Origin of the sequence: Pedobacter sp. KBW06, from assembly GCF_003852525.1 — a bacterium.
Taxonomy (GTDB): domain Bacteria; phylum Bacteroidota; class Bacteroidia; order Sphingobacteriales; family Sphingobacteriaceae; genus Pedobacter.
The window spans coordinates 387,209-444,879 of record NZ_QAJL01000005.1 but is presented as its reverse complement, the minus strand read 5'-3'; the positions used below and the strand labels follow the sequence as shown (position 1 = coordinate 444,879).

Here is a 57,671-nt window from a genome sequence, read left to right as displayed (position 1 = left end):
AATGGCCTCTTTAACCGTTTGTAACCGCCCGACAATCTGAACAGGATAAGCCGATTCATTGAGGAGTTTTTCCAAACGCCGGGCATTGGGCAATTCATCTTCTATAATTAAACTATTTATGGTCATACGGCAACAAAGGGATTTTTATTTGAAAGGTCTCCGGACTCTGAACAATCACAGGAATGTGGTCCGATAGCAAATGGTAACGTTCTTCAATATTTTTGAGGCCCATCTTAGAGCTGAGCTCCACATGAGTTTTCAGGTTAATGTTGTTCTCTACGAAAAGGTATTCCCCGGCGCCATAGATCCGGATATGCAAGGGTTCGGCTGCACTGACCACATTATGCTTAATGGCATTTTCAATCAGCAGCTGCAGGGTGATGGGAGCAATGCCGGAAGCATACATGGCCTCAGGAATGTCAATCAGCAGGGCGATACTGTCGCCATAACGCATTTCATACAGAAAAAAATAAGACCTGATAAAAGCCAGTTCTTCTTTAAGTGAGATGACACTCTGGCTCCGGTTGGCCAATAAGTACCGGTATACGGAAGAAAGCTGTTGAAGGAATTTTACGGCGATGTCTTTATCTTCCTCAATTAAAGCAGTCAGCGTGCTGAAGTTATTGAAAAGAAAATGAGGGTCAATTTGTGCTTTTAAGGCATCCAGCTGTGCCTGTGTAACCGATTGTTTCAACCTGATCGCCTCCAGTTCCGCATCCGTCCATTTGTGTAAAAAATAATCTATGGTAAAGGCAGCGGTACTCAGCAGGGAAATGAGTACACCAAGCACAAGGGCTTGCCGAATCAGTAAATCCGTCAGGAATTGAAAAGCACTGAGGGAAACTGCCTGGATCAACATCGATGTGCCATAAAACATCACCGTCAGCAAAACAATCTGAATGATCAGCTGTAAAAGAAAACGGTTTATTGGTGATTTCTCCCAGGGCAGAAACTGATTTAGTGTCGCTGTAATCAAGATCGCCGACTCTATAGTCACCACCACAAAATAACTCAGGTAAGATATCTCGAGACAATAATCGTAAAGGGTATACTCAGCATAAGATTTCATATGATCCTCGCTGGTCATGAAAAAAAACAATAAGTAAATGACCACCGTTAGAAAAGGATAACCGTAAAATCTGAACAGCCGGTAGGTTAGTTTTTGCATTAGAATTTCTGAATTATAGTTTTAAACGAGATCATCATCAAAATTACGAGAATCAACAGCAGAACTGAATATATTTTAAATTTGGGTTTCATGAAACTCAAAAGATTTGATTACTGGCCTTTAAATAGGCCGTTTGCGCCATCAAATAACCATAGGCTGCTTGCAACTGGCTATTTTTAACCTGGATGAGTGTCAGCTCTGCATCTGCTACTTCATGGTATTTGACCACACCTTTTTGCCAGCGGCTGCTGATGAGCTGCAGGTTCCGCTCTGCAGAAGGGACAATTTTACCCTGGTGTTCCCATTCCAGCCAGGCCGTGTTCAGGTTGTTTTTTGCGTTTTGCAATTCCAGGTTCAGGTCATGGTTCAATTTAATATTTTCCAGCTCCGCGATCTTTGCTGTAGCCCGTGCCTGTTTTACCCGGTTGCTTGTTTTAAAGCCGGAAAAAATAGGTACGCTTAACCGAAGGCCAACAAAAAGACTGTTTGGCCACCTGTAATCCCCGAACCTGAAATTATCCGACTGGGTCTGCAGTTGATACTGGCTGACAAAATTAAGACTCGGAAGGTATTTGCTCTTTTCCAGTTCAATCTGATTCATCGCCGCTTCGATATGAATTTTGTTCCTGATGATTTCCGGACGATTTTCAATCGCAGTTCCCGCAGTATTTTCCGTTAAAGTCAATGGAGCAACACCCACTGTCAACTCATCACTCAACAGAATTTCAGTCTGCAATGGCAGCTGGATCAGGTTTTTCAGGAAGTTCTTAGACTGTCGGATTTCATTTTCCGACTTCAGTTCATTGATTTTCATAGACTCCAGGTTCACAAATGCAGACAAAGTATCCGCAGGTACCGCCATTCCTTGCCTGACTAAATTCCTGCTGTTTCTTAAATTGAATTCTGCCCGCTTAATCGACTGTGCAACAAGTGTTTTTCCGGCCTCTGTAGCCAGCACATAATAATAAGCCCTTCTGATTTCATCGGCCAGCTGTTTTTTAGAAAGCAGGGTATTGACTTTAGCCAGCTGCTCGTTCCATTTCGAAGCTTCAATTTCTTTATAAATTTCTCTGTTGAAAACAGGCATGCTCAAAGTTCCGGTCAGGGAATAGGCGTTTTTAGCCGTAGCGTTAACAGGCATCAGGTTCTTATCATCCAGTAACAGGTTGCCTTGTGCATCAAAACCTACGGTTGGGAAGAACATAACCGGTGATTTCACATTCCTGTAATATTCTCCGGAGGCGGAAATATCAGGATACAAATTCCCTTTAATTTCTGCCTTGAAATGCTTTGCTTTCAGCTCTTCCAGTTCGGCCTGCTTAATCCGGATGTTTTCAGACAAACCTTTATTTAAAGCTTCCTGAAGACTGAGTTTCTGTGTTTGTGCCGGCGCAGACTGACCTGCAAATACCATCAGCAGCATTACGCCGGTTACTTTGGCCATTCCCGGTAAGGCAGTCTGGCCTTTACTTCCTGCTGATTTTCCCGCAGCTGATTTTTCCAGTAAACGGGTGATCAGGTCATAGATCACCGGAACTACAAATAAGGTAAGAAACATAGAACTGCTCAATCCGCCAATGAGCACCCAGGCCAGCCCACTGTTCATTTCTGCTGCGGCACCTTTTGCCAGTGCCAGGGGCAGCATTCCAATCACCATCGCCAGCGTTGTCATCAGGATAGGCCTTAAACGGGTACTTCCGGCATCTAAAAGCGCATCCCTCAGGGATTTGCCTTCCGCTCTGGCTTCGTTCGTCCTGTCGACGAGCAGGATGGCATTTTTGGCCACGAGCCCCATCATCATAATCAGGCCGAGAATAGAAAAAACATTGAGGCTTTTTGCCGTCAGGGCCAGTGCCAGCAATGCCCCCACAGCAGCTACCGGGATCGAGAACAGGACCACAAAAGGATATACCCAATTGTTATACAGGGCCACCATAATCAGGTAAACCAGGGTAAAAGAAGCCAGTAAGGCCAATCCAAGCTGGGTAAAGGCATCATCCTGCATTTCCAGGTCGCCCTCATAAGAGATCTGAACACCCGGAGGGAATTTGATCTTCGCAACCGCAGCTTTGATGTCTTCACCAACATCACCTACAGGCCTGCCTGTAACCTGCGACAACAACACGAGACTCGCTTGTTTTGCCCTTCTCTGAAGGTTGGTGGCACTGGATTTCAGCACAACCTTAGCAAACTGGTCCAGGTAAATCAATGCCCCTTTATCATTGCTGAAACTATATTTCGACAACATCCCCGTATGGTTGTTTTTATCTTCCTGCAGCTGAATCCTTACCGGTGTATCCTCTGTAGCACCTCTAAACTTCAACTCATCATAGCCATTGATCGCGCTTCTCATATTGACACCTACCATGCCCATATCGAGCCCCAGTAATGCGGCTTTTTCACGGTCGATCTCAATTTCAATTTCAGGCTTACCTTGTTCTGAGGACATGCGTGGGCTGACCACACCAGCGGTTGCACGCATGATCGCCATGAGTTGCTCCGCAGCTACAAAAACGCTGTCCCGCTCATTTCCGGAGAGGAGGATCTGAATCGGTGCGTCGTTTGCACCAAACAAACCGATAGGAGAAACCCTGGCTTTTACACCGCCCACTTCCATCGCCAGTTCGCGAACTTCCCTGCCCAGATCGGTAAGGGATTTTGTCCTTTGCCTGGCCGGCTTCAAAGAGATATTTATGGCCGCTACATTTCCACTGATATTTTCGCCAAAACCATCAGACTGATAACCAACATTGGTAAATACTTTGGTGATCTCCGGAAGGGCTTTTAATTTTTCTTCTATCGCTTTTACGGCGTCATCGGTGGTCGACAATTTCGTTCCGGGCTGCAGGTCGATCAATAGGGAAAGCTCTCCTTTATCGGTGGCGGGTGTAAATTCAGAACCTACAATTCCGGTAAATACCAGGCTTAAGGACGCGATCAACAGACCGGCAGTAATCAGGATCGTCGCCATTTTATGTTGTAAAGAGACTTTAAGTGCGGCAGTATACCAGCGGATCAGGGCATTGATCCGGTGTTCAAAGAAAAGTCCAATTTTTCCAAAAAATGAGGTGCTGCTTAAATGTTCCAGTTTTGCAAATCTGGAAGCCAGCATGGGGGTCAGTGTGAAACAAACGAACAAGCTTGTCAGTGTAGAGATGACAATCACCAAAGAGAACTGTTTAACCAAACTGCCAACCAGCCCGGGAACCAATGCCATAGGCAGGAATACGACCACATCAACCAGGGTGATGGACAGGGCGGTAAAACTGATCTCATTTCTGCCATCCAAAGCGGCCTGTACTTTTTCTTTTCCCATCTCCATATGGCGATAGATGTTCTCCAACACCACAATACTGTCGTCCACGAGAATCCCGATCACCAGGCTCATGGCCAGCAGGGTCATCAGGTTCAGGGAATAATCCATCAAGTACATCATGATAAAGGCGGTTACCAGAGAAGTCGGAATGGCTATCAGCACAATCGCCGCATTGCGGAGGCTGTGTAAAAACACCAGCATCACCAGTGCAACCAGTACAATGGCAATAAAGAAATCGGTATAAACAGCTTTAGCCGCATTTAAAGTAAACTCACTGCTGTCCTGAGCGATGTCGAATTTCAACTGAATGTTTTTGTATTCCCCTTCCAATACCTTCAGTTCTGCACTTACTTTCTCAGAAACATCTACCGCGTTTGCACCTGATTGTTTGTTGATGAATAAACCGATAGAAGGTGCCCTGTCCAGGCGGTTAACCACCTCCACACTTTTAGCCGCATTTTCTACCCGGGCTACATCTTTAACGCGGATCGCTGTGCCATCCGGAAAAACACGGATCGGCAAGCCAGCTACCTGCAAAGGATCGCTGATCTTTCCCGCCATCCTGATGCTGAGCTCTGCATCGGTATCTTTAATATTGCCCAATGGAAAATCGTTGTTATTCCTACGGATCACCTCTACCAGTTCGGCATTGGAGATCTGATAACTCGCCATTTTATCCGGATCAATCCAGATTTTCACCTCTTTCTGTTCGCCGCCCAATATGCTGATCCGGCCTACACTTTTAATTTGTGCAAGACGGGGTTTTATTTTGTCCCGGAGCATTTCATATAAAGCCGCAGAAGTGGTATTAGCGGTAATCCCAAGGCGGAGAACGGGAAGGTCGTTGATGTTAAACTTATCTACATACGGACTTTTAACCCCTGCAGGCATTTCTGCAAGTACGCCGCTAATGGCTCTTTGAACATCCTGTACGGCCTGGTCTGCATTGGCATCCGCTATAAATGCCAGGGTGATTGCAGAGAGGTTTTCCGAGGAGACTGCAGTCATCTTTTTAACCTTGGTGACGGAAGCCAGACTTTCCTCGATTTTTTTTGTGACACTATTTTCCACCTCCTTGGGCGAAGCACCAGGATAGCTGGTCAAAATAGTAACATACGGGGTCGCCAGATCAGGCAGCAGTTCGTATTTTAATTTTTTGTAGGAGATAAAACCAAGGCCTCCCAGCAGAATAAAAAAGACAATAAATATGATAGGGCGTTTGATCGCCAAACCTGTAATAGACATGGTGGTTTATTTTAATGGATGAAATAAATGGTTAAGGATTGCTGATGGTATAAGACTTCAATACCTTTCCGGGTTCAACATTGCCCTGTCCGGAGCTGATGACCAAATCGCCCTTGGCGAGACCGGCTTTGATTTCAACCGAAGTACCGATATCTCTTCCCGGAACCACCATTTTACGCATTGGCTTTTTTCCTGCATCCAGCACATAAACATAATTGCCTTTAACATCTCTTAATAAAGCAGTCCTCGGGATGCTGAGTGCTTTTGCAAACAAATCTTCATTGAAATAAACGGAAACATTCATTCCGCTCATGAGTGGCCTTTCTTTATTGTTGGGGATTTCGATCTCTACCGGAAATGCTTTGGCTTCATTTGCCAATGGGATAATGGTTTTGATCTTTCCTTTGAGCGTTGTTTTGGCATACACATCAGGTTTGATGCTGACCGTTCCACCCGGTTGAATCTTTGTAATCAGGTATTCCGGAACAGCCACTTTAACCAGCACATGGTCCAGTTCTGCAATCACGCCCAATAATGTCCCGGGGCTGATATAATCACCGGGATTCGATCTTTTCTCTACAATTATGCCATTTGCCGGGGAAATGATATTGGTTTGTCCGACTTGTTTCCTGGAAATATGGAGCTGTTGCTGATAGGTCTTCAATTGCATTTCTGCGGAACTGAGCTGGAGCCTTGCGTTTTCTACTTCTACATAGGAAGCATTGTCTTCTTTTAACAGGGCTTCAAACCGGGCCGAATTCCGTTTGGCGGTTTCGTAATCGGCTTTCGCTTTGTCCAGCCCCAATACATTGATCTGATTCGCTGCCGACCTGATGGTTTTATCTATTTGACCGATCACCTGTCCCTTGCGCAGTGTTTTGCCCAATTCTATGCCTGAACTGGTCAGTTTACCTTCTCCTTCACTAAAAATATTAACGATATTCTTTGCAGCGATATGGCCTCTGAATACGGCCTCTCCGGGAATGTTCATTTCTGCAGCATAAGCAACAACAGCGGTGTAGGGGATCGGACGGAGCTCTTTCCTGATCTCCTTGTCGGCAGCTTCCTTATTGCCCATCAATATGAAAGCAATAAATACGAATATTCCGGTGATAGAGGATCCCCAGATGATGATATTTTTTCCTTTTTTCATTTCTGTTGAGTTGTTTAATTTCTTCAAAATTATTCCCTGAAAAGGGTGATCATGAGGAGAAACTGACCGAGTTGTAGAAAACGGTGTCCGAACTAAAGAAATCAAGGGATCAGTTAAAAAGGAGAAAAGGCTGAACTGCAGTAGCTGATGCTGGTTACAAAACAGCTCAAACGCAAAAAGAGCCGGACAAAGCCGGCTCTTTCATAGCATATATAGAGATACTTGTTATTATTTTACGGGTTTACCGTCTTTATCTAACCTTACTGAAGCTGTTTCTTCACCTTTTTTGATGTCGATCTGATAGTAAGTAGATTTATCTGCGGCCGTTACCAGGAAGGCAGCTGTTGGCGTCCATGCTTTAACTGGTTCTGTTTGCAATGTTGCTTTAACCGGCTCAGGCAAGTCTTTCAATTCTACCGGCACTTTTGTGGCGCTGTCTTGTTTAACGGTAATGGCTACTGGTTCTTTTACTTCTGTTGCGTTTGCTGCTGTGAATCCTGCGAAAGCTAAAAATGCTGCTGATAAAATGATCTTTTTCATATTCAATGTATTTCAGTTAATATTCTTGTTAATTACGTTTAGGGTAGGTTTAATAATGATGCCGCAATGACTGGTTTTTGGCACGTAGCTGATTATTAGTTAGTTATCAGTTGTGGGCTATATTTTAATTGTAGAATTATGCTACAAATTGGGGGATTAAGAATCGGATCTGCAGCGCTGCTGCTATAATTTCAGGAAGGCCTGGGGGAAGCGGCCGGGCAAAACAAAAGGGGCAACTGCTTTCCCTTGAAAGCAATTGCCCCTGATATACGGCAATAAAAAGATGGTATACCTTAGTTTACATCTTTTTGTACTTTTCTTGCCGTACTTTTTCCGGGAAGATAAATGCTAAAACCAACACCAAGCGTTAATTTATGGGCATAAGCACTGCTGCCAAATCCGACAACACCGTTATACTTTAACAACCCTTCCAGTCCGATAGATGGAGTAACAAAATAGGTGAAACCAGGACCAAAACTAAAACCGAGTCCGTTGGTATTTCCAACAGGACCGGCAGGATTGATTCCGTTAACACCTACAGTCGCCTCACCAAAGAATCTTGAGTTTTTTACCACTTCATTTGCTCCGGTTGCGCCAAAGTATCGGCCTAAAGCACCAATGCCATAGTTAATACCCGTTCCGCCACCTTTTTGAGTAGTCAGACCAAAATTCACTTCACCACCAATTGCAAGCCCGTCCTGTACAAACCAGGCTGCTTTAGGGTTGATATCAAAGCTGAATGTATTGGGTTTATCCAGACCGAAACTGATGTCTGAAAGGGAGGCACCGACAAATACATTGCCTTTTTGTATTTGTGCTTTTGCTCCAAATAATAGTCCGGCACATAGACTCGCAGTTAAGAATAATTTTTTCATAGGATATGTTTAAATGTATTTCTTTAACAAACCTGTATAAGTTTTGTTTTTGAAAATTTATCTGCTCAGATGCTCTATTCCAAGTGTTTTCCCTATTGTACCTTAATTATTACCGTAAATATATTTTGCAGAATGAACAATTATATCTGATTATTCATTATAATTACAGTTACAAAAACACAAACTATGAATCAAAAAACATCTAATGCTTTCGTCGCAGTATCCTGGATCGCCCTTGGAGCGGGAATGATCGGCTATTTCGTCGGTTTAGCAAGAGCAGAAATGCAGCTTAACGAAAAAGGATATTATTTCACCATCATGATGTTTGGTCTGTTTGCGGTAGTATCCGTACAAAAAAGCGTAAGGGACAGACTGGAAGGAATTCCGGTAACAGACATTTATTATGGATTAAGCTGGTTCGCCACGCTGTTGTCCATTGTCTTATTAACCATTGGACTCTGGAATGCGACATTATTGCCAAGCGAAAAAGGATTTTATGCCTTTGCTTTCCTGCTTGCCATGTTTGGCGCTATTGCAGTGCAGAAAAACACCAGGGACAATAAATCAGAAGGTGGTGGCAATGGTGGACACATCGGCCGTAACGAAGACAATTAAGCTACAAATAACAACATTAAAGAATGAAATTATCATTTGGAACGGTCATTAACGACCAACCGAATTATTTCATTGAAAAGATCTGGAAGGGCCTCATGGCCCTTTCTTCACATCTGGACAATGAGCATTACAGGTATCAGGAACGACACATCCAGAAGTTCGACAGGAACTGGGACGGGGATACCTATACCGAATTTCTTGAACCAAAAATCCATACGATCAGAAAAGACCCCGATGGGCTCTGGCATCCTGGGACAGAAATCGCGATGGTCATCTATAAAGATACCAGCGACGAATTTCAGTTTGCACCGATGCTCCACTGCATCAGCATTCAGAAAATTGAAATCAGGCAGGCTGCCGGTGAAAATTATACGGTTAGCGTAGATGGAAAGCCGCTGGATGAAGAACAGCTCAATACGCTCGCTATAAATGATGGTTTTCCTTCTGCTGAAGAATTATTGTCTTATTTTAGCGGGAATTTCAGTGGAAAGCTCATCCATTGGACGGCAACGAAGTATTAAAACAGATAACAAGTATAGGTCATGATCATCAGCTACCATCTCGAGGATTTTAGCGCCCCATTTTCCATTCCCGGACAGTTTATGATGGACCGGTTTGAAGACGTCGGAAAGCCTGCAGATATGGTATGGCCTCATAAACATAGCTTCTATGAGGTCTTGTGGATTGAAAAAGGAAATGCACAACACCTGATTGATCAGCATACCATCGACCTTCATTCAGATACGCTGTTCTTTATTGCTCCCGGACAGATCCATGAGCTTGGCCATTCGGAAAACGTAAAAGGGTACAGCATTATGTTCAGCGAGGAGTTTCTTTCCCTCAGCCATGCCAATCCCGAAATGCTTGCCGGCTTGTCTTTTCTGGAAAACAGCTATTCCCGGCCATCGCTGAGCCTGGCACCTCAGCAAAGCGAAGAACTCGGCGATATCATTGGCATGTTATTAAAAGAATCCGGACGCAAAGACCGTTCTGCCAGTATCATCAGGCACCTCTTGCTGGCCTTGCTTTTCCAGATCCAGAGAATGATGGCAGGAGAGGCCAGTTCCGAAGCGGATAACATCCAGGTACTGAACCTCAAAAAATTCAAAAAGCTGATAGAGGAATATTATAAGAAGGAAACCAAACTCTCTTTTTTCTCCGCACAACTGTTTATGACCAATGCCCATTTAAACGAGATCGCTAAAAAAATCACCGGTAAAACGGCCGGAGAACTGATCAGGGAAAGGGTTTTACTCGAGGCAAAAAGAATGCTCATCCATGGACATTGGACCGTAGGACAGATCGCTTCTGAACTTGGATTTAAAGATTTCTCCTATTTCTCCAGGCATTTTAAAAAGCAGGAGGGCTTAACACCTGCCGAATTCCGTAAATCCAGCAGCCCTTCGGGATAATTTTCACCAAAAGTACCAATAAAGCAGTTCTTAGTCCTAACATTCGAAAATCCAGCCTGGATACCTTTGCGTTTTAAAACACTAAAGCCAATACCGCATCATGCAGATTAAATTGAACAGCATTGCCGAGGCCATTGAAGAGATCAGGGCTGGTAAAGTAATTATAGTAGTAGACGATGAAAACAGGGAGAATGAGGGAGATTTTATTACCGCTGCTCAAAATGCAAGCCCGGAGGTGATCAACTTTATGGTGAGTCATGGCAGAGGCCTGGTTTGCGCTCCACTGACTGCAGAAAGGTGCGATGAGCTGAACCTCCATCAAATGGTGAGCGATAATACCGCTGCCTATGAGACCAGTTTTACCGTTTCTGTTGATTTGCTTGGAAGCGGTTGTACCACGGGAATTTCGGCTTCCGACCGCTCTAAAACCGTTAAGTCGCTGATCGACCCTACAGTAAAAGGCTTCGACCTCGGCAGACCCGGACATATCTTTCCCTTACGTGCCAGAGATGGAGGCGTACTTACCCGGCCCGGCCACACGGAAGCAACTGTTGATCTTGCCCGTTTAGCAGGCATGGAACCCGCAGGAGTGCTCGTGGAAATCCTCAAAGACAATGGAGAAATGGCCCGCTTACCTGATTTAATGGAAATCGCAGTCCGGCATCAATTGAAAATCATCTCGATTGAAGACCTGATTACTTATCTTAAAAAAGAAAACTAAGGAAGGAACGTTTGATCTGTCAGCCTTTTGATCATCGCTGAACTCTGCTCACGGCCATGTTCCAACCTGTCTTTGAAGAACAGTTTAGTCTGATCAAAATGCTGCTTATAACCTTCCATATCCCCATATCCGATGATGGAAGTCCATTCCCGCACTGCAGAATGAAACTCCAGGTCGTCAGCACGGATACTTTTGTCGAACAGTGCTGCATGGATAGATTCTTCCAGTAACGCTTCATTTCGAAAAAGGTATTCTACAATTCCCAGCCTTAGCCGGAAAGGAGGCGTCTGGCAAATCAGGTTGTCGTAAGGATTGATTTGTAAATGATACCAGGCATCAGCCATACTGAGCAGGCTCAGGTGGGAATTGGCCTTTCTTACCCCCGGATTCGAAGAAAGCGAGAACTCCTGCATCACCTGATCGTCCAGTAGCAAAGGTTTCCTGCTTTCATGGAAAACAAAATCCCTGACCTTGTACAGGCGCTCCCGGAAGGTTTTCTCTTCTTCCATGATCATCATCTTAAAGAGCTCTGATTCCGATTGGGCATAACGTTTCACCTGTTGGCGCGCAAAAGGGTTTAAAATCGCCAGACCGGCATAGATGTGTGCTTTATAACTAAAAATCCTAAGGGTCGTCAGGATCTTTACATTGTCGATCCCGCCCAGGTATGAGGCATTTTCCCAGGGGAAGAAACCTGCTGAAGCCCAGGCAGTACCCATGCTTTCAAAGCCCACATGTGTGGCAGCCTGTGTATCCGCAACAATCCGGTCATGGTCCCGGTAGTCTTTCATCTCCACCAGTTCGGAGCCCAGGCAGGAGAGGAGGTCGGTCATGCGCTGATAAGCCTCGTTGCTGGTCCGGTGTGGAATCACGATCATTTTCTGACCTGCAGGATCAAAACCGGGGCCATGTAAAGAATGACAGGTGATGATCTGAATGTCCTTAGGCAGGTACTTTTCAAAAGCAACGATCTCCGGATGTTTTACAGAAGTCTGTCCAGCTACAATTGCCCCATATTTGGTGGAACTGCCATACATCGCCAGCACCTGTTCAATTTTTTCAGATTCTACGGCATAAAAGATCACATCGCAAATCCGGGAAACTTCCTTTCCATCCTCTAAAATGGTAATCCCATGGGGATTTAACGCTTCATTTAATTCGTCCCTTCGCTCCGGAAGGTCTGAGCCATAAACGGGATAACCAGCTTTAGAAAAACCTAAAGCATACATTTTACCCATATCGCCAAGACCAATAATTCCTACATTCATATTTACCTGTTAATCCATGCAAATAAGGGAAAATTCCTTTCAACCCGAAATGACGGTCATCACATCGGGCATAAAATTCATTAAAAAATCCTTTGCCCCGTAAAAGTTTCAGCATATCAGAATATTTTGACCCCATACACGTTAGAAGAACAGCTAATGCATAAAGACATTAGCTTTGTCACATGAAACGAAATTCCTTTTTATTTTTAACGCTGACGGCATCTGTTTTCTCCTCAGCATTATTTGCACAAAACAACCCACTCCAACAAAAATTAGACAGTATCGTCAGCACAAAAAAAGCTGATGTTGGCTTCTCCGTAATGTATTTGGAAAACCAGAAAATTGTCTCCCTGAATGGCGACAAACATTACCCTATGCAAAGTGTCTACAAATTTCACCTGGCCCTGGCCGTATTGAATCAGGTAGATCAGGGAAAACTCAAGCTCGACCAAAAGATTTTTGTTAAAAAAAGCGATTTACTTCAGGATACCTGGAGTCCTTTGCGCGAAAAATATCTCAATGGAAATGTAGGATTACCTTTATCTGAAATCCTGAAATATACCGTTTCAGAAAGCGACAACAATGGCTGCGATATTTTATTCAGACTCATTGGAGGTACCGGAAAGGCAGATCAGTTCATTAAAAAACAAGGCATAAAAGAGATCTCTATTACCGGAACGGAAGAGGAGATGCATAAAGATGATCAGGTACAGTTCAGAAACTGGACCACGCCAAAGGCGGCCAACAATTTGCTTAAAAAATTCCTGGAGGGTAAAGTACTTAAAAAAACGACTGAAGATTTCTTAATGAAAATTATGGAAGAGACCGTAACTGGCCCTGGAAAGATCAAAGGTTTATTGCCTAAGGGCACACTTGTTGCCCATAAAACAGGAAATTCAGGGGTAAATAAGGAAGGGATTACTGCGGCATCTAACGATATCGGAATCGTAACGCTTCCTAATGGAAAAAAGATGCTCATTTCTGCTTTCGTATCGATGTCAAAGGAAAGTGATCAGGAGAACGATAAGATCATTGCAGCGCTTACTAAAGCTGCCTTTGAAGAAGGGTTGAAATAAAAAACGGCGCGTGTGATCTGGAATATTGTTCCCGGTAACACGCGCTGTTTACTTAAATATTTGTGCCGCTATCCATTGTTAATGAGGTACCCGTCATGTACTTCGACTCTTCGCCAGCAACCCAGGCTACCAGTGAAGCAATTCCTTCAGCAGTTCCATATTCTTTAATCGCCATTCTTTCCCTTGCTGCATCTGCTGTAGGACCTGTAGCCGGATTCATATCCGTTTCTGTTGGTCCCGGGTTTACGAGGTTCGCAGTAATCCTTCTGTCACCAAGATCACGTGCAAGTCCTTTGTTAAAACTAACCAGGGCAGATTTACTCATAGAATATAAGGTGAGGTAAGGAACGGTCACGATTTCTGCAAGACAGCTGCCTATGGTAATGATTCTTCCGCCATCAGGAATGAACTTTAAGGCCGCCTGAGTGGCAAAAAACACGCCTTTTACATTCACATCAAACATTCTGTCGAAATCTGCAACGCTGTATGCTTCGAAAGCTTTACCATCTGCAATCCCTGCATTGTTTACCAGAATGTCTATTTTACCAAAATGCGCTCCCGCTTTTTCTACTGCCGCAGTCACTTCCTCATAGCTGCCGCTATCTGCTTTAATTGCAATTGCCTGAGCTCCCTTACTTTCAATTTCTTTAACCAGATTTTCAGCAGCAGTTGCTGAGCTTGCATAAGTGAAGGCAACTTTAGCACCTTCAGCACTTAATCTTTTTACTATCGCCGCGCCGATACCTCTGCTTCCGCCGGTTACCAATGCAACTTTGTTTTCTAAATTTGTCATATGGAATAAATCTTTATTTCTATCAAAAATATATATTGATATTTGCATTTAAAGGTACACATCAAATTGTTAGGTACTTACAAAAACGTAAGAAATGAGAAAAGAGAGCTCTACGAACAATATTAATGAAAAAAGGCTAAGAGAAATGTGTGGTACTTCCTATGCATTGTCCATCATCGGTGGCCGCTGGAAGCCTACCATCATTTGCCGGTTAATGGATGGGAAAGTCAGGTATAGCGACCTTAGGGATTCTATTACCGGGATTTCAGAGCGAATGCTCGTGCAACAATTAAGAGAACTGGAAAAAGACGGCATCCTGATCAGGATTGTTTATCCTCAGGTTCCGCCAAAAGTAGAATATGAGCTTACTGAAGATGGATTGTGCATGCAACCCATGCTCAGTAAGATGTCGGAATGGGGAAATAACCATAAGGCTAAATATCAGAAAGAGGAGCTTGTTTAATAAACAAGCCCTCTTTTATTTATTTGGCAGGCGTAAAGATCCAGGTATCATCAAACAAGGTTGATCCGTTTCTTCCTGTCGTAATAAATCCCTGGTTACCGATAGAAAAACCAATAGCAGCATCTCTTGCGGCGCCTTTAAAATCTTCGTGTTGTTTCCAGTCGTCGGTATCAGCCCTGTATTTCCATACCGAGCTTAAAAGCTGTCCCGAGTTTCCTCCAATCAGGTATCCGGTGTTTCCTATCACAAAGGTCGAGGCAAACTGTCTGCTCAGGTTATACTCATATGGTTTTTTAGGGCGATTCAAATCATTTAACCTCGTCCAGCTGTCGTCCTTAACAGAATACCTCCAGAAATCCGATAAATAACTCCCGTTATTCAGGCCGCCACCAATATAGACAGTCTCTCCAATCGTGAAAGTAAAGGCATTTGACCTTTTAGAGCTGGGTAAACTGCTCACTTTTTTCCATTGATCAGTTAGCGGATTATAGGTGTAAAAATCAACCAGATCTCCAGACTTATTGGTTCCGGTACCTACAACTCCCATGCCGTTGGCGGCGAAAGCAATAGCGCCGTACCTGGCTTCGCCGGGAAAATCAGCGGCAATTTTTTTCCATGTTTTCAGGAGCGGGTCGTACTCATAAAAATCGGACAGCGCATCTTTACCATCAAAACCGGATCCAACATAAGCCTTTCCGTTAACGGTAAAGGAAACGGCATAATTCCTGGCCTTTCCGGGGAACACCACATCTTCAGCCTTGTCGTTTTTAACCCTGATCCAATTTGATTTTTCTTCGTTATAGGTCCACAAATCATTTAATCTTTTTTCGCCATCAAAGCCTCCTGTAATGTATACTTTTCCATTAATAACAAAACTGGTTGCCCCACTCCGGCGGGTCCCTTCAAAGTCAGAGCCACGAACCCATTCCTTGGGATCTTCTTTTTCTTTTTTACAGGCGGATGCCATTAACACCATGGCCAGTATGGACACTTTTAGCAGGTTTTTCAACATGATCATATATATATATTAAAATTTAGTGTAAAAAATCTTGAGTTTTATCGAGCGTATGGATTCTCCGTTGGTAATATGCAGCCTGTCAACTGTTTTTGTCAGGGGATCGAAAGGAAGGCTAAGCATGAGCGAAGTCTTTTTATATTTACCTTTTCTGATGGCATCAATATAGCCTGCCAGGGAGAAAATATACTTTGCTTTTGAACCGGCATCATTTCCCGGCTGGAACTTCGCCATCTGTATGGACTTGCCATCGGTATTGGTCAGCACCTGAGTGGGGGTGTTCGAGGAATTCGAAATGAATAAGTTGAGCTCCCTGGGTGCTTTGAAAACCTTGTACGACGATGATTCGGTTTCGATCACGAGCTCCGCATCATTTACGCCGATTCCGGGCTGCTGAAGAAAGCTGGTTAAACCGGGCAGGGAGAGCTTGGTTACGATCCCGGTTCCGGCCTGAACGAATAACTCCTTATTGGTGGCCTCCGCACTTAATTCCCTGGAATGATAATTTAAGGCTTGTAACTTCGTTTTATTCCGGTCCGCATCGATATGGTTAAACTGATACTGCTTATCATTTAAATTGAACTGAACACTTCCTTTTTTGGGAAAGCCATCGGCCCCTTTATAATGATAGTATAAAACCATTTTTAACTTTTCAGCATCAAAGCCAAGCACACTCTTTCCAGTATTTCCGGTAATCAGGGCAAGCCCCTTGAAATAGTTCAAAAAATCTTCGTTGACGTTTAACCGGCTGTCTTTATTGAGCAGCATTTTAAAAAGCTCCTGTCCCAAAGACTTTCTTAAAGGAATGGAAAGGGTATCGCTGGAAAAAGGCTTCGGCAATACGCTGAGCTCAGCCAGTGGCAGAGGATCGTAGTCAATTTTACTTGTACTGTAGAGTGCCTCTTCCTTAACAAATATGGGCCGCTCTTCGGGTTCTACCGCCTGCTCAACCTTGATCAGCTTTATTCTTTTGCTCAGCTGATGTACCGAGAACTTTTGTACCTCATTGGTATCTCCATATACATACTTGTTGTATTTCAAGACCAGGTTAAGGGAGTCAAACAGGGCATCATCGGGGATACTTCCATTGTTAAAAGCGGGTATGCCAATCTGTAAATAGGACGATAGCCTGGTTTTTCCGAAATCAGGGTCCTCGACTTGTCCCAGCAGGATTGAGCCGGAGTTGGAACTGGGCAGGGAGTCCAGCAGATAAGTGGAGGCAATCACCGTAACCGTATCGGTCATCTCCATGGAGATCGGATTTTCATTTTTCGGCAAGCCAATCTGGTCGCCCTTCCTGCAAGCCGAAACAAAAAGGACTACAAAGGAGAAACAGAGCAGCAATTGGCCCGGCAAAATCTTAAGCGTAGAATTCATAATTTATATAAATAATTGATGCTGACAAAGATGTACTGAGGGAATGTTAACGAATGTTACGATTTGTTAAAAATCGTTAAGAGAAACTTTTAATGAAGTAGGGGCGGTTACATTTGTTCAATGAAAACAAACCAGCTATGCTACATCGGATAAAGTACATTTTATGTTTAATGACCTTATGTATTTTAGGTGTTATTCTTGCACAGGGATTCTGGCTTTACAGGGACTACAGGTACTATAAGAGCCAGCCTTTTCTTTCTTCTGATTATGATATTTTTCTTCCCACTGCCCATGCCGTTTTTGGTGTCGCCGCAACAAAGGCAGTCCTTGTAGATGAAAATCAAATCGGATCAAATACCATTCTTGCCTATCCGATGAATACCGTCTCCATGAGGCCGGTACAAACAATACCGGCTTTGCCTGAGGCTGTTGACCTCGTCAAAAGCGCAATGCCTGATACGGTTCATTTTACCAGGGCTGCTCCCTTATACGAAGACACTGTAATGTTTAAAAATGAGCTCCAACAGGGTAGAGCCATGCCTCTGGAGTTTGCCAGAACCACCGCATACAAAGCGCCGGCATCCTATATCTTTAATAAAATGAAATGGCAGTTCGGTGTCTCTGTACTTTTGATCGTACTGACGACCTGCAGCCTGGCTTATATGCTGATCACCATATTCCGGCAGCAAAGGATCTCGCTTGTCAAAAACGATTTCATCAACAGTATGGCCCATGAACTAAAAACCCCTTTAGCTACGATATCCGTAGCTGTAGAGGCCATAAAGCGGTATGGTACCCTGCTGGATAAAAACAAAACAGCACGTTACCTGGAAATCTCCACAAATGAGATCAATCACCTGTCTAAGCTGATAGAGCTAATTTTACAGGAATCCATCTTCGACAACGATAAAATGGTTCTGCATAAAGAAAGTACGGATGTCAATGAACTCATTCATCAGATTGTTGAAAATTATTCCATTAAAAACGCTAAAGCTGTAGACATCAGGCTGGACTGCAGCAATGATATCCCTGCCTTATGGATTGATCCGCTGCACCTGAGCAATTCCCTGCGGAACATCATAGACAATGCGATCAAATATGCCAGCGATGAAGTCATCATCAGGATCACGAGTACCTTTGAAAACGAGGTATGGAAGCTTTCCATCAGTGATACCGGGATTGGCATTCCTGAGAAATATCACAATGATATCTTTGAGCGCTTTTTTAGGGTTTCCACTAATGACGATACTTCCGGAAGTTTCGGGCTTGGCCTTTCCTATGTCAAAAAGGTGGTAGAGCTTCATGAAGGCAGTATAGGCCTGGAAAGTACATTAACAGTAGGAAGCACTTTTCTAATTTCAATCCCTTTCAAATTATGATCGATGTATTATTTCTGGAAGACGAAGCCGGAATGGCGGAAATTGTGATGGAGAGTCTGAAATTTGAAGGATTTTGGGTCCGTCATTACCTCAATGGGCGGGAAGCATTTGAAAGCTTTAAACTTTTCAAACCAGATATTGTGATTCTCGACATCATTACACCAGAGCTAAACGGCTTCCATCTGGCGGAGAAAATCCGCGAAATGGATGATCAGGTCCCAATTATATTTGCCACTGCCAGAATACAAATTAAAGATGTATTGAAAGGTTTCGAAATAGGGGCGAGTGATTATATGAAAAAGCCTTACAGCATTAAAGAGTTGATTGCCAGAATGCACAGCCATTTAAAGAAAGCAAATAAGGTAGAATATCCGAAGTACAGTGTCGGCAATTATGCTTTTGACTCAAGAATGCATGAACTGTCCATCAACAGGAACAGCATCCATCTTTCTTACCGGGAGTCGGAGCTGTTGAGAAAACTGATTGAGCATAAAAACGGCGTAGTCACCAAACAGGAGTTACTGGAAGAACTCTGGGACCAAAACAATTTCTTCACCGGCAGAAGTCTGGCGGTCTTCATTAGCCGGTTAAGGAAAATCTTACGGGAAGATCCCAGAATCAGGATTCTTACCGTAAGAAATATAGGCTATATCTTAGAAATCAGAGACAAACGCTGATGCATTAATACACCACCACCTCATCGCTGAACATAAAGCCCTTTTTTTCGTTTTTGCCGGTTACCCTGAGGTATCTTGCATGGTTTCCTTTGAGGTCGAAGCTAAACGTTTTAAACCTCAGCGAGGCATCGGTGTAGGGAACATCATTGTCTACTTTCTGGATGTTTTTGAAAACAATTCCATCTTCGGAAACCGCCACACTAACATTCGCGGGCATGTATACACCCGGACCGGTTAACTGCATAAAGCGGATTTTCAATTGCGTTAAGGGAATCGTGTTCTCCAGATCGATGGTCACATCGAAATCGCCGAGGAAGCCCTGCCATTGTCCGTCACCATAGGTAAGGTCTCCGGTTTGCCCGTTTACGAGGCTGAGTTCCTTTTGTGCAGGATAACTGCTGCTCCATTTGTTGTTGTAAATGACTTTTTTGCCAATGGCCTTATGGACATCCAGTTCCAGCTCCTGAATTTTACCCAAAGGCTGTTGATTTTTGAAGATGACCGCCTTTACCGTTGCAGTCGCACTTAGAGGAATGCCATCTTTGTACAAAGGCGAACCTGCAACCGGGTTGCTGCCATCCGTAGTATACCTTATTTCCGGTTTAAACTGCTCAGAGCTGATCGTCACCTCTGCCTTTTTCTCTGCAATATTGAACCTGGAGAGGATGCTCAGTTCATTTGATGGCGGGTAGTAATTCACATTCAGGCGTTGCAGCAGGAGGTAATGCTTTTGGAGGCGCATCTGAAAATCATCCCAGTTCTTTTGACCTTCCGCTGTCCATGCCGCTTCTGCCACAGCAAGGGCCCTTGGAAAAACCATATATTCAACCTGACTTGTTGTTGCCATATATTCTGTCCAGACATTGGCCTGAATTCCGAGTACATGTTTTCTTTCGTCGGCATTGATTTCAGCAGGTACAGGTTGGTAACTGTACACTTTTTTTAAGGGCAGGTATCCGCCAATGGCTTCCGGTTGTCCGATTGGATTGGTCTGATAAGCATCAAGATAAAGGTGGGAGCCAGGAGTCATGATCACATCGTGACCAGAATTTGCGGCTTCAATACCTCCTTTTTCTCCGCGCCAGCTCATGACCGTCGCTTCAGGGGCAAGTCCGCCTTCCAGGATTTCATCCCATCCGATCAGCTTTCTTCCTTTACTTTTCAAATAAGTTCCCATTCTTTTAACGGCATAGCTCTGCAAGCCATGTTCGTCTTTTAAATCGAAGTCTTTAATCACCTTCTGGCATTTCGGACATTGTTTCCAGGCCGATTTATTGGCTTCATCACCACCGATATGAATATATTCAGAAGGGAAAATTTCGATCACCTCATCAAGCACGTCCTGAAGAAAACGAAAGGTATCTTCATTGCCGATGCAAAATTCTGAGTTTTTATAAGGGAGGCCATAGCAGGACAGGTTCGGATAGGCGGCCAGAACTTCCTCTGTATGTGCCGGCATTTCAATTTCAGGGATGACCCTGATCCCCCGTTTTGCTGCATATTTTACCAGGTCCTTTGCCTGCTCCGCGGTATAATATCCACCGAAAGCATTCGGACTGCCCATTTCTGAATATTGGCGTCCATTGTTCCACCAGTATTTCCAGTTGGCATTTGTCCGCCATGCAGCTTTGCTGGTCAGCTCGGGATATTTTTGGATTTCTAATCTCCAGCCAGCCCCATCTGTGAGGTGCCAGTGGAAGGTATTCAGTTTATACAAAGACATCAGGTCTATGTATTTCTTCAGGAAAGGAATGGGAAAGAAATGACGGGATACGTCCAGCATCAGGCCCCGGTAACCAAAAGCAGGCTGATCCTCAATCCATACCGCAGGCAAACGACGGTCTTTTCCCGTTAGCGCGAGCTGACGGAGCGTTGCAATCCCGTTCAGGATGGCTTCCGGCTGATGCGCGGTGATCAGAATCCGATCGGCACTGATCTCCAGGCGATAGGCATTTTGGGCAAGGGTATCGTTCTTTCCGGCTTCCAGAAGAATGATCCCTTTAAGGGGGGCTTTCTTTCCCGGACGCAATGTTTTGATTTTATGGAATTTCAGGTACGGATGCTCATGGAGAAGATCGGCTGCTTCCAGAAAAGAAGCACTGGAATACACTTCGGTTTCCGGAGCATAGGTATAATATCCGGGCTTTGAAATTTGCAGGACCGGCTTTGGAATAATGGCCAAAGAATCCTGGGCAAATGAAATATTTGAAAGTAAACAAAATAGTAAAGTAAAGGAGGAGGCAATCGCCCGTTTTGTGGTGTTCATTAAGGTTTGTTTCTGATTTGTGTAAACCAAATTTACATTTTCTATTGACAAAGCAAACCAATTATTGGCATTTGAACATTAATAAGCAGGAGGAGAGCCTTTTTTAAATATAGAAGAATTATTATATTTAAAAAATCACAAATTACGCAATCATGAGTTTATTATCACGTTTTTTTGGAAAAAACAAAGTTGTAGAAAGGGAGTCCGAACCTGATTTGGTCTATATACCAAATGAAGATGAGCGCATGAAATGGGCCATCGAAAAAGCAGGGCTTACTTTATGGTATTTTGAAAACAGCCTGAAAAGTCCGGTTGCCGGACAAGAGTATTTTTCCATTAAAGTGCTGATTGAAGACTCAGGAAAGGTGGAACATATCTGGCTGACCGCTCCTGATTTTGACGAAGAAGGAAACCTGTTTGGAGAGGTGGGCAATGAACCTGTTCAGGTGAAAACAGTTAAACTCGGGCAGAAAATAGGCGTGATGAGGTCTTTGATTTCCGATTGGATGATCGTTGAAAAAGGCCGTTTAGTTGGTGGGTATACCATCAGGGCCATCCGGGAAGGTCTGCCCGAAACGGAGAGACAGGCATTTGATGAATCTATCGGCCTTGTAGTAGATGCAGGCAGTGATTATTTTAAGCCCGACTTTGATACGCCGGAAGGAGCAATATTGGCGCTGGAGGAGGCCTACCAGCAAAAAGACATCGACAAAGCGCTCTCCTGCAAAGACTTTTATCAGGAAGCAAAGCTCATGCTTTCCACATTTGATTTTCCAATAGAGGAGGAAATGATTCTGAGTACTTCCGAAGCGTTGGCCCTTTCTTTTGTCAGCTATATTGAAAAAGAAGGGATGCCTGACTTTAAAAATATCAACAGGGCTTTTACGCAGCGCGATAAGATAAATGAAAACTACTGGATCATTACGGAAGTCTGCACTTATCCGGATGGAGGAATATCTGTACAGAAATTACAGACCTATAAAACTGCCCAGGGATGGAGAGTTCTGGGGGTAGCAAGTTAAAATGCTTCTTTCCGGTCATTTCAATTGATCAGAAAGAAGCATAAAAGAATATTTTAGTGATGACCTTTTGTCTCTTTTGTCTTTTTGATGAAAGAAAGATAAAAGGCAGAAGCCATAATAATAACCACAAGAGTAAGTAAAGAAAATAACGTTGCCATATGCTTTAATGTTTATATTTTGAAATATCTGATGAAGGTAGACATTCTTTTCATCTTAACAAAAGTTTCATAGGGTATCTATCTTCTTTGTCCGGCCTGTTTATCCAAAAATGCGGTGACTACAGGTACCAGTGTAGCTGAGCTGATGACATTATAATGAGTCGCCCGAGGAAGAATAGCCAATGAGGAAACAGGCACACCAGCGCCATCCCATCCTCCGTCTTTTTTACCACCTCCAAGTAAACCAAAGAATTCTGTCAGATGAGAGGGAGGAACTGCATCTGCATCACCCGCAATCAATAGAACAGGTTTCCTGATTGCTGCAACCTCCTTACTCCAATCGTAATCTTTCTTTAAAAAATCGGCCAATTTAGTACAGAGTACAGGCCAGTCTTCCTTCCTCGGCGCGAGAGATGTATAAAGGCCATAGAGTGGGGTTGATTTCAATGCTTCAGCAGCCTGCGCCATTTGTGCCTGACCTTGCTGAATTTCCGGATACCAACCCGCGTGTTTATAGGGGGCAGAAAGAACCACCAGTTTAATAACCATCTGTGGATGGCGAATAGCAACTTGTTGTACTACGCCACCACCCAGCGAAAATCCCATCAGATCTGCTGTTGAAATGTGGAGGTATTCCAGTAATCCCGCAATGTCATCAGCCATCGCTTCATAACTCAGCGGGCGGTTGATGTCGGCGGTACGGCCATGCGCCTGCAGATCTACTGCAATTACTTGTCTTGTTGCTGCAAGGTTCTTCAAAATGGGATCAAACAATTCAATACAACCGAGACCGCCATGTATCAGTACCAATGGCTTGCCCTGACCATGAATCTCATAGTACAACCGAAGCTCTTTAAGAGTTGCGTAACCCTTTTTTAACGGTGTTTGAGCCAGACAGTCACCAATTGTGACGATGCCCAGAATGCAGGTGATGGTAACCAGCTTACAAAATGTATAAAGCAGATTGTTTCTTAAGTCTTTTTTCATATGATTTATATTTATACACAAACCTACGCTGCGAGATACAGTTCAAGACATTGCAGAAACGACAATATAAGGGGGCGAATACGTCATTTAAATTAGAGATATCCGCTACTCCTATGGATGATAGACAGCAGCGGATATTGCATTAAAATAGCGGACTAGTAAGTATGTGGGAAATACTCGTTTTCAACCGTTCCATCTTCATACAAATTTAGCATTGCATAACCCGGAGGGGTTTCCAGATAGTAACCTGGACCGGCCGATTCTGCATCGCCCTTGCCCCACCAAAATCCGCTCATCGCACCATTGCAGCAGTATAGTACATCGTTGTAACGCGTTTGATCTGATAAATGGTTATGCCCGCTTAAGCAAACCCTTACTTTATCGTGGTGCTTGAAAAACAAATCTTTCAATTGCTTACAATCAGAATGGCCACCGCCAACCAGCACCTGTGTTGTACCCAGAATTGGATAATGCGACATGAGCAGGGTAGGTGTGGATGCAGGAAGCTGTTCCAGCTCTTTTTTTAACCAGTCAAACTGTTCCTGATCCAGAGAAATCTTGCTGTTGTTCCCATCGAGTACGATAAAATGCCAGTTCTTTTTGCGGAAACTGTAATAACGATGTGGAATTTTTAGTCGCTTAACTACATAGTTTTTTCCATACATCTCATCTTCTTTTGAAGGCGCTTTCCACCATGGATCATGGTTGCCGATGCAGCTATGCAATTCATATTTATCGAGTACGGTGGTACATTCATCCCAGATGCCCCATTGTTTGATCACCTGTTCGTAAGTGACATTGTCATAGGAAGCATCGTTAATGGAATCCCCACCGTTTAAAAAGAAATCGGGTTTATGCTTATCGATGATTTGCTTTAAGCACTTTTTAAACCTTTCTGCGGCATTGTCTCCCTCTCTGATGTGCACATCGGTAATGTGTGCCACCTTTAGTGCTAATTTCTTTCCTTTTTTGTTATCCGGTTCAATCCCGGAAGCCAGTGCAGGCAGTCCTCCGCTAACCACGACACCTGTGGCGAGCCCTGCTGCTTTTAATAAAGATCTTCTGTTTAGTTTCATTATTTAATTTGTGTGTTTGCTAAGTTCTGATGGCCATGTTAGGATTAGGTTAGGCTTAAATTAACAAATAGATTGAACATTCATTCAATAAAAAGCAAAAGAAATTAAAAGCATATAATTCCATGTATCTGGTTCCCGTATTGCTCAGCAACCTTCATTTTTTTTATTGATTTGTTTAATTTCTAATAAAATATACCGCTGTTTTTGTTGTAATTCGAAATCGTATTTATATTTTGCGCCCTTATTAATAATACACACATGGCTTCAGGTTTTTTTGCGATTTTAGATGATATTGCTGCTTTAATGGATGATGTTGCGGTTACCGCAAAAATAGCGACAAAGAAAACTGCCGGTATTTTGGGCGATGATTTAGCGGTGAATGCAGAAAAAGCGACAGGCTTCCTTTCTTCACGCGAATTACCGGTACTTTGGGCAATCACCAAAGGCTCTTTAATTAACAAAGTGATTATTGTTCCGATCGCATTGCTGCTCAGTGCGTTCTTTCCCATCGCCATTAAGGTGATCCTGGTTCTGGGAGGGTTTTATCTTGCCTATGAGGGCGTTGAAAAGATTGTTGAATACTTGTTTCACCGTTCAAAGGAAGGTCACGAAGTAGTTGCGGAGATTAAACAGGATGGAAATGATGCAGAAAAAGCGAAGATCAAATCTGCGGTAATGACCGATTTTATCCTGTCTGTGGAGATTGTAATTATCGCATTGGGGACTGTTCTGGAAAAAAGCCTGACATTACAGATCCTGACCGTTTCTGTTGTGGCACTTCTGGCTACAATTGGGGTTTATGGTATAGTGGCCCTCATTGTAAGAATGGATGATGCCGGTCATAAATTAATCAAAACTTCCAATGATAAAGGTTTTCTGGGAAGTCTGGGACGACTACTCGTTAAATCGCTACCTGTTATTATCCGGATTCTTAGTGTGGTTGGTACCATTGCACTGATCCTGGTTTCCGGTGGAATCTTTGTCCATAACATTGAATTTTTACACCATTTATTCCCGGAAATGCCTTCGATCATTAAGGAAACCCTGATTGGACTGGTAGCCGGATTAATTATTGTTGTCTTGACAATGGGGATCAAAAAGATCATCTCATTAATTAAGCGATAAACAGCTTTTTAGTGAAACGGAGGTTTTATTAGCTCCGTTTCGCTGCATTATTTCTTCTGAACGATATCCCTGCTGCTCATGCCGTTTGTTTTAATCAGCTCTGGTGCATCCTTATAGAAATGATTACCGGTTACTTTTACCTGGGTACAGCCTGTAAAATTGAAGGCCGGTTTTGTGGTATCCCCGGGTAGAAAATCAGATTTTTCTATTTTGTTATTCGCGAAAACTAATCCTTTGGTACTTCTTGCTGTCAACAATGGCGCGTCATAGACCTTAAATGTATTCTGCGTGATATTGATGTTCTTATGCACATAATAACCAGGTACCATTTCCCGGTTTTGCGGGTTGATGCTGATAACATAGTTATCCGGAGAAGAATTAAAGCCACATTCTATAAACTGATTATTGCGAATGGTCAGGTCCGTTACCGGGCCTGATTCATACCAGCCGGAAGCATCATTTTCAATCAGGATGGCATGCATCCCGGTCCGGTAGTACACATTGTTTTCGATGACTACCTTTCTGCGCGTGGTGATTAAATTTCCTCTGGATATGGTGCTTTCGAACCGGGAATTTTTAATGGTAACAGATGGCGTCCAGGTTACATTCTCCAAAGCATCACCAACTTTAAGCGCTCCGGAAAATGGCTTTTGCATTTCTACCAGCATTTCCCTTTCGGAAATCAACTTTGCGGATTTAATGATGCCCTGTTCAAAAATCTGCAGGGAAGCGGTGTGCAGATAAGCCACCGAATCTCCGGGGATAAAAGCCTCAAAACCATAGGTCTGATGGTGCATAAACCTCAGTTTCAAAGTCGTTGGAGATATGATTTCCGTTATTTTCAGATGCGTTCCATGAACATTTACCGGATCATCATGTAAACCATTAAACCTGCAATTGTTGATGGTAATCTGTCCTTTACAACCTGAAAAATGCATTCCATCTGCCGATGAGGCAATCACCCGGCCGCTTCCTTTTTCAGGCTCCACAAAAACACTGTCGTAATCCAGATTTTCAGAAAACTGCGAAACAATGCCGAGGCCATGCATGGAATTCATATGCAGGTTGTTCAGGCGAATGTTCTTCGACCGGTTGATGAAAGCACCTACATAATCCCGGTACCGGTCCCTTACGGTCAGCACTTCGCCCGCCTTCCCCTTAAATTTGGAGAAATCACCGGTAAATTTAACCTGGAGTGGCCCAATCTTTTCGGCTTTGCTTTTCAAAAACGGATCCCAGTTGCTGTACAGGAGCATTCCTTTTTCAGGACGTACCAATACAGCATGGTGATTTTTGGCGATCCATTTTTCTCCGTACCATTCCAGGTGTCCATCGGAAATCGCAAATTTTGAATCCGGATGAATGTCGGCTACGACAGTCTGGTCTGATACTTCCTTTAAACGCATTTCAGACATGCCGGGGCGCTCATAATTGATCGATAAGTTCCGGATGCTGATCTGTGTACAATCGTCCAGGACCCAGCTGATCATCTTTCCATGGAAAATAAATACCGATCCATTTCCTTCAATGGTTAGGTTTTTCAATCCTTTGAGGTACAATCCAACCCGCTGTTTTTTTACCGGGAATTCCGTTTCTGAAGAAGTATTGGTAATGTAATACTGTGTTTCAGTCGCATTGTCTGGCCAGAAATCATACCTTCCTTTGGGAAAATTTAAAATGGTCTGCGCTTGTCCCTTGCCCGCTTCAATTGCCTTTTTCACACTTTCAGTCGCATCAGCAAAACTATCGGGTATGGCACCATACCTGGTCACCTCAATTGTCTGGGCTTTTAAACTAATACTGATGCACAATATCAGGCCTAAAAAGTAGTTCTTCATGTCATTAATTGTTTAGGGGTAATGTTACCTGATATTGAGGTAATGCCTTTATTTCTTTAAATACGGATCCTTTTATTTTCATTTCATGCAGCAGATCAACAGGCAGGCCGCTAACCTTATCGTCCGCATTTCCAATATTCAGGTTAAGCGCCCCATTTTTCAGGATATCAGCTAATCCAATCTGCCAGACGGTACCATTAAACAAATCATCGGTGATCAATTTTCCTTTTTGAAACAACTGGCAGCTGCCTCCAAGATAATCTATTTTTAAGATCACATTTGATACATTTTCCGGAAAAGACAAAGGCAAAGTGATCAGCGCATTTTTTGCTTTTGGATAGGTAATCCCGACTTCAGGGACATATGGGGCCGTTTTTAGCAGATAAGTATCAAACAAAACGTTTTCTTTTTCAGGTATGGCAGCGTACCTGCTGAAGGCCTTTAAGGACTTAGGATATACCTGCCATTTGAATTGTTTGTTGTTGATTTCCTGCAATGTTATTTTGTTGTTTTCCGCCAAAACATCCGCCGAAGTAATCATCAAAGCTGCCTGTCCTTTTAGTTTGATCCGCCAGGCATTCTCAGCCTGTGTCCTGCTTAAAAAAATCAGGGTAAAGGTATTCCCTTCCTTATCTGAAAAACTGAGGTCCTTTTGACCTTCAGATTTTAGCAGCAGCTGATTTTTCAATGCAATGGTCTTCCAACCCCTGATTTTCTTAAGGGGGATGGTTTTTGCATCGATGGCCAGCTGAGGTTGTACACCTGGTAGTTCCTGAAAAAATAAGCTGATGTGTTTGCCATTCACCAGGCGTGCAAAAGGTTGTGCGGTTACATATTTGATCAGCAACCCGCCAACCTTTAAATTAAATGGGAGTATAGCCGTGGTTTGGCCTTTAAGCGTTAACGAAGGAAAACTAATCTGCTCAGCTGGCAGGTTCACGCGCATCGTTACTGTTTTGTCCGGCATATTTACCCGTACCTGAGTGTTTCCCAGAAACAGAAAACCGCTATTGCCCTTTGCTCGGGCAATATACCTTAGATTGTTCGTATCCAGTTCATTCCGAACCGGATTTTCCGGCTCAAAAACCTGCATTTCAGCCAAATCTGATCCGAAATCATTAACAAAAGAATGAAGGATTTTAAGGCTTCTATAAGAAGGTCTCAATAAACCAAATTCGCTAAGAGGAGATTGAAAATCATAACTTTCCGGAAGACCAGGTTCTTTTAATCCCGGTGTTTGTGTACCGCCATGAAACATATAGTAACCAACCAGGTTCATCCCGCGACCGATCTGGTTTTGTAAATGGGCTTCAACCACATGAGGTTCAACTACAAACCTGTTATTATAGGTCATCTGACTTCCGCATCCCTGCTCGCATAAGCCTTTAGGAAACTTTTGGACGTCGTAAAATACCTTTCCCAAAGCATCGGTCATGATCCATTGATCGTTCCCATATAAAAAATCTTTGGTGGCGCGGCCACCTGCTTTTTCCCAGCCACGGTAAGGGTAGGAGCCCTGTAATGGGATCACCTCCATTTTACGGTCGTCGAAAACGGTGTTTGCGGTTACGCTCCAGTAAACCGGACTGATATTGGCAAGTACAGCCATTTTTTTGAGTTCGGAAATGTGTTCGGCCTGTCCCGAGGCGTATTCGTTTTCCAGCTGTATTCCTATGATTGGTCCTGAATCTTTAAAGTATAAACCCCTGGTCTGCGCAGCAATCTGATGAAACAATTGCTTTGCTGCAGCAAGATAATCAGGATCATTGCTCCTGTGGCCTTTTAGCTGCTGGATCCAATCCGGAAATCCCCCATGAAGCTGTTCACCATGACTCCATGGGCCAATGCGCAGCCAAACCAGCATTTGTTGCCGGGCACAAAGCTGGATGAACCGCCTTAAATCACGGTTATTTTTCCAATCCCATACGCCTTTTGCTGTTTCATGCTCATTCCAGAATACATAAGTAGCGACGATTGAAATTCCTGCATTTTTCATCTTAATAATTTCCTGTTCCCAATTTTGCGGAGCTACGCGGTTATAATGCATCTCGCCCATAATCGGAAACCAGGGTTTTCCATCTTTTTCAAAGTACCGGTTGTTGACGGAAAATGTGGTTCCATTTGCTGTCCCTGCCATCGTAGGAATCTTTTCTAATGGTTTTTCTGCTTTATCCTTAATGTCTATGTTATAGACCTGGGCATAGAGCTGAGTTACCGAAAAGAGACTGCAAACCAGCAGCATCAGATTTCTTTTCAACATATTTTAGATATTTAAACATAGTTTGAAGAATGGCGGACTAAAACGTCCGCCATTCTGTTGTTAATTTCTGGTCACTATTAATTGTTGGTAAATGAACTTACATTAATGGTCCATGTTCTGGTAGTCCCATTGGCAGCGGTAACGGTATACTTTAAAGGCTTTGTTGCATCTGTTGGATCGCCCAATTTAGGTGTGTCGCCAATTGGGGCAATAGTTGCCGCAGTAGAAATGTTCATATAGAACCATAATTTATTCTGACTAACCTTCGCTTTTTCTACCGCCGTGAACTGTCCGTTTGCTGCCGGAACAGCTACGGTCACATTAATTGTTGAAGTATTATTGTCGACGGTTTGACTAAGATTTAACTTTTGGTAAGCTACCACAGGCTGACCATTCATCATCTGACTCCCGTTAAAACGGTATTCTGCATTGACCAGGGTAATTTCCGCAGCATCAAACAAAGGATAATCATCCAGGTTCTTTTTTAAACAGGATGTGGTTAAGCTTACCACTAGTAACATCAGCAGCGTTGATATGTATTTATTTTTTCTTTTCATGATCAGGTATTTTAAGTTTTACCAGTTGGGGTTTTGAGGCGCAAATTGTGAGTTGTTGTCTATAAAGCCTTGAGGAATAGGGAAGAGGTACCTTCTTCCGGGTTGAAATTTACGGTCATTGTAAATGTTTCTGAAAGGCCCGGTAACTATAGAAAAAGATTTGCGGTCTTTAGAGATGTCCATCACCCTGATTGGCTCTGTTAATTCCGGGATTGTTCCTCCCGGAGCAATGCCTTCGTTTGCATCACCACCAAATCTGCCCCAGCGCAACAGACTGTAATAGTGGTCATTTTCTTCGGTCAGCTCTACGCGGCGTTCTCTTTTATAGTCTTTCCAGGCTTCCGTTAAATTCCCTGCATTGGATGCCGGCAGCTGACCATGCAGCGTACGCGTTTTATTGAAATTGGTCAGGGCGTTAGCCAGGTCGCCTTTTAGCAGATATGCCTCGGCCAGATTTAAGTAAACCCTGCCTAAGCGCATGCAAACGAAGTGATAGTCGGTGCTTACGCTGTTTAAATAGGAAGGAGAAACATTGGTATATATCCCTTTGCGCCAGTACATATTGCTCAACGTAAAGGCATAATCGCCTCCGTTAATAACGCCCAGGAATCGTCCTGCGTTCCCTCTTAAGCCCGTGGTAAACAATTCCCCATAGAAACGGGTCGAATCACTGATGATGGATGCTTTCCATCTGGCATCACGGTTTTCATTGGTTAAGGTCCAGAAAGTTTCAGCACTTCCGGCTTTGATCCTTCCCATTTTCAGCAGATTTTCATCGTTCAGTTTGGCCACCTTATCATGAGGAAAGCCCAACCTCGTAAAAGGGGCAATGACGTTCGCTGTTTCGTCTACCGCATTCAGGTACTGCGAAGTCTGGTTCCAGGGAAGGGCTTTTCCCGGATCACTCTTATCAACCGTCAGGTATTCATCTGTTAAATTCTGTGCGGGGAAATTTTCCGGCCAGCATTCAAAGGGAACCGACTTTGTGAACAATGGAGAACCCTGAAATTTATTAATTTTATCTGCTGTGATGTTTGGCATTGCATTTTGCATCGGGGTATTCTGTACAGTCGTATTTATCGCTTTCCTGTAAACAGCGTAAATGATTTCCGGTGAGGTACTTTTAACTTCATTGAACATTCCTTCATAATCCGTTTCCAGTACATAACCACCTGCGATTACCAACTGAGCGTTACTGATCACCTTGTCCAGCAAGGGATCATTAACTGCCACATTCGGAGCCGCCGGATAATTTTTATACGCCAGTGCCTGTAAACAAACCTCGGTTAAGAAGGCTGCTGCCACATATTTATTGGTTCTACCCGATATTTTGGTTGTGGGTAAATCAGCCACCGCATCTTCGAGATCTTTGATGATGTAGTTATAGCTTTCGGTAGGATTGGCAGTTGTAGGAAGTTTAAACTCATCATTTTCATTCAGGACCTTGTCAATCCATACGATCCGGCCTACGCTGCGGGCAACATTGTAATAGGACATTGCCCTTAAGAACTTGGCTTCGGCAATTAATGGCTTTTTATCCGCATCGCTGATCCCTGCTGATTCGCCGACGTTTTTAATGATCACGTTGCAGCGACGAACAGCAGCCCAGTTGTTAAAGGTTCCAAAATCGCTTCTGTTAGTTAAGGTTTCCCCAAAGACCGGGTTTGCGCCATTGGCGGTACCTTCCTGAGCGAGGATATTCGTGGTATACGTATCCGAGCCCGGACCACTTTGGTAACTGGACATGATGCCATAAGTACTGAATATAAAGGTTTCGGCATTCGCTTTACTGCTCCATATAATATCCGGACTGATCCGGTCGGTAGGCAAAGTATCCAGTACTTTCTTGCAGGAATTCAATGTCAGTAAACAAGTTAAAATCCCTATGGTTGTTGTAATTCTTTTCATCAGAGTATATTTTTTAATGGTGATGAAGCGATCATGATCTTTATTTCAGTTGTAATTTCTGCAGGATCCTGATGGCTTCATGATTCTTTAAATAAAATGATTAAAAACCTGCAGTTAAACCTATCGCAAAAGTGCGCTGAATAGGATAATCATAATTATTAGTGTTCGATTCCGGATCGATGAAATAATCCTGGCTTTTCGAAGAGGTGAGCAGGTTTGTACCCGACACAAATAAACGCAGTTGCTGGAAAGGTGCGTTTTTAAGCAGGCTTTGCTTAAAGTCATAACCCAGCTGTACATATTTTAAGCGGATGTATTTGGACTTGATCAACCAGGCATCTGTTTGCTGGAAATTGTTATTTCCGTTTACACTCGTGCTCGAGACTGCTCTTGGAAAGCGGGCATCAGTATTGTCCGGGCGCCAGTAATCCGTTTGGAAATCATAGAAAAACTGGTTTTGAAGATCAGAACCCTGCACGGCATTACCGATATAGCGATCTCTGTTACCCGAACCCTGAACCACCATATTAAATGAAAAACCTTTATAGCCTAAATCAAAGGTAAGCCCATAATTGGTGCGGGGGAATGAACTATCGCCAATCTGACGGTAATCATCCGCAGTAATCCGGCCATCGCCATTGGCATCGTAATACCTCAGGTCTCCTGCCGCTACATTCGACGCATCGAAACGTGCACCACTCAACAGCTGACTGTTGTCGGTATAATAGCCAAGACTATGCAGGCCATTACCAAAGAAATCGCCTGCAGTATTCGTTCTTCTGGTATAGGGATTTTTAATCGCCGCATCACTGTCAAAAGGATGTTTTTCCCAAAGCGTATTGGAACGCGTAAAGTTAAAACCAATTTTATAAGTCAGGCTCCTGAAGGTACTTGCCCAGCTTACACTCAGGTCATAGCCTTCTGTGCGGAATGCCGCTCCGGCAACGTTAACCAATGGCAATCCGATCCCTAAAGTAGAAGAAAAGCGGGGGTCACTGGCCACGAAACCTTTTCTCCGGGTATAGAAATAATCAAAGCCAGCGGTTAACCGGTCGTTCAGCGTACCGAGTTCAAGACCTAAATCCCGGCTGCCAATGGTTTGCCAGGAGTACTGGTTTCTGGGTAAAGTGCCAGGCTCTGAACTTCCCTGTACCAGGTTTCCGTTAATCACCCAGGCATTGGCGTTTAAACCATATGCAGGTACATACTGAAAAGGCGCAATTTCCTCGTTGTTATTGGCGATGTCTTTTTTATCACCCAGCTGACCATAAGAGCCCCTCAGCTTCAGGAAGTCAATGATGTGTTTTTCCTTTAAGGGCTTCATAAAACTTTCCTCAGAAATGAGGTAGTTTGCAGATGCTGCATAAAAAGTTCCCCATTGATTTCCAGGAGGGAAAAGGTAATCACCATCTCTTCTGATTGAGCCTTCGACCGTGTATTTTGACTTGTAGCTATATTTTAAACGGGCAAGGACCGCAGCGCGTCTTTTCTCTCCTTCACCGCCGCCTGTAGTGGCATCCACCGTTGGACCGGCTACAATCTGATCATATATGATCTGATAGTTTTTTCGTGTTCCGCTAACGCTCGAAAAGTCATCAATCTGGCGTTCAAAAACACTGGTGAAGTCAATGGAATGGTCGCCAAATGTCTTGCTATAGGTTAAATAACCTTGTAAGGTCAGTGTTGCACCTTGTCCCTGTTCATTCGTTAAGGATGGGGGAGCTGAATTTATGGGTGTTTTGCTTCCGATTGCATAGGCCGGAGCAAGGTAATTCCAGATTTTTCTGAAATTATTGTAAGTGGTATAGGCTCCGTTTGCTTTGATCTTTAAACCTTCCAGAAAAGGCGCACTGTATTCCAGGCCCAGGTTGGAGTTGAAAATCTTAGAGGTGATCCTGTTATATCCTGAAAGCGGATCCAGCTCTCTGACCGGATTGTCTGGCTGAGAGGAAGGGAGACCAAATTCGTTTACGGCCAACTGGGAAGCAGCCCTGTTCTGGATATGGCTGTAAACACCGCCATAACCTGCAATGGGGATGGAATTCTTCTCTATAAAACCATCAATCCCTCCAGTTACCTTAAGGTGGAGCTTGTCAATTTCGCTCGTTGCATTTATCCGAAAAGTGGTTCTTTTGTTATAATTGTTATCGGTCTTTAATATCGTGCCCTGGTCGTAATGAGAAAGAGAGGCATAATAGGTTAACTGCTTTGTGCCAGAGGTGAGTGATAAATCATGGCGCATTTCAGGTGCGAAATTTTTCATCGTTAATTTCTGCCAATCGGTATTTGGAAAATTTAAGGGATCTGATCCGGTACGTACTTTTTCCAAATCTGCAGGCGATCTGAAGGGACTTTTACCTTCATCGGCATAGAGCCTGTTGAGCGCTACCGCCTGTTCATAAGCGCTGATTTTCTCCGGAAAAATGGCTGGCCTGGAAAAAATCTGGTTGTAGGCATAATTGATGCTCGTCTGTCCTTCTTTACCTCGCTTGGTCGTTACAATCACCACGCCATTGGCCGCGGAGACCCCGTAAAGTGCTGTTGCTGCCGCATCTTTGAGGATGGAATATTCCTGAATGTCATTTGGATTGATATTGGAAAAATCGTTTGCAGAGCGAATCACATCGTCAATCACAAACAAAGGCGTACCTCCGCCACGGATAGAGATGCTGCTTTTAGAACCGGGAGCCCCGTTGCTGGCGGTTACAATTACCCCGGGTAACCTTCCTGCAACCGCATCATTGATAGACTGCACAGGCAGGGAGGCCACGCTCTTCATGTCAAGGGTGCTGATTGCAGAAGTGGTTTTACGCTTGGTTGTTGTACCGTATGCCTGAATCACCACTTCGTCCAGGTTATTGTTCGCAGTTTTCAACACGACCTTCATGGCAGCACCCTGAACAGCAGGTATTTCCAGTTGCCCAAAGCCGAGAAGAGAAAAAGCAAGAATCGCATTTTCCGGAACTTTCAGACTGAATCTGCCATTTACATCCGTAGAGGTGCCAATGCCTTTAAGCCCTTTCACGGTTACGGTAACACCGGGCAAAGCGATACCAAGACTGTCTGTAACCGTTCCTGTGGCAACAAAATCAGGTAACCTGTTTCCTTTTTTTACAATCGTGATCAGGTTGTTCTCCAGGGAAAAGTCCAGTGAAGTTCCGTTAAACAGCGCATTAAGCACCTCTGCAATCGGCGCACGGCTGGTTTGTATGCTGACGAGTTTATCAAATGGTCCTTCGGTGGGGCTGTAAACAAATCGATAGGAGCTTTTTCTTTCAATGATTTGAAGCGCCCTTTGTAGTTGTATATTTTTAACATCAAGTGAGAGTTTTTCTTGCGAAAAAACCTTGGCAGAGACATTTAAACATGTAACTAGTACTATGAAAAATGCAATCTTCATTATGACAATGAGTTTTGAGAGCGACCTTATGCCAGGCCACCCTTGGGTGAAGTAAATTTTATTCATACTTTTGGTTTTTTGGTTAGCTGATATTTGGGTCTTAGATTTCGAAGTGTAAAACCCTTATTCAAATGAGAATCAAAAAATTATCCGGGAAAGTGTTAGCGCACTTTCCCTTTTTATTTTCCAATCAAAAATTCTATTTGTAGATGATGATCCGGCCTCCTTTCTTCTTAAAATCGAAATGTTTTACCTGTTGTAGTTTAAGCAATACCGTATTTAGATCTTCATTTTTAAACCTTGCGGTATAGCTGTATTTTTCCACCTCTTTATCATTGAATACGATTTCGGTGTTAAACCACCTTTCAATCAGGGGTTTGATTTCTAAAAATGTATTATTGGAAAAAATCATGTCGTTGTCTACCCAGGCAGATTCTACCACTTTATTATCGAAAATGCTGAGGTTGACCACTTCAAGTTTCGGCAATGCCTGCACAGCTGCTGCAGGAAGGTCATGATTGCTTTCATGTACTTTAGCCGCGGGGGTATAAATGATTTTCTGACCGCGTTTGATGATCAGCGAATTCCCTTTTACCTCGTTGTCTTCCAGCTGGATGACCCCTTTAACCAATGTGGCTTCGGATTTTTTTTCGGCAGCATAACTTTTCACATTAAAGGAAGTCCCCAAAACGGTAATTTTAAACCATCTGGTCAATACCCTGAACGGTCTGTTTGCATTCCGTGCCACATCGAAAAAGGCTTCACCTGTGAGCCTGATGTTCCTTGATTTCTTATTGAAACCCTCTCCAAGCTCGATTTTACTATCAGAATTCAGGTGAACCAAGGTTCCGTCTGCAAGAATGATTCTCTTTTTCTCTCCTTTTTGAGCGATATAAGTTTCCGTATAAATAATCGGTTTAGCAGGATTTTGATAATAAAAATAAAACAGGCCTGCCAGCATAATGATAAAAAATGAGGCTGCAATGCTATACCACTTGAAATTGCCCTTTCTGATGACCGTTTCTTTTGAAATCTCGTTTTTGAGGAATGTCAGCTGTTCATGAACTGGTTTTAAATTGCCGCTTAAAATCTGATGCAATCTTTTTGCTTTTGCAGCCGTTTTCCGTTTTTCAGGATTCTTTGCCAGCCATGCTTCCCAGAACAGGATACATTTTTGATTACTACCTTCACAGTATTGCTTAAAGGTATCATCCATTAAAAAGTCTTCGGGTTCGGTATATTGGTCGATCATTAAATAAGCTCCTTTATTACCTGATCCCAAAACCGTTGACTTTTACCGGTTTTTTTTTATTTTTTTTCAAAACCAGTAGAAGACAGCAGGAAATTGCAGTTATAAGCGAAGATGTTCTCTAAGGGATTTTAAAGCCGAATAAATGGTATTGTATGCCGTACGGACTGTAAGCCCACTATTTTCAGCTACATTTTCATAACTCAGTCCTTCGTAAAAACGCAGCTGTATCAGTTTGCGCTGTTGAGGTGTTAATTTTTTTAGGGCAATATTCAACTGCCTTTTCACCAGCTCATCCGATTCAATTTTAACGACCAACTCTTCATATGGCATATCCAGAAGCTCGTCGTCCTGACTGATCATGGCAATTGCATTGTCCATTTTTTGCTGACGGGCGATGTTTTTTAGAATTTTATTTTTTAAAGTGCGGCTCAGATAGGCCTCTACATTATCCACCCTTGGTAGAAATTCATGCTTCTCCCAAATGTCAAGAAACACCTGATTCAGGGAATCCGTTACCACATCGGGATCGCCATATACCCTCAGGCCAAAACCTCCCAAACTTCGGTAAAGGCTTTTATAGATGTCCAGAAAAGCTTCTTTGTCACCCAAACGCATTGCTTCCCACCACAAACTATGAAGAGAAATGATCTTCTCTTCCAAAAGTTGCTTTTTGCTCATCTTTGTTACTTCGGGTTTATGGTGGTTGGTTATACAATGATATAAAAATTTGTACAAGAAATGTGTTTTCGCTAAAAATCGGATCTTGTCCGTCGGATAATCCATTAAAATCATAAATTAATCTATTTATGCATCGGTTAATGCAGCTAACTTTGTTTCTAACCACAATTGTAACACACAATCCACCAAACTGAGACCAAACTGCGATGTACAAAACGACTGTTTTAAAAACCAGCTTCCTTATTTTAAATTTCTGTATCGGCTTATCTGTTAAGGCCCAGCAGCCTAAGCTCCCGGAATCCAGTTATAACCTGCGGCTTAAAGCGCCTGTGAGCACCTGGGATGAGGCCCTTCCTTTAGGCAATGGCCTGACGGGTGGTTTGTTATGGGGTGAGCAAAATATCATCAGATTATCTCTGGACAGGGGGGATTTATGGGATGAGCGGACTCATGGAGAAAAGGAATGGTGGAAAAAATACACCTACCAAAAAGGAGCAGACCTGATTGCCAAAGGAGAATTTAAAACCGTCGGCTCCTGGTGGGACGAGGCGTATAATGGCGTAAGTCCGACTAAACTACCCGGTGGCCGGATCGAACTAAAATTCCCTGCCCGGGAAGTGGTAAAGGAATTTGAACTGATGGAGGCAACAGCCGAAGGAATTGCAAGGTTCAACTCCGGTGCCGTTCTGAATACCTTTTACAGTGCCGCTGATCCGGTAACTTTACTGTCCATAAAAGGAACAGTTCCGGATGCAGTACAGTTGTTCAGTCCAATGGAGGTATACCGTAAAAATACAAAAGGAGATGGTGGGCCAAGCAGCGGTGGATCAGTGAGTAAACTCGGTTACCCTGAGGCGGTAAAAGGAAAATCGGCCACTGCAGAATGGTACATTCAGGAAGCTGCAGACGGGCTCAAATATTGCGTGTACATCGATACCAGGAAAAACGGGAAGGAAACACTGATTGCGTTAAGCATTACTTCTACAGCTGATGGCAAAGATCCGCTGGCAATAGCCCGTCAGCGATGCAGCCTCGCCTTGAACAAAGGTTATCAGGCCATGCGCAAACCGCATGTAAAATGGTGGACTGATTTCTGGGGAAAATCAAGTGTGAGCATCCCTGATACAGCGGTTCAGAAACAATATAACCTGGTTCAATACTTCTACGGTGCAGCATCCCGTTTAAAAGCACCACCGATGCCACTTCAGGGGGTCTGGACTGCTGATAACGGTACTTTGCCACCCTGGAAAGGAGATTACCACAACGACCTGAACACACAGATGACCTATATCGCTTATCAGCAATCCGGCAGATATGATGAAGGGGCATCTTACCTGAATTTCCTTTGGGAGCGCCGGAGTTTCTTCCAGGATTTCGCAAGAGATTTTTATGGTACTGCAGGCCTGGCCTGTCCGGGTGTGATGTCTTACTCCGGGCAACCTTTGGGCGGCTGGGGACAATACAGCATGTCGCCTTCTATGAGTGCCTGGAGCGCACATTTATTTTACCTGCATTGGCTGTATACTGCTGATGATACTTTCCTGAAAGAAAAAGCCTATCCATGGAGTGCTGATGTTGGAGAATGCCTGCTGGGCCTGTTGAAAAAAGACAGCAATGGTTTACTTAAACTGCCGCTTTCTTCTTCTCCGGAAATTTTCGACGATAGTCCTAAAGCCTGGCTGCAGCCCAATAGCAATTATGATCTGATGAGCATTAAAATGTTGTTCCTGTCTTTGAAGGAGATGGCCGGAGAATTGGGCAAAACTACGGAGGCTCAGAAATGGGCAGCCGCAGCATTGGCGCTGGGTGATTTTCATACCAAAGCCGACGGCACCTTACTTTTGGATGCAAAATATGAACTCACTCAAAGTCACCGTCACTTGTCTAATATTATCGGGATCTATCCCTTTAACCTGATCACCACAGAAGGCAGCAGTCAGGATCAGCAAATGATTGAGGCAAGCACGAAAAGCTGGGATAAATTAGGTACCCGCAGCTGGGTAGGCTATACCTTTTCCTGGATGAGCTGCTTAAGGGCAAGAGTAGGAGATGGGGAGGCCGCTGTTAAAAACCTGGACATCTTCGTTAAAGCTTTCGTATTGCGGAATGGATTCCATGTGAACGGCGATCAGACTAAAAGTGGCTACTCAGGCTTTACCTACAGGCCTTTCACCCTGGAAGGAAATTTCCTTGCTTCACAGGCGGTACATGAAATGCTGCTGCAAAGCTGGAGCGCCAGACCTGGCGATGTTCATACTGGTGTGATCCGTATTTTTCCTGCCATGCCTAAAAAATGGGCTAATGCTTCCTTTACAAATTTAAGGGCCGAAGGTGGCTTTATGGTTTCCGCTACGAGAAAAAACAACAAGACCTTGAATTTCAGTATTACTGCGGCCAGGTCCGGCAAGCTGCGCATCAAGGATAATTTTGAGGGGATCGCACCGAAATGGAATGTTAAAGGCATCACAAAAACAGGCGATGTGTATGAAGTAAATTTGAACAAAGGGCAGAAGTTGCAGGCTTTTTTTAATTAACAAAATACTTCTGGCTTATGAAGGCTTACAAATACTGATCAGCGATAACAATAGAGGTATAAAGGCTATATACTTCCCAGCCTAAAGATTCGTACAAGAGTTTCCCTTCTTCTGTTGCGACCAGGAGATTTTTGGAAATGCCTTTTGACAATGCAATCTTTTCAAGTTCTGTCATCAGAACTCTGGCAAGACCCTTTCTTCTATGGTTACTGTCCGTTGAAATGCGATCATAGACTGCAAAATCATTATGGAGAACAATGCGTCCTGTTGAAGCCAACTCCCCATTTTTAGCAATAATTTTAAGTACGAAAGCGGATTGATGCTGTTCAAATTCCAACTTGTAACCTTCATGTAAGGCAGGCTCCTGAGTGACCATGGGCCGAAAACAAGTCATCATAAAACCTTGTGGTTGAATGGTCCATTTTTTAGAGATGCTTGCTGTTACTTCATCAGTCGGGGCGCAGACTTTCAGAAAAACCCAGGGCTCATCAATGGATTCAGACAACTGAATAAAATCATCATTAAGCGTAGGAAATACATAGCGGCTTTTATGCTGTTCATCACCAACATCAACATGAAAACCTGATTTAAATTCAATGGGTGCCGGCAATTCCCTTGACAACGACCAGGCAGTAATCCAGTTCTCAACGATAGCTTTTCTATATTGTTCCATTTTCTTATTTACCATTGATTAAAAACTCGTTTAACCTCTTGGTCAACTCGTTCTGTTTAGGGCAATTGATAAAATACACGAAACCAATTTTAGGATCTTTGTAAAACTGAAATATGGAGGTGAAGCGGTCATCATTATTTCCGGGATGAAGATATATCGGGCCAAATGGTGTCTGCTCTGTAAATATCCCCAGGCAGGAAACTGTTTTTGCACCCGGTCTTGAATCATTTGCATCAAGCTCCGACTGGCGAACAGACATTGCCTGGAATATGCTGTTTGGGTTGGTACTTTCTTTCATTAATTCCATTTCAAATTTCGCATAATCTTTAGCCTCAGTGTATAAGCTATAGGATACATATGGCTTTAAGTATACATCGTTGTTGCCCCAATCTTTGTTGTCTTTTAAACCTTCTGTCAGGTGCTTTTTTACATAGTCATTGCTGATCAGGTAGGAGTGTTTAACAGCCATTGGTGTAAATACATATTCCTGGATAAGGTCCTCTAATTTTTTACCTGTTAAGTGTTTGATCACAAGCCCGAGATACTCAAAGCCTTCACCAGAATAGCCAAATTTGGTGCCTGGAGTGGTGTTAATGGTCAACTTCTTGTCGTCACCCCGCCAGTTTGGAAAGCCGGTAGTATGGTTTAAAACCATTCTTGCCGTAATTAATTTATAACGTTCATCGTATTTAATGTCCTCATAAGGGTAATATTTATAAAGCGGAGTATCTAAACTAAGTACATTTTCCTTCACCAGTTTAAGCACAGTGTAGGCAAAGACCGTCTTTGTCATCGATGCCGCTTCGAAAAGAGTATGGTCGTCAATAGGCTCCTGTTTGGCGTTTTTAATTCCAATTGCCCGATGATAGACGATTTTATTGTCTTTTAGAAGGGCAATGGAGATTGCCGGTATTTTAAGTGAATCCATTTGATAGCGGATAAAATTATCGACTTCCTTGCCGGTTAATTTTTTTCCCTTCAACGTTTTGATTTGGGCATATACAATTTGACTGGTACAAATGCTGATCAGCAGCAAACAGATTTTTAAATTTCTCATCCGGATTTTCAATTAAATGGCAGCTATACCATAAGACGCTGAATTTTTATCAAAGTTACAATCCCAAACTACCTGTAGCCTATGAGGAGGCAATCTATTTCTCCATAACGTTTTAAGATGAAATTCTAGTAAAATTGTCCGGTATTTAAATGATATTAATATCTTAGAACAATAAGTTAAACACTAAAATCAGCGATAAAATGAAATTACAATATTTTGGAGATCTGGATCAGAATGCATTGAATGACTATTATTCCATTGATATCGAGATAGATGGACATCAGATAGGAATAGACCTGAACTTTCAGGATACTTCAATAGCAGAAGATCGCCTGTTAAAAGTTAATGCTGTTCTCGAAAAATTACCTGCATTTATTGGTAAACTGAGGGGCTTTATACAGGAAGATTTCAAAAATGGAACTGAAGTGCAGGAATTTCTGGATTTTCATCTGGAGGAAGTTGCGGAAGAAGAGTTGGCACCTTTGCTTTCAAAAGCAGACCAAAGCTTAAAAAAGGATGAACAACTCTTGTCTGTTTTGAGCCTGAGAAGAATTGGATTTTATCCTGATGAAGATGATTCCTTTACCGTCTCTGATTTCGAGACAGATCCCGGAATTTCCCAATACATCCTCGTTGTGAACACAACAATAGATCAGGAACTTCATTATGTAACGATGGAAAGCTAGTTGAGCGTGGATAACAAAATGCGGAAGACAATTCTCAAGGCATACGGTGTCATTTCCCTTTTACTGGTTGCAGATATTATTGCATATTGTTTCTACAAAATAAGTCTGCGCGGATATTACAGCGATGTCACCCTGTTCTGGCTTTGGTTTTTTGGAAGCATTGCGGTTATTGTCTTATTTTGGAAAAAACTGATGGCAAAACTTCTTTTGGGCGCAATGGTATTGGCCTTAATAGTGAGCATCCTGCCCATGATGCTGCCATTTTTTGCATTGGTGTTTTCTACCACGCCCTTTGGGTTAAGGATGACTAAAGACCTGAATGAAAATTACAGGGCACAAATTGCAGGTTACAGTGTAATGGCGTATCCCGTATTGCAAATTATAGAAAAAAGGGGGATTATTGAAAAGCAGGTCTTTCAATGTGATGATTCTCAATTACCAGATCACTATGACTTAAAGATCCGCTCTGCCAAGGACATCATCTTTGATCAGGAAACTGATCAAACGCTGAGTATTACTTTGTTTTATGGTGGCCCCAACATCAGATTAACATTTGATAAATCAACAGGAAAGATCCTACAGCAGTCAAATCCTGCCGATGAAAATCAATTATAGAAAATGAGTATGCCAAAACTGATCAAAGTATGAAAATTCCAGATACAAAAAGCAACATGGCATTACATAGTTTTTTGTTTGCCCTGGCCTGGGCCATGTACATCTTTTATGTCATGCCCCTTGCAGACCGGGTAACGGGCCCTTGCGAAGGTACTCCCGGCCATGATTACAGGGGCGCTATAATCGTGCTGCCACTTTATTTCGCTTTATTTGGCTCCTGGATTTTTTACCTCGTCCGCAACCTGAAAAGCAAGCTCATGAAACTAATGATCAGCGCATTGATCTTATTGCTGCTGCCCTTGATGGTTACCTTCATGCTCTTGTCATTCTTCTTAAATGATGCAGTGATCGGCTTTATCCGGCAACAAAATGCTTTTGATATTTTTTATAAGTATGGCTGTTATGGAGATATTGATGTCCGCAACAGTTGCTTAGCAATACTTACAGCTTTATGCATCTGGCTTTTGGTTTTTTGTACCCGTTATTTTAGAACAACCAGGTAGCGCTCATGACATTATTCCAGAAACTAATTATCGCATTCACCACCATACTTGCAGCGATTAATATATTTTATGAAAGCGGGGCCAATACTTCGGAAAAACTATTAAATAAAAGCACCTGGACAAAATTCAGCAAAGAGGAAGAATGGACAAAACCGGGCAGCTTTGAATTTAAACCCTATCTCGTAAAGGTATCTCCCAGGTTCGGGAAGGGGAAGTTGGGCTGGCAATTTGTTTACCTGATGGAAACACGTTATCTGAGAACCGACACCTTACTTTCAAAGAAGATACACCCAGATTTCAAGCCATTTTCCAAAGCGGATGTGCGCTGGTTAAGCGACGATAAAGACGGATTGCATCAGCTGGAGAACATGGTGACCATTGACAATGGCGGATCTGAGTTTTACAATGATAAAAAGCCTGAATATGCTTTTTTAAATGAGACAAAACTCTCCTTCATCACCTCATTCCTGCCTCCGAAAGTGATCAGGCTGAGGGCCGGGGGCGATCATTCTTTAATGATCCGCATCAATCCACTATTGATTTTTCAGGAGGAGGATTTTAATGCTTTCTTTTGGGTTGCCACCTCAGTACTTAGTTTGTATCTCGGGTTTTCCGGCAGAGGGGCTTATTTTGTCCCAATGATCGCAATCGGCTTTACAAGTATGGGCTTAGACCTTAGCATCTGGTATTTCCTGGTTTTTGCATTTATTTTCAGTGTAATTATGACCATAGAAATGGAAAGCACAGCATTTAGCGGACTTATCGACCTAACCATAGAAAAACCCTTGTTGTCTAAGCTATTGGCAATTGCCCTTTACCTGCTCATCATTGGATATTTGTTTAACTGGAAAATCCCCTCAGCACTAAATTTTGCTACCTTTTTACCTTTTATTTTTGCTGTATTTATTGAATTTGCCGCGCTGTTAATCCTCTTCCTTTCCGCCAACTTATTCCATACTTTTTACCTTTATTTTAAATACAAAAAGCAGCTCATTAAGACCATTAGTTTCAGTAACATCAGCAGTAACCTTGATCCGGGCTCCGGGCAAACAGGCAAGAGAATTCCGATGTTTTATGTGGACATTTTGTTAAATAATACCATTAACATAAAAGAAGCAAATGTAAGTATGGTTATCTATAAAAAATTAAAGAAGGGAAAACCAGTTTCTGTCAGCTACTTCAAAACAGATGATAAAGGGAACTACCTGTTCAGTAGCTAATAATTTCCTATAAAACCAATGCTAAACACCTTAAACGGATTTTTCTTTTTTATCAGGTTTGTCATAACAATTGGTACTGTGCCTTTATCAATTCTGTTAACGCAACTCAAGACATGGCCTGATACAACTCCCTGTAATGTTTGACGAGGTCGTTGAGGCTAAATCCCCGGTTTAAACCGCTGGGGTTGGGCAGGATCCAAACCATCGCCCCACAAAAATCTTCCTCCTGAGGCCCCCAGGAAATCTGTTTTTTCCGGGTAAAGGCGAGATAAGCGGCCTTGCCTAAAAAAGCAATGCATTTCGGTTTAAAATGATTCATCTTCGCTTTAAACGCGTCTATGGAATTGTCGAATTCTATACCCGAAAGTTCGTCTGCCCGGGATGTTGCCCTGCTCACAGCTGTGGTCAGCCCATACCCATAATCCAGAATGCCGGCATCTTTCAGCGCTTCAATTTCATCGGGCGTAAAACCCGCCTGGTGCAAAACCTTCCAAAAACGGTTACTCCGCCCGGAAAAATGGTGCCCGTCTGAAGCAGACTTCAGGCCTGGATTGATCCCACAAAAGATAATTTTAAGGTCTCTGGCAATAAGATCGGTTAGCATAGATTCTTTGTTCAATAGTGAATATTTTACCGGAAATAACTGGTAAAGGTAACAGAGTTTTTAGCCAACCGGATATGGATCAGCGAATCAGTACCAGAATGTGATGTAGGTCACATTATAACCTGAAATTTCTTCCTGTAATTTGCCTTGTGATTTAAATTGATATAATGAACATGAAGTCCGAAACCAACACCATCCAGATGCCCTTACTCGGGTTTGGCACGCTGATTCCTGATCCTGCTGCCACAATAACTGCAACCAGAAATGCATTGAAGGCTGGATTCAGGCACTTCGATTGCGCAGAACGATACCGAAATGAAAGCGAAGTAGGCGAGGCCCTCCGGGCAGGACTTATCTCAGAAAACATCAGCCGGGATGAGATTTTTGTAACGACTAAATTATGGAATTCCAATCACCGCCCCGAACGTGTAAAACCTGCATTTGAAGCCAGTCTGGGAAGGCTTGGGCTTGATTATCTGGACCTGTACCTCATCCACACGCCTTTTGCATTTCAGGCAGGAGAGGAGCAGGACCCACGAGACCAAAACGGGAATGTCATTTACGACCGGCAACTGACCTTGCTGGATACCTGGAGGGCAATGGAGCAACTCGTGGACCAGGGCAAATGCCGGGCCATTGGCTTGTCCGACATCAGTTTGGAACAGCTTTTACCACTATATGAAGCGGCGAGAATCAAACCGGCAGTGGTTCAGGTCGAATCACATCCGTACCTGCCGGAAACACGACTTCTGGAATTCTGCAAAGCACATGACATCGTGTTTTTAGCTTTCGCGCCATTGGGTCACGGCATAAAACCTGGCCCCCTCGGAGATCCGGTCATTTTAAAGATCGCCGCAGAAATTGGCAAAACAGCAGCCCAGGTGCTTCTTGCATGGGCTATCCAACGCGGCACTGCTTTGCTGACCACACCGAAAACTCCGGAACGTGCAAGAGAAAATTTTGACATCTCTGCGCTGCCAAAGGAGGCCTTTGAGGAAATCAATCGCATTCAGACCAGACAGCGGTTTAATGAGGTGGTAAAGACCGGTGTCCCGGGCTTCATTGCAAAAGGTAATTGAGCTGGATAATACAGATTACTTTAGCCCGTCCGGGATTCCTTTTAGGGGTTTGTTATAACCCTCAGTAACTGAAATGGTTTAAAAAAAACTCGTCTTCAAAAAACTTAAACAAAAAATATAAAAGTCTATTTTATGTTTAATAAACAGCTGTAAAACAATTAGATATATAATTGGTTTTTAAAAATAAAAGATTTTATTTATCAAACAAAGCCGGTTTTAAAAGGTTCTTACTGCTCACCATCATCTATAAAAAACAGAACTATGGAAACCGCAGCAAAAACACAAACGAAGAAGAAACCAAACGCTTCAGGAATGACCGGAAAAATGAAAAATTCTGAATTTCATGAATTTTTTGTTGATGAATTGAAAGACATTTATTGGGCTGAAAAACACCTGGTAAAAGCATTGCCTAAAATGAAGAAGGCTGCTACCAGTCCTGAACTCGCCGCAGCATTTGAAAAACATACAGGAGAGACTCAAACTCATATTGAAACACTGGAAAAGGTGTTTGCTTTATTGGATGAGAAACCTGTTGCCAAGAAATGCGATGCAATGGCAGGCTTATTAGAAGAGGCCAACGGTATGATTGAAGATACCAAAGAAGGAACCATGGTAAGAGATGCAGGATTGATTCTTGCCGCACAAAAAGTAGAGCATTACGAAATCGGTACCTATGGTACCTTACGGACCTTTGCCGAATGTATGGGGCATACTGAAGTGGTAAACTTACTTCAGCAAACACTGGATAATGAAAAGGCCACCGATATCGTGCTTACAGAAGTTGCGGTAGCCTCTATTAATTCAGCAGCAGCAGCAGAATAAATTTTTATAATCATGTGCCCGGATAATTTATCCGGGCTTTTTTTAGTTTACACCTAGGCCTGTTTGAATCCACCTCGCTATGAAAAAAAATAAATCACCAAAAGAAAGCTCAAAAAAAGAAAACCTGTTACCGGATACCACTGATGGAACAGGTAAACTGCTGACGACAAATCAAGGTTTAAAAATTAATGACGATCAAAACTCGCTGAAGGCAGGGGAGCGTGGCGCCACCTTGCTTGAAGATTTTATCCTCAGGGAAAAAATCACACATTTTGATCACGAACGAATTCCGGAACGCATTGTACACGCAAGGGGTTCCGGAGCTCATGGCGTCTTTGAATTGTACCAGTCTCAGTCTAAATATACCAAAGCCGGATTTTTAAATGACACCTCCATCAAGACGCCGGTTTTTGTCAGATTTTCTACTGTTGCAGGCTCAAGAGGCTCTACTGATCTTGCCCGGGACGTAAGGGGGTTTTCAGTTAAGTTTTACACTCAGGAAGGTATCTATGATTTTGTTGGCAACAATATGCCCGTCTTTTTCATTCAGGACGCCATTAATTTCCAGACCTCATTCATGCTGTTAAGCCAGAACCTAACCATGAAATGCCACAGGCTGCATCTGCCCATGATACCTTTTGGGATTTCATTTCCCTGATGCCGGAATCTACACATATGATCATGTGGCTGATGTCCGACAGGGCCCTTCCCCGGAGCTATAGGATGATGGAGGGCTTTGGTGTACATACCTTTCGCCTGATCAATGAGGCCGGGAAATCCCATTTTGTCAAATTTCATTGGAAACCATTGCTGGGTGTGCATTCGGTGGCCTGGAACGAAGCTGTAAAAATTTCAGGAAATGACCCTGATTTCCATCGCCGTGATCTCTGGGAAGCCATAGAAAGCGGTGCTTTCCCGGAGTGGGAGCTGGGCATCCAGGTAATTCCGGAGGAGGATGAACACAAATTTGATTTCGATTTGCTGGATCCTACTAAATTGGTTCCTGAAGAACTCGTGCCCGTTCAGCGAATAGGAAAAATGACACTCAACAGCAATCCGGATAATTTCTTTGCAGAAACAGAACAAGTGGCCTTTCATCCCGGCCATATCGTACCTGGAATAGATTTCAGCAACGATCCGCTCTTGCAAGGCCGTCTTTTTTCATATACAGATACCCAGCTTTCGAGACTTGGCGGACCGAATTTTCATGAAATACCGATCAACAGACCAATATCACCGGTTCATAACAATCAAAGGGACGGTCACATGAGGCAAACCATCAACGCAGAACGGACAAGCTATCAGCCCAACAGCATCAATGCAAACGCTCCCTTACAAGCCAAAGTTTCTGAAGGTGGTTTCAGTTCTTACCAGGAAAGGATTGATGCTAAAAAAGTCAGGGCACGCAGTGATAGTTTTCTCGATCATTTTAGTCAGGCCGGCCTTTTCTTTAACAGCCAGTCGGAAGTTGAAAAAAATCACATCGTAGATGCTTTCAGGTTTGAACTGGGGAAGGTAGAAATCGAAGAGATCCGGAAACGCATGGTCGGAATTTTAACACAGGTTGATGCCGGACTTGCCAAAAGGGTCGCAGATGGACTGGGACTGGAAACACCGTCCGGCCCGCAGAAACCAGTTAACCATGGAGTTCCTGCAGACGGCGATCAGCAAAAATATGAACCGGTAAAGAAAAAGAGCAGCTTGAAATCGAGTGCTGCTTTGAGTATGAAGGATACCCCGAAAGATACGGCTAAGAGCAGAAAGATTGCGGTCCTGGCTACGGACGGGGTTAACGGGACTCAGCTGAATGATTATAAGAAAGTCCTGGAAGCTGCCGGTGCGGTAACAAAAATTGTAGCCACCCATAATGGCCACATCCAGGATGATTCTGGAAAACGCATTAAAGTAGACTTTACTTTTCTAACTACCGCATCTGTTTTATTCGACGCGGTCTACGTTCCGGGAGGAGGTAAATCTGTAAATGCTTTAGTGGCAGAACCGGATGCCATTCACTTTGTGGAAGAGGCTTTCAGACATTGTAAAGCCATTGCAGCAAACGCAGAAGGACTTGAGTTAATCGCGCATTCAAAAATTCCTGAGAAGGATAAAAATGCAGCTCAACAAGGTTTATTATTAAATAAAACAGCCAAAGATTTTGAAATGGCGATCAGACAGCACCGCTTTTGGGAAAGGGAGAAACCCGGCAAAATTCCCGCTTAAACCTAAAAAAGCCGTATCACAATTCGTGATACGGCTTTTTTTTTAAATAAATTATTTGGCTACCTGATCTCTGATTGCTTTAATCTGATCATGGGCTGCTTTTTGAGCATTTTGCTGACCGGAAATTAAGGCTAAAAGATGAGCCGACAGGCCTTCCGTTTCAACCGCCATTTTGTAGGCACGTTTGGCTGCGTCCTCTCCAAATTCGCAATTTTCCAATACAGTTTCACGATCATGACCAGTAAATACAGCTTTAATGTCCATCCATGCACGGTAAATTTTACCTGAATTGGTAGTTCCTGTTTCAGGTTCAGCTCCCAAAACCTGAACTTCTTTGGTTAACTCAGATTTATTATTCTGACTTAGCACAATCATTTCCGCGAACAGGGACTTAAGATCACTGTCTTCCGGCTTAAGCTCTTCGGATGCTTTTTGATATCCGGCGATTCTATCGTTATTAATTTCAATGAGGTCGTTAAGGATTTCGATGTTTACTGTGTTGTTTTCCATGTCAATAAGTGTTGATGTATTTAAGTAACAAGGCTTCTGACAGAATGGTTTTGAGATTCTTTTTTTAATGCTGTTCCAGGATTTCAATTGCGGCTTCATTTCCCTGCTGGGCGGCCAGGTCAAAAACAGAAAGCCCTCTGGAGTCGACGATGGTTTTGTCTGCTCCATATTTCAAAAGTAGTTTTAGGAGATCATTCCTTCCAAACATCGCCGCAAACATCAGGGCCGTACCTCCGTTACCATGTTGAAGGTCCAGGTCTGCGCCATTGGTGATGAGCAGCTCAGCAATGGCGGGATAGCCTTTAAATGCCACACCCATCAAAGCTGTATTGCCGCCCTGGTCTTTAGCATTGACATCGGCTCCGGCTTCCAGCAATGCTTTTACAGCCTCATACCGGTTGTGATATGCCGCAATGATTAAGGGAGTATAACCCTTTTCATCCTGCTCGTTTACATTAATCTTGTTTTCCAGTAGAAGGGCAATCTGATCAAGGTTTCCAAGTCTGGAGGCATTGATTAGTTCATAAGTCTGATTATTCATGGGGCGAAGTTTTTATACTGATTAAATTCTTTAAGGCTTTGATGACAACAGGTCTGCCCCCAAATGGTTTGCTGCCCTTTATAAAAAATAACCTGTCGTTGAACGCCTTGCTGAATAGTTCAAAATGTCGAATTAAAACCAGATCGTCAGGCCCTGTCTAAAGAGATCAGTTTTTTAGACCAAAGAGATAATTAAAATAGCGCTTTCCCGATTTTGAATGCATAATCACCCAAATCCGTCAGATTGGTATTCGATATGATGACAATACTCAGGTCTTTATTCAAATAGTGAAACCAGGCAGCATTTGCACCTGCTATTCTGCCGTACCGTTCCATTCGTTTATATTTTGCATTTGCACCCTGTGTATCCCGGATCCAGACACTATATCCGTAGTCATCCAGTCCGGGTTTTAAAAGCTGATCCAGGGTTTCTTTTTTTAAGATCTTAAAGGCGAAAAGGGCATTGTTGAATTTGATCAGATCAGATGTACAGGAATACATCGCCCCGGCAGCAGAAAAATCTTCCATATAGATCGGGATATTTGGAATCAAATGATCAAGGTTCTTATCCTTATAATAAGGCGTAGCAAGATTTTTAATCAGTTTATAATGGGAAAGCAAGCCTGAGTTCTGCATTCCCAATGGAACAAGAATTTGCTGATTCAGGACTTGCCCGTAGCTCATTTGATACATCACCTCCAGAATCCGGCCCAAAATCATGTATTCCCCGTTATTGTAATCGAACTTTGTTCCTGGCTCATTCAGCAATGGACTGGAACAAAAATTCGCGACAATTTCTTTTAGCTGATAGGGCTTATGATAAAATCCAATTCCATATTTTAAAAAATTTTCGTCTTTAGCGGTATCTGTATTTTTCATTCCTGAGGTATGGTTCAGCAACTGGTGCAGCGATACTTTCGGCCCGGCTTCTCCCTGATATTCGGGCAGATAGTCAGTTATTTTTTTATTCAGGTCGATTTTCCCCTGCTCAACGAGCTGAAGAATTAAGACAGCTGTAAAGGTTTTTGTAATAGAGCAAACCGGATATCTCGTGTCATTTGTAATTGGCGAATTGAATGAACGCTCTGCGACACCAAAACTTTTATGATAGATTACTTTTGAATCTTTTTGAACCAATACCGTTCCGTTAAATTGATGTTGAGCAGCATAGGTTTCTACCATTTGGTTGAGCTTCGGCGTTTGTCCGAACGCAAAATGACTGATGGCAAAAAGTAACAGGCTATTTATAATTTTCTTCATTGGATTGGTTAAATTTAACCATAGGACGTAGATTAATGTATTAAGTTGCATGAAATTTCAATTTCTTTTATAGACTTTTGTAATTTTAAGTATAGCAATTTATTCTCATGTCAACCCTGCAAGATTTCGAATCCCTTTATAAACAAGGCCAATTTTCCGACTGCCTTGAATCTGTAAACACTTTCCTTCTTTTTAATCAAGATCACCTCCCGGCTTTACTGCTCAAAGCCAAATGCGAATATGAAATCGCGAGCGCCGGGGCCGAACAAAATGAAGATGATTACTCTTTATTTACAACCGCATATAACAGCTTTGAATACCTCCTTCAATTAAATCCTACCGAAGAAATAGCCATGTTGTATGCCGTATACATCAATGCTTTTATCATCCATATAAATTTACCCGAAGCAAAAGTTTACTGCGACATCCTTGTCCTTTCAGACGATGAAGCCGTTCGGTTAAAAGCCTTACAATACCGTAGAAAAGTGAACTTCAGTCTTGGCAATATCAATCTTGTGATAGAAGATCTGGACCTGATGATCACGTATTACCAGAATTTATTTCATGACAACAGAAGTCTGCTTGATCAGGAGTTAAGCCCGCTTTATTTTGAAAAAACAGAGATTTATCTCTGGCATAAAAAGGATGCTCAAAAGGTGTTTGATACTTTTAATCAGGGAAAAACACATGCCTTCAATTATGCGCTTACCAACTGTAATATCGCGAACCTTGCTTTAGACGAGGAGCAATTTGAGATCGCAGGAGAGGCCGCACTAATGGCGGTTAAATATGGTGATGATGAATGCCAGCAGGAGTTACTGGACCTTTATCAAAGGATAACTGAACTTAACCTCAGCAATAAATTGGATCAGGGACTGGTATATGCGCTGTTACTCGCGCTGCGCATCTATTCTGAAGTGCTGACAGATGATGGAGAAACACTGAGCCTCACAAAAAAATATATTGATGTGTATCCTGACTGGCATGTTCCCCATCATTTTGCAGGTACGTTCTGGTTTGACAGAAAGAACTATGAAAAAGCCTTTGCTTATTTAAAAAGAAGCCTGGAACTGGGAGGAATGGCAGCTGGAATCCGAAGGTATATGGAAATTGGTTATCATTTAACCGGACAATTGCCAGGCCTGGAAAGCTGGCCTGAAGACAATCCTGAAGCTTTTTACAACGCCGCAGTTGACTTCTATTACCACACTGAAGTTAACATTTCCAATGCATCTTTGGCCCCGGAGCTGCTAAAGATCAGAACTAAATTGTATGAAACTTCTTACAATGGATTTTATAACTATTTCTATAACAACACTCCGATTGAAGCAGAAACTACAGAAAATCAAATGCATACTTTTGCAAAATGCTCAAACAACTATGGCATCGCATTAACCGAAATGGGAGAGTTTGAGCGCGCAGTAGAAGTACATACGCTTGGTTATTCTTTATCTCCGTTCTGGGAGCAGCTCAGCAGCTGGGGTACTGCATTGAAAAAACTCGGAAGGCTCGAAGAAGCAATTGATGTTTTCAGCACAGCAGCATCTTATTATTTCGAAAACTACATGTATTTTTCAAGTTACCTGGAAATCAGGGGAGAAATATTACAAATGACTTATGAGCTGGGCAGGATAGAGGAATCACGTGAATTACTGGATCAGATCACAAACGATTACGATGGCTATATCGCCGTCAACCAGGGAAACCTGACCGCAGAGCAGCTGTTTGAACTTAATGAAAAATACATCATCGTTCAGAACACGAGGTATGATTTGTTAAATCAGGGAAACCCTGAAGATGCCATAAAAACATGGCAGGAAGAACTTGTTAAAAATCCGGACGACAATACGGCCTGGTACATGCTCATGCAGGAATATTATCAGCTAAAAGATTATCCGCAATGTATTGCCTGTGCAAACAACTACCAAATGGTGAAGAAGGAAGCCATACAACCCGAATCCCTGTGTAAGATCCACTATATGCGCGGCCGCTCACAAATGTTTTTGGGCAATTATGCAGAAGCGATTGCAGACTTCAATCCTTTGGTGGATTTGCTGGAAACGGTTTATCCTGATGATGATCAAAGCGAATCCTGCAGAAACTTCCTGCAGCTTGCAGAAAGTCATTATATGCTTAAACAATGGGACTTGTGTGTCGATACCGCCTACAAAGCAATCAGGTGTTATATTGACAGCAACTGGGGATGGGATGAGGAACTGGTAAAGGTTAAACTGCAATATGCAGATGCTTTACATGCGATTAAGTTAAAAGGAGAAGCAATGGAGAATATTAATAATATTCTGGAATCTTATCCGGATAATGAAGAAGCATTGAAGCGTAAAAAAGAGTGGAAGACTGGTCTGTTCTCATTTTTTAAAGGCTAACCATTAAATCGGTAGAAATAATTAAATATAGGCCTTGTTATTTACGAGGCCTATATTTAATCTTCAAAAAAGCAGTTCTGATTATTAATATAGTTAGAACAGAGCATAAAATATCAAGCAATAAATTCAAAATTGAAAATTCATTAGGGGGATAATAAGTCCTTTTCCCCCCGTATTCTTTGAAAAAGAGGAATGGAAAGCCAAATGTATTGTTGCCGTCAAAGGGTGTTTCAATTTTAGCCGTAAATAACGTCATTCCTGCAAAAAGAATCATGGCCAAACCGAAAACTATCAAGTTTTTTTTCAAGTCTGTAGCGTGCATTTTTCCATCAAAAATACATTTTTATTATTAGCATTTCCTGAAGGAATGCGCAGTCCGGATCTGGATTCATAGCAAATGCCTTTCACCGGATTACCTATTGCGCTTAATCGAGAACCCAGGTCAGTAAAAATATAAATCCACAGCAATCCCTTCCAGGGTAGATCATGAAGATCTTCTGGTAGCTAACAACAGTTAAAACAACCGAAATTCCTTTGCTAAAAGACTAGTTCAACCTGTTCCATTCCGATTTCAAAATCGCAAACTGATATTCATTGACCCAGCTGTCATTTACAAAGCGGTTTTCAACAAAATAACCTTCCTTTTTAAAGCCCAGATCTTTTAACAACCCGATCATTTCCTTATCGTGCGTACTTAGCTTTACAATAACCCGGTTAACCTCTGCTTTTTGAAATAAAAGAGAAAGTGTTGAAGACAGCGTTTCTTTAACATTTGCTTCTTCGTTAGGAGAGGAGTTGATGCTGAGTTCCGCAATACGGGCGTCATGTTCACTGAGCTTTAACCCGCAATCTCCGCTTACTTTTTGATTCAGCTCATCCTGCAGCAAATGAACAAATTCAGGGATATCTTTAACCTCAGACGTACTGTCGGCTGCAATTGTTGCTTTAGAGTCTAAATTCAAAGAGCCTACATAAACACTATTGGAGATCTCTCTGCCATCCTCTTTAGCAAAAGAGATATAGGCTTCCATACGTTTATTTATGTATTGTGGATTAATAGCAAGTACATCTTTTCCCTCCACTCTGTTCGCCCCGATTAACCGGCAACAGGTCTCTTTTAAATCAGGAAAATAAATCACCAGCATTGCACGGTCATTGTCGTACTGGCTCATCGGGATGTCCGGTTTATCCCAGCTAAAGGTGATTTTCTCCTCTAGTTGGCTGATAATTGGATTAGCAGCCACAGGAAGTGTTCCCATGCTCAATAATACCTTGGGATAGTCCAGGCTGATGTTTGGATATTCACCCTGAAGCGCATTCTTTTTATTGTAAGAAACAGCTTCATTGTATTCGTTTTTGTCCGTTCCCGCAACGGCGAGACGAAATCCTACCCGGATTGCATGAAGGGATGGTTTAAGGATCTCATTGACCACTCTCATCTTTTCACAGTTTGCCTTTCTTGCCGGGGTAAGCGGTTTATTACTTTTGCCAATCATTCTGATGACATGTTTACCTTTTAAAGTATAACCTACCAGGTTGCCGACTCTGCCATGGAATCCGCCAAATAACCCATTTTTTAATGTTCCCATCTTTTTTTTGTGTTTTTAATTAATTATTTAATTGATTAAAAACAATTTACGAAATGTTTTTCATATCGTGTTAATATGTGTTATCCTGGAACAAACTGTAGCTTGACCTTGGAAACATCGTTCAAAGGTGTTAGAAACCAATAACAGACCTATCAACCACCTGTTGATGGTTATATGACGGTCAATAGGAGGATAACGCATATACAAAGCATTTCAACCGGATTTCAAAAACATTAAAAAATTTTATGGTACGAGTGGCAGGGAAAGCCTGATGTTAAATACACCATTTTGAGTACTGTCAAATTCGAATTTAACCGAATCACCATACAATTGTACATAATTCTCTTTGTAGGCTTCAAGATCACGGATCAGCTGAGGTGCCGCATTATCCGCATAGTTCATCTCCATCAGCAATTCATCCGCTTCAATCAGCAGTATGATTTCCAGAAATACCGGTTCAGGATTAGGAATTTTACAAAAAGGCTCCAGGAGGTTGATCAGCGCAAGAGGGGCGAGCTTTTTGTTCTCGGCATCTCCCTGGACGTTAAACACTACCTTTAATTGCTGATCAAAACCTATAAAATGAATAAAGGAAGAGAAAGCAGCCAATTCTTCTTTTAAAGGTGTTTGGGTCTGCCGCCCTCTGTAAAGGCGGTACCTCAGTAGATCAGAAAAAGTAAGAATCGCTTCCGGCGTACTTTCTTCAGGTATTTTCGCCGATTCTTTCAGCTGATGCAATGACCTGAGGATGAAATCCGGACTGATATTGGTCTTCAAAAAGTCCAGTTTAACTTGTTCAATTTCTTTCTTTTCCTTTTCCAGCTCCATTAGGGTGCTGTTTTCCTCGTTCTTTTCCATGAAAAAGAGCATGATCGCAAAAAACAGAAAATTGTAAAGGAAGCCATATAAATTCTCGATATAATTCAGAAAAAAACCATGGTCTTTTTCTACCACTACCGGATCTTTCATATGAACAAAGGCCCTGCCGAAAAAAACATCTATCGCGGTTATAACGAGGTAGCCGAATATGACAAGCAACCAGAACTGCAGGTATTTATTCCGCTTAAAGAAATAGGGAATAAGAACCAGGCAGTAAAGGTAAAAGAAACTGGCAATCATTACATTTGCCAGGAAAAAGTGGTTAAGAATCAGCGAAAAAGTAATCGGCCCCTTAGCAGGCAGTACGGTGCTGACCATCAATACAAAGATCCAGTAGACGACATGGGCCACCCACCTGTATTTATTGAAATAAATCCATTTGTTCCGCTCATCAATCTCTAACTGTACAAAGTTACTCATCTTTAAAAATTAAGGATTAAATCGATCTCAAAATGGTCTGGTTGATTGTTAATGCGGAGTTGGTGGCGTCTTGGGTACAAAATCTCTAAACGTCTTTTTACGTTCTTCAGGCCAATTCCGCCACGGTACTCTGAAAACACCTGATTTACAGGCTTGGTTGGTTTGCTGTTTTGCAGGTTGAAATGAAATTCCTTTTTAGAGATTTCTATTTCCATATTGATCCATGACTTGCCAAAGCTGGTTTTTGTACCATGCTTAAAGGCATTTTCCAGAAAATTGATCAATAATAATGGGGCAATCTGATGACTGGAAGCATCCCCCTTAATGTCTATACTGATCTTACACTGTTCTTCTTTATGTCGTAATTTTTCCAGTGCAATATAGCTGTTGGTGAAGGTGAATTCATTTTCAAGCGGTACCAGGTCCGATTTACACTCATATAACATATAATGCAGC

46 protein-coding genes and 2 pseudogenes (2 of these 48 running past the window's edge) are annotated in these 57,671 nt (G+C 42.8%); 19 read left to right on the top strand and 29 right to left on the bottom strand.

Annotation, left to right across the window (positions count from 1 at the left end):
* The 6 genes from DBR43_RS28070 to DBR43_RS28045 form a co-directional block, all read right to left on the bottom strand.
* Positions 1-126, bottom strand: the start of a protein-coding gene (locus tag DBR43_RS28070) for a LytR/AlgR family response regulator transcription factor (RefSeq protein WP_124586650.1). 636 nt of this gene lie to the left of the window's left edge; only the first 126 of its 762 coding nucleotides appear in the window; the start codon lies at positions 124-126; its stop codon lies off the left edge, out of view.
* Complete coding sequence (locus DBR43_RS28065; protein ID WP_124586649.1) at positions 113-1,168, bottom strand: sensor histidine kinase; 1,056 nt, start codon at positions 1,166-1,168, stop codon at positions 113-115. Before DBR43_RS28065 ends, DBR43_RS28070 begins: the two co-directional genes overlap by 14 nt.
* Before the next feature lie 97 nt (positions 1,169-1,265).
* Positions 1,266-5,729, bottom strand: a complete 4,464-nt coding sequence (locus tag DBR43_RS28060; RefSeq protein ID WP_124586648.1) for an efflux RND transporter permease subunit — start codon at positions 5,727-5,729, stop codon at positions 1,266-1,268.
* Positions 5,730-5,760: 31 nt separating this feature from the next.
* On the bottom strand, positions 5,761-6,882 hold the full coding sequence (locus tag DBR43_RS28055) for an efflux RND transporter periplasmic adaptor subunit (protein WP_124586647.1): 1,122 nt from the start codon (positions 6,880-6,882) through the stop codon (positions 5,761-5,763).
* A gap of 228 nt (positions 6,883-7,110) precedes the next feature.
* On the bottom strand, positions 7,111-7,422 hold the full coding sequence (locus DBR43_RS28050; RefSeq protein WP_124586646.1) for a hypothetical protein: 312 nt from the start codon (positions 7,420-7,422) through the stop codon (positions 7,111-7,113).
* A gap of 293 nt (positions 7,423-7,715) precedes the next feature.
* Entirely contained in the window at positions 7,716-8,297 is a 582-nt protein-coding gene (locus tag DBR43_RS28045; protein WP_124586645.1) for a hypothetical protein, read from the bottom strand.
* 186 nt (positions 8,298-8,483) lie between these two features.
* Between DBR43_RS28045 and yiaA the strand changes: the two genes are divergently transcribed.
* From yiaA to ribB, 4 genes and pseudogenes are all read left to right on the top strand, one after another.
* Positions 8,484-8,912 carry an inner membrane protein YiaA gene (gene yiaA / locus DBR43_RS28040; protein ID WP_124586644.1) on the top strand — a complete coding sequence of 143 codons (429 nt, stop codon included), beginning with the start codon at positions 8,484-8,486 and terminating at the stop codon, positions 8,910-8,912.
* A gap of 23 nt (positions 8,913-8,935) precedes the next feature.
* Entirely contained in the window at positions 8,936-9,433 is a 498-nt protein-coding gene (locus DBR43_RS28035; protein ID WP_124586643.1) for a hypothetical protein, read from the top strand.
* A gap of 21 nt (positions 9,434-9,454) precedes the next feature.
* Complete coding sequence (locus DBR43_RS28030) at positions 9,455-10,324, top strand: AraC family transcriptional regulator (protein WP_124586642.1); 870 nt, start codon at positions 9,455-9,457, stop codon at positions 10,322-10,324.
* Between the two features lie 100 nt (positions 10,325-10,424).
* Positions 10,425-11,042 (top strand): annotated as a pseudogene (gene ribB / locus DBR43_RS28025) (3,4-dihydroxy-2-butanone-4-phosphate synthase); the annotation flags it as partial.
* Here ribB and DBR43_RS28020 read toward each other — a convergent pair.
* Positions 11,042-12,313 carry a prephenate dehydrogenase gene (locus DBR43_RS28020; protein WP_124586640.1) on the bottom strand — a complete coding sequence of 424 codons (1,272 nt, stop codon included), beginning with the start codon at positions 12,311-12,313 and terminating at the stop codon, positions 11,042-11,044. The pseudogene ribB and the gene DBR43_RS28020 overlap by 1 nt on opposite strands.
* A gap of 182 nt (positions 12,314-12,495) precedes the next feature.
* Between DBR43_RS28020 and bla the strand changes: the two genes are divergently transcribed.
* Entirely contained in the window at positions 12,496-13,389 is an 894-nt protein-coding gene (gene bla, locus DBR43_RS28015; RefSeq protein ID WP_124586639.1) for a class A beta-lactamase, subclass A2, read from the top strand.
* Between the two features lie 52 nt (positions 13,390-13,441).
* Here the strand turns inward: bla and DBR43_RS28010 are convergent, their stop codons facing one another.
* Positions 13,442-14,182, bottom strand: coding sequence for an SDR family oxidoreductase (locus DBR43_RS28010; RefSeq protein WP_124586638.1), 741 nt, complete (start codon positions 14,180-14,182; stop codon positions 13,442-13,444).
* A gap of 94 nt (positions 14,183-14,276) precedes the next feature.
* On the opposite strand from DBR43_RS28010, the gene DBR43_RS28005 reads away from it, so the two are divergent.
* Positions 14,277-14,645, top strand: a complete 369-nt coding sequence (locus tag DBR43_RS28005; protein ID WP_124586637.1) for a winged helix-turn-helix transcriptional regulator — start codon at positions 14,277-14,279, stop codon at positions 14,643-14,645.
* A gap of 19 nt (positions 14,646-14,664) precedes the next feature.
* On the opposite strand, the gene DBR43_RS28000 is transcribed toward DBR43_RS28005, so the two are convergent.
* A complete protein-coding gene (locus tag DBR43_RS28000; protein WP_124586636.1) occupies positions 14,665-15,663 on the bottom strand; it encodes a Kelch repeat-containing protein in 999 nt (332 codons plus the stop codon).
* Between the two features lie 9 nt (positions 15,664-15,672).
* Positions 15,673-17,037, bottom strand: a complete 1,365-nt coding sequence (locus tag DBR43_RS27995; RefSeq protein WP_124586635.1) for a DUF4270 family protein — start codon at positions 17,035-17,037, stop codon at positions 15,673-15,675.
* A 170-nt stretch (positions 17,038-17,207) separates the two neighbouring features.
* On the opposite strand from DBR43_RS27995, the gene DBR43_RS27990 reads away from it, so the two are divergent.
* Together DBR43_RS27990 and DBR43_RS27985 are read left to right on the top strand one after the other, a co-directional pair.
* Positions 17,208-18,416, top strand: a complete 1,209-nt coding sequence (locus tag DBR43_RS27990) for a sensor histidine kinase (RefSeq protein ID WP_158622616.1) — start codon at positions 17,208-17,210, stop codon at positions 18,414-18,416.
* Positions 18,413-19,093 carry a response regulator transcription factor gene (locus DBR43_RS27985; protein WP_124586633.1) on the top strand — a complete coding sequence of 227 codons (681 nt, stop codon included), beginning with the start codon at positions 18,413-18,415 and terminating at the stop codon, positions 19,091-19,093. The genes DBR43_RS27990 and DBR43_RS27985 overlap by 4 nt, the downstream gene beginning before the upstream one ends.
* A gap of 4 nt (positions 19,094-19,097) precedes the next feature.
* On the opposite strand, the gene DBR43_RS27980 is transcribed toward DBR43_RS27985, so the two are convergent.
* Entirely contained in the window at positions 19,098-21,359 is a 2,262-nt protein-coding gene (locus DBR43_RS27980; RefSeq protein ID WP_124586632.1) for a beta-N-acetylhexosaminidase, read from the bottom strand.
* A gap of 152 nt (positions 21,360-21,511) precedes the next feature.
* On the opposite strand from DBR43_RS27980, the gene DBR43_RS27975 reads away from it, so the two are divergent.
* Complete coding sequence (locus DBR43_RS27975) at positions 21,512-22,381, top strand: YegJ family protein (RefSeq protein WP_124586631.1); 870 nt, start codon at positions 21,512-21,514, stop codon at positions 22,379-22,381.
* Positions 22,382-22,617: 236 nt separating this feature from the next.
* On the opposite strand, the gene DBR43_RS27970 is transcribed toward DBR43_RS27975, so the two are convergent.
* Together DBR43_RS27970 and DBR43_RS27965 are read right to left on the bottom strand one after the other, a co-directional pair.
* Positions 22,618-23,526 carry an alpha/beta fold hydrolase gene (locus DBR43_RS27970; protein ID WP_124586630.1) on the bottom strand — a complete coding sequence of 303 codons (909 nt, stop codon included), beginning with the start codon at positions 23,524-23,526 and terminating at the stop codon, positions 22,618-22,620.
* 155 nt (positions 23,527-23,681) lie between these two features.
* Complete coding sequence (locus tag DBR43_RS27965) at positions 23,682-24,602, bottom strand: metallophosphoesterase family protein (protein WP_124586629.1); 921 nt, start codon at positions 24,600-24,602, stop codon at positions 23,682-23,684.
* A gap of 258 nt (positions 24,603-24,860) precedes the next feature.
* On the opposite strand from DBR43_RS27965, the gene DBR43_RS27960 reads away from it, so the two are divergent.
* The gene (locus DBR43_RS27960) at positions 24,861-25,727 is read left to right on the top strand and encodes a DUF808 domain-containing protein (protein WP_124586628.1); all 867 of its coding nucleotides are present in this window, start codon (positions 24,861-24,863) and stop codon (positions 25,725-25,727) included.
* 47 nt (positions 25,728-25,774) lie between these two features.
* On the opposite strand, the gene DBR43_RS27955 is transcribed toward DBR43_RS27960, so the two are convergent.
* The 7 genes from DBR43_RS27955 to DBR43_RS27925 all read right to left on the bottom strand — a co-directional run bounded on the left by DBR43_RS27955 (position 25,775) and on the right by DBR43_RS27925 (position 37,620).
* Positions 25,775-27,565, bottom strand: a complete 1,791-nt coding sequence (locus tag DBR43_RS27955) for a right-handed parallel beta-helix repeat-containing protein (RefSeq protein WP_124586627.1) — start codon at positions 27,563-27,565, stop codon at positions 25,775-25,777.
* A 4-nt stretch (positions 27,566-27,569) separates the two neighbouring features.
* Positions 27,570-29,825 carry a beta-galactosidase gene (locus DBR43_RS27950; RefSeq protein ID WP_124586626.1) on the bottom strand — a complete coding sequence of 752 codons (2,256 nt, stop codon included), beginning with the start codon at positions 29,823-29,825 and terminating at the stop codon, positions 27,570-27,572.
* Between the two features lie 77 nt (positions 29,826-29,902).
* Positions 29,903-30,382 (bottom strand): DUF5018-related domain-containing protein, encoded by a 480-nt coding sequence (locus DBR43_RS27945; RefSeq protein ID WP_124586625.1) that lies wholly within the window; start codon positions 30,380-30,382, stop codon positions 29,903-29,905.
* Between the two features lie 18 nt (positions 30,383-30,400).
* The gene (locus DBR43_RS27940) at positions 30,401-32,290 is read right to left on the bottom strand and encodes a RagB/SusD family nutrient uptake outer membrane protein (RefSeq protein ID WP_124586624.1); all 1,890 of its coding nucleotides are present in this window, start codon (positions 32,288-32,290) and stop codon (positions 30,401-30,403) included.
* Positions 32,291-32,390: 100 nt separating this feature from the next.
* Entirely contained in the window at positions 32,391-35,690 is a 3,300-nt protein-coding gene (locus DBR43_RS27935) for a TonB-dependent receptor (protein WP_158622615.1), read from the bottom strand.
* 199 nt (positions 35,691-35,889) lie between these two features.
* Entirely contained in the window at positions 35,890-36,972 is a 1,083-nt protein-coding gene (locus tag DBR43_RS27930) for a FecR family protein (protein ID WP_124586622.1), read from the bottom strand.
* A gap of 69 nt (positions 36,973-37,041) precedes the next feature.
* A complete protein-coding gene (locus tag DBR43_RS27925; RefSeq protein ID WP_233603245.1) occupies positions 37,042-37,620 on the bottom strand; it encodes an RNA polymerase sigma factor in 579 nt (192 codons plus the stop codon).
* A gap of 206 nt (positions 37,621-37,826) precedes the next feature.
* Here DBR43_RS27925 and DBR43_RS27920 point away from each other — a divergent pair, with 206 nt between their 5' ends.
* A complete protein-coding gene (locus tag DBR43_RS27920; protein ID WP_124586621.1) occupies positions 37,827-40,154 on the top strand; it encodes a glycosyl hydrolase family 95 catalytic domain-containing protein in 2,328 nt (775 codons plus the stop codon).
* Positions 40,155-40,179: 25 nt separating this feature from the next.
* Here DBR43_RS27920 and DBR43_RS27915 read toward each other — a convergent pair whose 3' ends face one another.
* Positions 40,180-40,842 carry a GNAT family N-acetyltransferase gene (locus DBR43_RS27915; protein WP_199757147.1) on the bottom strand — a complete coding sequence of 221 codons (663 nt, stop codon included), beginning with the start codon at positions 40,840-40,842 and terminating at the stop codon, positions 40,180-40,182.
* Entirely contained in the window at positions 40,832-41,884 is a 1,053-nt protein-coding gene (locus DBR43_RS27910; protein ID WP_124586620.1) for a serine hydrolase domain-containing protein, read from the bottom strand. Before DBR43_RS27910 ends, DBR43_RS27915 begins: the two co-directional genes overlap by 11 nt.
* Positions 41,885-42,084: 200 nt before the next feature.
* On the opposite strand from DBR43_RS27910, the gene DBR43_RS27905 reads away from it, so the two are divergent.
* From DBR43_RS27905 to DBR43_RS27890, 4 genes are all read left to right on the top strand, one after another.
* Positions 42,085-42,570, top strand: coding sequence for a DUF2004 domain-containing protein (locus tag DBR43_RS27905; protein WP_124586619.1), 486 nt, complete (start codon positions 42,085-42,087; stop codon positions 42,568-42,570).
* A 192-nt stretch (positions 42,571-42,762) separates the two neighbouring features.
* Entirely contained in the window at positions 42,763-43,185 is a 423-nt protein-coding gene (locus tag DBR43_RS27900) for a hypothetical protein (protein ID WP_233603244.1), read from the top strand.
* Positions 43,186-43,214: 29 nt separating this feature from the next.
* A complete protein-coding gene (locus DBR43_RS27895; protein ID WP_124586617.1) occupies positions 43,215-43,688 on the top strand; it encodes a hypothetical protein in 474 nt (157 codons plus the stop codon).
* A 5-nt stretch (positions 43,689-43,693) separates the two neighbouring features.
* On the top strand, positions 43,694-44,908 hold the full coding sequence (locus DBR43_RS27890; protein WP_124586616.1) for a hypothetical protein: 1,215 nt from the start codon (positions 43,694-43,696) through the stop codon (positions 44,906-44,908).
* Positions 44,909-45,014: 106 nt separating this feature from the next.
* Here DBR43_RS27890 and mug read toward each other — a convergent pair whose 3' ends face one another.
* Positions 45,015-45,527 (bottom strand): G/U mismatch-specific DNA glycosylase, encoded by a 513-nt coding sequence (gene mug, locus DBR43_RS27885; RefSeq protein ID WP_199757146.1) that lies wholly within the window; start codon positions 45,525-45,527, stop codon positions 45,015-45,017.
* Positions 45,528-45,679: 152 nt separating this feature from the next.
* On the opposite strand from mug, the gene DBR43_RS27880 reads away from it, so the two are divergent.
* The 3 genes and pseudogenes from DBR43_RS27880 to DBR43_RS27870 all read left to right on the top strand — a co-directional run bounded on the left by DBR43_RS27880 (position 45,680) and on the right by DBR43_RS27870 (position 49,633).
* Positions 45,680-46,591, top strand: coding sequence for an aldo/keto reductase (locus tag DBR43_RS27880; RefSeq protein WP_124586615.1), 912 nt, complete (start codon positions 45,680-45,682; stop codon positions 46,589-46,591).
* A gap of 261 nt (positions 46,592-46,852) precedes the next feature.
* A complete protein-coding gene (locus DBR43_RS27875; protein ID WP_124586614.1) occupies positions 46,853-47,413 on the top strand; it encodes a ferritin-like domain-containing protein in 561 nt (186 codons plus the stop codon).
* Between the two features lie 79 nt (positions 47,414-47,492).
* Positions 47,493-49,633: pseudogene (locus tag DBR43_RS27870) on the top strand (catalase).
* Between the two features lie 51 nt (positions 49,634-49,684).
* On the opposite strand, the gene DBR43_RS27865 reads toward DBR43_RS27870, so the two are convergent.
* The 3 genes from DBR43_RS27865 to DBR43_RS27855 form a co-directional block, all read right to left on the bottom strand.
* Entirely contained in the window at positions 49,685-50,143 is a 459-nt protein-coding gene (locus DBR43_RS27865; protein WP_124586613.1) for a ferritin-like domain-containing protein, read from the bottom strand.
* A gap of 64 nt (positions 50,144-50,207) precedes the next feature.
* A complete protein-coding gene (locus DBR43_RS27860; protein WP_124586612.1) occupies positions 50,208-50,684 on the bottom strand; it encodes an ankyrin repeat domain-containing protein in 477 nt (158 codons plus the stop codon).
* A 191-nt stretch (positions 50,685-50,875) separates the two neighbouring features.
* Entirely contained in the window at positions 50,876-51,943 is a 1,068-nt protein-coding gene (locus DBR43_RS27855; RefSeq protein ID WP_158622614.1) for a serine hydrolase domain-containing protein, read from the bottom strand.
* A gap of 107 nt (positions 51,944-52,050) precedes the next feature.
* On the opposite strand from DBR43_RS27855, the gene DBR43_RS27850 reads away from it, so the two are divergent.
* The gene (locus DBR43_RS27850) at positions 52,051-54,327 is read left to right on the top strand and encodes a tetratricopeptide repeat protein (RefSeq protein ID WP_124586610.1); all 2,277 of its coding nucleotides are present in this window, start codon (positions 52,051-52,053) and stop codon (positions 54,325-54,327) included.
* 545 nt (positions 54,328-54,872) lie between these two features.
* On the opposite strand, the gene DBR43_RS27845 is transcribed toward DBR43_RS27850, so the two are convergent.
* The 3 genes from DBR43_RS27845 to DBR43_RS27835 form a co-directional block, all read right to left on the bottom strand.
* Positions 54,873-55,916, bottom strand: coding sequence for a GNAT family N-acetyltransferase (locus DBR43_RS27845; protein WP_124586609.1), 1,044 nt, complete (start codon positions 55,914-55,916; stop codon positions 54,873-54,875).
* A gap of 243 nt (positions 55,917-56,159) precedes the next feature.
* Positions 56,160-57,215: a histidine kinase gene (locus tag DBR43_RS27840; RefSeq protein ID WP_124586608.1), complete on the bottom strand. Its 1,056-nt coding sequence runs from the start codon at positions 57,213-57,215 to the stop codon at positions 56,160-56,162.
* Between the two features lie 2 nt (positions 57,216-57,217).
* On the bottom strand, positions 57,218-57,671 hold the final stretch of the coding sequence (locus DBR43_RS27835) for a sensor histidine kinase (protein ID WP_124586607.1). It continues 635 nt past the right edge of the window; only the last 454 of its 1,089 coding nucleotides appear in the window; its start codon lies beyond the right edge, outside the window — the gene reads right to left on this strand; the stop codon is at positions 57,218-57,220.

Coding starts and splice junctions, on each gene's coding strand:
- DBR43_RS27940 (WP_124586624.1), bottom strand. CDS start 32,290: ATGAAAAGAATTACAACAACCATAGGGATTTTAACTTGTTTACTGACA.
- DBR43_RS27950 (WP_124586626.1), bottom strand. CDS start 29,825: ATGTTGAAAAGAAATCTGATGCTGCTGGTTTGCAGTCTCTTTTCGGTA.
- DBR43_RS27985 (WP_124586633.1), top strand. CDS start 18,413: ATGATCGATGTATTATTTCTGGAAGACGAAGCCGGAATGGCGGAAATT.
- DBR43_RS27980 (WP_124586632.1), bottom strand. CDS start 21,359: ATGAACACCACAAAACGGGCGATTGCCTCCTCCTTTACTTTACTATTT.
- DBR43_RS27860 (WP_124586612.1), bottom strand. CDS start 50,684: ATGAATAATCAGACTTATGAACTAATCAATGCCTCCAGACTTGGAAAC.
- DBR43_RS28045 (WP_124586645.1), bottom strand. CDS start 8,297: ATGAAAAAATTATTCTTAACTGCGAGTCTATGTGCCGGACTATTATTT.
- DBR43_RS27905 (WP_124586619.1), top strand. CDS start 42,085: ATGAAATTACAATATTTTGGAGATCTGGATCAGAATGCATTGAATGAC.
- yiaA (WP_124586644.1), top strand. CDS start 8,484: ATGAATCAAAAAACATCTAATGCTTTCGTCGCAGTATCCTGGATCGCC.
- DBR43_RS27990 (WP_158622616.1), top strand. CDS start 17,208: ATGACCTTATGTATTTTAGGTGTTATTCTTGCACAGGGATTCTGGCTT.
- DBR43_RS27890 (WP_124586616.1), top strand. CDS start 43,694: ATGACATTATTCCAGAAACTAATTATCGCATTCACCACCATACTTGCA.
- DBR43_RS27970 (WP_124586630.1), bottom strand. CDS start 23,526: ATGAAAAAAGACTTAAGAAACAATCTGCTTTATACATTTTGTAAGCTG.
- DBR43_RS27880 (WP_124586615.1), top strand. CDS start 45,680: ATGAACATGAAGTCCGAAACCAACACCATCCAGATGCCCTTACTCGGG.
- DBR43_RS27840 (WP_124586608.1), bottom strand. CDS start 57,215: ATGAGTAACTTTGTACAGTTAGAGATTGATGAGCGGAACAAATGGATT.
- DBR43_RS27955 (WP_124586627.1), bottom strand. CDS start 27,565: ATGAAGAACTACTTTTTAGGCCTGATATTGTGCATCAGTATTAGTTTA.
- bla (WP_124586639.1), top strand. CDS start 12,496: ATGAAACGAAATTCCTTTTTATTTTTAACGCTGACGGCATCTGTTTTC.
- DBR43_RS28010 (WP_124586638.1), bottom strand. CDS start 14,182: ATGACAAATTTAGAAAACAAAGTTGCATTGGTAACCGGCGGAAGCAGA.
- DBR43_RS28030 (WP_124586642.1), top strand. CDS start 9,455: ATGATCATCAGCTACCATCTCGAGGATTTTAGCGCCCCATTTTCCATT.
- DBR43_RS28000 (WP_124586636.1), bottom strand. CDS start 15,663: ATGATCATGTTGAAAAACCTGCTAAAAGTGTCCATACTGGCCATGGTG.
- DBR43_RS27910 (WP_124586620.1), bottom strand. CDS start 41,884: ATGAGAAATTTAAAAATCTGTTTGCTGCTGATCAGCATTTGTACCAGT.
- DBR43_RS27900 (WP_233603244.1), top strand. CDS start 42,763: ATGGCAAAACTTCTTTTGGGCGCAATGGTATTGGCCTTAATAGTGAGC.
- DBR43_RS27865 (WP_124586613.1), bottom strand. CDS start 50,143: ATGGAAAACAACACAGTAAACATCGAAATCCTTAACGACCTCATTGAA.
- DBR43_RS27975 (WP_124586631.1), top strand. CDS start 21,512: ATGAGTTTATTATCACGTTTTTTTGGAAAAAACAAAGTTGTAGAAAGG.
- DBR43_RS28060 (WP_124586648.1), bottom strand. CDS start 5,729: ATGTCTATTACAGGTTTGGCGATCAAACGCCCTATCATATTTATTGTC.
- DBR43_RS28020 (WP_124586640.1), bottom strand. CDS start 12,313: ATGAATGTAGGAATTATTGGTCTTGGCGATATGGGTAAAATGTATGCT.
- DBR43_RS27855 (WP_158622614.1), bottom strand. CDS start 51,943: ATGAAGAAAATTATAAATAGCCTGTTACTTTTTGCCATCAGTCATTTT.
- DBR43_RS27920 (WP_124586621.1), top strand. CDS start 37,827: ATGTACAAAACGACTGTTTTAAAAACCAGCTTCCTTATTTTAAATTTC.
- DBR43_RS28065 (WP_124586649.1), bottom strand. CDS start 1,168: ATGCAAAAACTAACCTACCGGCTGTTCAGATTTTACGGTTATCCTTTT.
- DBR43_RS27935 (WP_158622615.1), bottom strand. CDS start 35,690: ATGAAGATTGCATTTTTCATAGTACTAGTTACATGTTTAAATGTCTCT.
- DBR43_RS27895 (WP_124586617.1), top strand. CDS start 43,215: ATGAAAATTCCAGATACAAAAAGCAACATGGCATTACATAGTTTTTTG.
- DBR43_RS28050 (WP_124586646.1), bottom strand. CDS start 7,422: ATGAAAAAGATCATTTTATCAGCAGCATTTTTAGCTTTCGCAGGATTC.
- DBR43_RS27875 (WP_124586614.1), top strand. CDS start 46,853: ATGGAAACCGCAGCAAAAACACAAACGAAGAAGAAACCAAACGCTTCA.
- DBR43_RS27845 (WP_124586609.1), bottom strand. CDS start 55,916: ATGGGAACATTAAAAAATGGGTTATTTGGCGGATTCCATGGCAGAGTC.
- DBR43_RS27945 (WP_124586625.1), bottom strand. CDS start 30,382: ATGAAAAGAAAAAATAAATACATATCAACGCTGCTGATGTTACTAGTG.
- DBR43_RS27850 (WP_124586610.1), top strand. CDS start 52,051: ATGTCAACCCTGCAAGATTTCGAATCCCTTTATAAACAAGGCCAATTT.
- DBR43_RS27960 (WP_124586628.1), top strand. CDS start 24,861: ATGGCTTCAGGTTTTTTTGCGATTTTAGATGATATTGCTGCTTTAATG.
- DBR43_RS28055 (WP_124586647.1), bottom strand. CDS start 6,882: ATGAAAAAAGGAAAAAATATCATCATCTGGGGATCCTCTATCACCGGA.
- DBR43_RS27915 (WP_199757147.1), bottom strand. CDS start 40,842: ATGGTAAATAAGAAAATGGAACAATATAGAAAAGCTATCGTTGAGAAC.
- DBR43_RS28035 (WP_124586643.1), top strand. CDS start 8,936: ATGAAATTATCATTTGGAACGGTCATTAACGACCAACCGAATTATTTC.
- DBR43_RS27925 (WP_233603245.1), bottom strand. CDS start 37,620: ATGAGCAAAAAGCAACTTTTGGAAGAGAAGATCATTTCTCTTCATAGT.
- DBR43_RS27965 (WP_124586629.1), bottom strand. CDS start 24,602: ATGAAACTAAACAGAAGATCTTTATTAAAAGCAGCAGGGCTCGCCACA.
- DBR43_RS27995 (WP_124586635.1), bottom strand. CDS start 17,037: ATGAATTCTACGCTTAAGATTTTGCCGGGCCAATTGCTGCTCTGTTTC.
- DBR43_RS28005 (WP_124586637.1), top strand. CDS start 14,277: ATGAGAAAAGAGAGCTCTACGAACAATATTAATGAAAAAAGGCTAAGA.